Raw genomic sequence first — 43,477 nt, forward strand, 5'->3', positions numbered from 1 at the left:
CTAACTGGTCAATGGATGACTTCATTAACCAACAAATCGAAAAAATTCGTGCAACAGTTGGCGACAAAAAGGTTCTTTTAGGACTTTCTGGTGGTGTTGATTCATCTGTTGTTGGTGTCTTATTGCATAAAGCAATAGGTACACAACTAACAAGTATCTTCGTTGATCATGGTCTATTACGTAAAGGCGAAGCCGATCAAGTTATGGCAAGTCTTGAAGGTAAATTTGGTTTGAACATCGTTAAAGTTGATGCTCAAAAACGCTTCTTGGACAAATTAGCAGGAGTTTCTGATCCTGAAAAGAAACGTAAGATCATTGGTAACGAATTTATTCAAGTGTTTGACGAAGAAGCTACTAAGTTACATGGTATCGACTTCTTAGCCCAAGGAACACTTTATACAGACGTTATCGAAAGTGGTACAAGTACCGCTCAAACAATCAAGTCTCATCATAATGTCGGTGGACTTCCTGATGACATGCAATTCAAGTTGATCGAACCATTGAGAACATTGTTCAAAGATGAAACTCGAGAATTAGGTGAAAAACTAGGCATGCCACATGACCTCGTTTGGCGCCAACCATTCCCAGGGCCAGGCCTTGGAATCCGTGTTATCGGTGAAGTGACCGAAGATAAGCTTAAAATCGTTCGTGACTCAGATTATATCTTGCGTGACGAGATCAAAAAAGCCGGCCTAGATAAAGAAATCTGGCAATACTTTACAGTATTACCAGGCTTTAGAAGTGTCGGTGTTATGGGTGATGGTAGAACATACGATTATACGATCGGAATTCGTGCCGTTACATCAATCGATGGTATGACGGCTGACTTCGCTAAGATCGATTGGGATGTGCTTCAAAAAATCTCAGTAAGAATCGTAAACGAAGTAGATCATGTCAATCGTGTAGTGTATGACACTACTTCTAAGCCACCAGCAACTATTGAGTGGGAATAGGCGAAATTAGCTTATAAGAACTTTTATATCAACGTTTTGATGGCTACCTACCTGCTTGTGCAACTTCTGGTGGTAACAGCGTTGTTTTAAATCTGCACCACATCTGTTCTAGCCGTCGAACGGTAGAACAGAACAAAATCAGTTTTACACTCAAGCGCTTGTGCTTTCTTCCAATCGGAAAGAAGCTCAAGCGCTTTTGCGTTCAGTGGGGTTGAGAAAGTTGGATATGAATGCGGGTCATGATGGTTCCTTCCAAGGTAATCGGTAATTTGCGGATGCAGTTTAACCATGTAAGGATGTTATTATGTTCAGTAACTTAATTGCTTGACAATGATATGTTCTATGGATATTATACATCTAAGGACTTTATATATCTACGGAATTAGGAGGAGAGAAATTGGTCTCAACAGTTTTACTTTTAGGTGGTAATGGTTATCTCGGAAAAGAATTGACACGACAATGGCATGAGTTGGATCCAAGTGCGCAATTTGTTATTTTGTCGCGTTCTGGGCGTAGTTCAATGAATATGGAGGGAGTGACAAACATAGCGGTTAATGTCACAGATTTTTCAGCAGTTAAATCAGTGATCCCTGCTCAAGTTGATTACGTGGTTGACTTAATTGGACGACCGGAGAAAGATGCTTTTAAGTCTGTTCGTGTTAACGATATTCCCGCACAAGTGATGCAGCAAATTGCGGAACAGTATGGTGCTCATGTCATGGGCTTCATCGGTGGGAAGCTAGGACCTAAAGCATTTCTTCAAACGAAGGACAAACTGATTCGTCAGCTCCAGACTAGCTCAGTACCACTGGCATATGTTGAACCAACGTTAGTGTATGGTGCAGGGCGCAGAGATTCGATGACTAAAATGGTACCCTTATTAAAGTTTTTGGGATTATTCGTTCATAACATGCGTCCAGTTAAGATTGAGACAGTTATTGCCGACTTACTGAATCAACTGCTTGCTTATGGTGCAGCGGAGAAAATTGATGAAAATTAACCGTAGTGTTGAGCAAGGCGTGTACGTGATGTTGATGTTGGCATTGCAAAAAGGACATACACCAATCAAAAGTCAGGTGCTTAGTACACGACTAGAGGTGTCGGACTCGTACCTTAAAAAAATTCTTCGTAAACTAGTTGTTGCAGAACTGGTTAACTCTAGTGCCAGTAAAGATGGCGGTTTCACCCTAGGATGTGACATTACGGCAGTTTCCTTATTGGACGTTTGTACTGCAGTGGATGCCACGGATCAGCTAATTATGCCTGAGTTGAACTTAGCTAATCGCGTTTTTCCCGGAGACGAAGTTCACATTGCACAAAGTCAAGAAATAGTTAATCATGCTTTTTCGGACGCACAGTCGGCGTTTAACACAGAACTAGCACAAGTAAAGTTGAGTTCTTTACTGGAGCGTAGCAGCTTCCAGCACGGTGTCGTAGACTGGGCGACGTTAATTTAAAACGATAATTGCAGTATCTACAAAAGAACACCAGATTTCGTGTTGGAAAATCGACGCTTTTTTCACAAGCACGTAATTACGGAACCTTTTTATATATAATAAAGTGAGTTAAGTATTGACTCCCGATTCTTTTATATGAAACTGTCAAAATGTGTATTTCGTGATATCTGTTGAACAATTTACTGGGGGTAATAAGATGACAGATCTACGTCAATTCAAAAGTCAACGTGACATTCAAGCTGGATTGATTATGAATCTTACTAAAAAGCACTTTTCTGAAATAACGGTAAATGATATTTGCACTCAAGCGTTGGTTGGGCGCAGTACCTTCTATCATCATTATGTCGATAAGTATGCACTACTTGATGAGATGGTCACGCAACGTGCCACTATATTCGATCAATTATTAGATAAGCGTGTAACAGATATCACGCGAGATGAACCTCTACTAGCACTGTATCAGCAATTAAAAAGTGACGCGCAGGCTATTGTTTGTCTGCTACAAGTTCATGAAAAAGATAGCAATCTTAGTGACTGCTATCTTGATAGTCTGGCGCACCATGCGCAAGCACTGTTGCCGCAGATGACCTTGGCGATTCCTAAAGAATTTGCCATTGAATTATATTCGACCACTGCGCTGACTGCAATCAGTTGGTCTTTGCGACATGGTCAACCAGAGGTGATTTCTCATTTCATGAATCAACTGTTTAATCTGGTACTTAGTACGGAAGCGTGATCAGGTGCTGATTGGTGTTGGTATCGTGATTTGCAAGGGCTTCAATGCAGTGTGGATCATTTGCCACTTCATGAACCCATCCTAAACTGGTGATCGCAGCTTTGCGGCTAGTGCAGATGCCTGGTGTTAACATTTCCTCCCATGAACGGGTAGCGTAACCAACATCGGCGGCCAGTAGGACATACTGGCCGTCTCGACCGCGCACCATTGTGGAAGACATTCCCGTTGCATGACCTGGGGTATGAATTTGAAGTAGACTACCATCGCCGAAGACATCAAAGCTTTCGCCAGTAGGCCCGACGCCAGTATTTTTATATTGATAGGTTTGAACGTTAATGCCGCGCCATTCACTTGGCAGGTAAACTAGTGGAAGATGATTGGCAACGCGCCATTCCGGGGAGGACACCAAAATTTTTTTTGCTTTAGCGACATGTTTTAAACCACTGACATGGTCGCAGTGCAGATGACTTAATAGGACATAATCGAGGTCTTCAGGTTGATAGCCTAAAGCCTTTAAACGTTCATCAACCGCCCATCCGTTTGGTAGATAACCTGTGTTAATCTGAACTTGGGGACCTAGCTCTGCCCAGTTGCTCGTGCGGACTTGTTTGTTCCATCCAGTATCGATTAGGACTAAGCCTTTGGGGTGTTCAATCAGATAACTTGAGACAGGCAAGGTGATTTGATTTTTCTCTGAACGAAATAATCCGGTGAAAGCAAGTGGATTGCGATATATGCCGTGAAAGGGTAAAGCTTTGTCGACTTTAACTAGCCCAGTGTGCAAAACGTGGATCTTAATTTGATTGGTCAATGATGTGCCTCCGATTAGTTGATGACATGATCATACAATCAATATCAATTTGTGGGTAGAATCAATATTTCTCTTAAGTGTGCCAAAAGAGACAAAAGAGAACAAAAATGTCTCTTAAGTAACACTTTTAGTAAAAATGATTGTATTGTAGGTGGTTCTTATATTTAATTACACGCTTAGCCGGATACTCACGGTCGCAGTATTAGCAAGCTCCGACATGTTTCAGATGGGTAGACTACTCACCAAGATTGTCACCTTAACCTTCATCTTCGACTACCTACCTTACTTAATCATTCGTAAAGTTCGTAGCTGCAACTCCGCTATACAACCAGAAAAACGACAGAACTCGACACGTCCAACTACACTAGTTTTAGCGTGAAAGGTCGTACCGGTTTTTTTAAATACTATCAGTGATAATCCAATTATTACTTTGCCTGGAAAGAGTCAGGGTATATTGCGATACCACACTCATGCTGCTGTCAGTATCAAAGTACTTAACAGAGAATCTTATGCGTTATGCCGTAGTTATGATTAGTTAGATCGAGCGGGACTATAGCCAGAGCCACCGATGTCCAGATCTACACTGTGCTCAATACAGAGAAGGCGACCTTGCCGTCCACTTTCTTCATCTACATTCCATTGTTAGTCCAATGCAAATCATTGAATAGATGCAGGTGCTAGGTGGTTTGACCAGGAAGTTGACCAAGGTGTTGGCAATGGCCATTGAGAGGTCTACGCTTACTGTTGATATGAACTTTTCTCCAAGTTATCGTGCAATTCCTATGCCGCTTCCAAAACTGTTTCTTGTGATACAATTAAATTCATTAAAATTCAAAATACTTGAACAACGTCTATTTGAGCTCATTCGGTTTTCTGGTAGTCTCGAGTGGAAATAAATCAAACTTTGTATTCTAGAATATAAATGTAAAAAAATATAGACAAGTATTCAGTTGAAATCTGGATACTTGTCTATATTTCTTTAGTTAATTTAAATGAAATTATTTATAAATCACTTTCTTCATTGACCCGATCTTAGGCGTGGATAATAGAGATTTTAAAACCAAATACTAATAATTATGTAAAGGCGTCAATATATTGACAATTGAAAAATAATTAATACAGTTGTTAAATTCCTTTTGGAGGAATGTATATATATGGAACATCAAAAGCAAAAAAATGTAGAAATTCATAATAATTTAAAAGGGATCATGGCTGAACGGCAAATTTCTATTTCAAAATTAAGTGAGTATTCTGAAGTATCACGAGGTACAATCAGTAGAATTTATAATAATTCTAGAGCCAATATAACTTCAGATGTATCATTTGCATTGAGTGGAGTTTTAAATGTTAAATGTGATGAATTACTTTCAAAAGTTTATAAATTAATAATTTCAGACGATCCTAATGGATTCACCAATGAAAATATATCTATTTTGGACTCTAAGATAAAGGCTTGTAATCTACCATCGTTAAAATATGAAGTTTATTCAGGCAATAGATCTATGAATTTTCAAATGCAATATAGTTCTAATAGAAGATTTTATTTAAGTGGTAACATGCGATTTGAGTTTATCAGTATACCTAAATTAACTATTATAAATTTTGGCTTGATAAAAAATAGACCATTCATAGATTTAGAAAATTATGTATTTATTTTTAGTAAATATCTTGAATGTTTTCTAGAATATTCTAAGAAAATTAGGATTGGCATAATAGAGATGCGACTTGTGATGTCTGAAACGTATAATGAAACTGGAGATATAGAAATTGATATTATGAAAAAGCTGGGCTTTCGTTATGATACTGATAAATATAACTCTAGGCTTTACCAAAATATGATTGTGAATCTATTTAAACAATCTGATTAATGACAGTTTATACAATATCGAAACATAAGAGCCTTATGTAATTAAATTCTTAATTTAGATATGAAATTCAATCTAGATACATAAATTCAATATTTTCCCACTCCAAATCACCTCCAATCCATCCCTCACACTATATTTAAAAGTAATTCAGTGTACACTATTATTAAAAGCTTAAATTACAATATTGGGGGAAAAGACATGAATTTTAAGTGGTGGACTAGAGATAATAGTTTGGAACTATTAATGATCACCATAGGTTGTGCCATCTATGCCTTTAGTTTGGATATGATTTCTGTTCCCAATGGCTTAGCTGACGGTGGCCTGAGCGGGATTACCTTGATCATTCGTTATTTCTTTAATATCAATCTTGGCGTGAGTACTTTAGTACTTAATATTCCACTGATACTAATTGGATTTCGTTATTTAGGAAAGCGTATCATGTTCTACACGCTTTATGGGGCCGTTTGTTTATCACTATTTTTAATGTTCTGGTCTCATCAGACTATCATTGGTCCATTACCATTTAAGCATGATTTATTATTGTCATCCCTTTCAGCCGGAGTATTATCCGGATTTGGAATTGGACTGGTTTTCCGTTATAACGGTACAACTGGTGGTAGTGATATCATCGCACGTATTGGTCAGATGAAATTTGGTATGTCATCTGGTAAGGGAATTTTAATCATAGACTATTTGGTATTGTTCTTATCACTTTCATATTTGGATTTTTATCACATAATGTATTCATTGATCGTTAGTTACGTATTGGCCAAAATGATAGATCTAGTACAGGAAGGTCCTAATCGTGCCAAAGCATTGTTCATTATATCGGATAAACATCAAGAAATTGCTAAGTTAATTGATGTTAAACTTGAACGTGGTCTAACTTATCTGAACGCTGAAGGTGGATATAAAAATGATGAAAAGAAAATTATTTATCTGATGATTCAACCACGTGAAGTGCCGCAAGTTAAAAAACTGATCAAGTCTATTGATTCCAAAGCTTTTGTTACGGTACTTGATGCACATGAAGTTTTTGGTGAGGGATTTAGTTATCAACGAAAAAGATATCACGTTGGTTCAAATAAGTAATAAAAAATTGACGAAAAAGCACCTAGACCAATCATAGTCTAGGCGCTTTTTTTACATCTGGGTTCATGGAAAGAAATCTCTGAAGGTGGAAGTGCACATGATGGTCAAGGAGTTCATGAGATGCCATTGACTGGTCAAAAGTTAAATATTACAAAAAATAAAATCAATGATAGTCAAATTTCAATGAATCAAAAAGATGGCGGAGTAACATATTTTACAGATCGAAATGAATCTGAGCCAGCTACCTTTGATGAGTCAGAATCACTTAATGTAAGTGCGACAATTGGGGCGCAACTGTATACAATTGAATTTTCCCCTAAAGGAGTACCGGTGGATAATGATAATCCTAATAAGGAACATATTATGATTCGTTCCAGTAATAATAGTTTTTACGAAATATTTGAAAGAGAATAGAAAAACAGTCGCCGAAAAAACGGTGACTGTTTTTTTACATCTCACTCAAGTCCAACAGATTATTCTTAGAATCATGATACATGATAGCGGCTGAACCCATATCTCTAAGTTCGCGCCACGATTTCTCTTGTTGAGGTGTAAAGACGAGTTTATAGGTAATACGAAGATAATTAACGGCACTGGCCGCACGTGCTGTTAGGTCACTAACGTCAGCGCCTTCATCGAGACGTTTGTAAGCTTTAAATAACGGTCCTTGTAATCGACTATCAGTCGTCGAGTTGTATAAATCTTTTATTAGCTTTTTTGCTTGGCTTAGTTGATCATTTTTTTCAGTCATTTTATTACTTATTAACAAATCCATCATAACGTTTTTTATTTAAGACATGATCGATTTCACCAATATATTCTAGATACTTACTATCCTTGAAGAAACCATGTTTGAATTTGTATAGACCGTCACTTACGTCAAATCCAAAGATCCCACCAAAGTCATAACGTTCTTTGTGATCCGCAATGGCATGTTCTATCATGGCCCATTGTAGAAGATGTGGTGCCATAAAGTTACGGTGAGAATTTAAACTTCCACCATACATGTACCAAGCTTTATCACCATATTCAAAACAAATTGATCCGGCAATTACTTCGCCATCAACAGAAGCTAAGTAAATGTTCATCATATCTTTACCAGAGAATGCTTCTACCATACGATCAAAATATGCTTTAGGACGGTATGTAATGTCATGGCGGTCACTCATTACTTTGTAAGTTTCATAGAATTGATCCATGAATTCCTGTGTGTCACCACTTTCGATAGTAACACCCTTACGTTTAGCTAAACGGATGTTGTAACGTGTCTTAGAATGGAATGACATTAAAATATCTTCTGGATCAGCATCTTTAATATCCATAACAAAGTTGAAACGAGGTTGGATAGTACTGTGTGCTTCACTTAATGGAAGATTTCTATTTCTCAAAGTGTAGCCATGATCGGCTAATTTACTATCTAATTTTTCGTTAAATGGAACTTCAGGATCGATTCTTAATAGGAAACAGTTGTTTTCCTTTAAAACAGGGTCAGCTTCAGCAACTAAAGCGTCTAAAGTATCAACGTTGAAATCATCACCAACGTAACCTTTTGAACAATATGCAAGTCCGTTGATAGTTAAAATTGACATGGCAGCAGTAGGGTTGTCGATATCACCTAAATAAACATAAAAGCCATCCCAGTTACTCTTAACGTGTCCCCATTCGAGTGTTTGAGTAATTGAAGTAAAATCAGCTCCCTTGATGTAATCTTGATATTTCTTTATTTCTGGATCATTTTTTGTAAGTACAGGCATTATAGGTTCTCCTTGTTAGTAAAATACGTTTGATATCGTTGCCAATATTGGTGGTAATACTTATAAAGTCGCCAATTACGTTTGATGGACTTATCTAGTGAATTGTAGAGCGTATAAGAATACTTCTTTTGTTGAATCAATTTTTTAACTTTAGCTTTGATCTTATCGTTTTCGATATATTTTACGGCCAGCTTCTTTGGAACTCCGAGCCATAAATGATCAGCTTTAGCAGCAACTGTTTCAGTAAAGGGTTTATTTAATGCTAGGTCATTAACAACTTCTGCAAAAATATTGTAACCACTGGCAGTTGTGAAATAACTAGAACGACCAGGACGTACGTTAACGTCAAAAGCTTTGAATTCTTCGTCTCTGGCATCATATTTCAAATCGAAATTAACAAATCCATGAAATTTAATTGTTTCAAGAAAGTTCTTTATTTGTTTGTAAAGTTTTTCATTGTAGTCATTAACAATGGCAACATAATTACCTATTAAATTAGGTGTTACATCTTCTAAGACAGGATGACCTAGTACCATCATACGTACTTGTCCGTTGTGATCTACATAGGCGTTTAACGTACGCATATGACTATCATCGCCAGGAATGAACTCTTGTAAGATCATCGTGTCAGAATATCCAGCTTGATAGATTTTATCGACTGTTGAACTTAATTCGTCAGCGTCATCAAGGATGAAGGCTTTTTTCTTTCCATCAAAGTGTAATCCAAGGTATTCAGTTGTATTTGCTGGTTTTAAAGCTATTGGAAAGTCGAATTTAGAAATAAAGTTGTGATAATTGTCAGCAGTGATTAACTGTGTACCTGGAATTGGTAAGCCTGTTTGTTCAGCTAACTTATAGAATTTATCTTTGTGAGTTAATGAAGTGAGCAATTCCTGATCAATGAAAGGAACGTCAAAAAGACCCTCAAGCTGACTTTTATTACGAATTACTTGTTCAGCGTATTGATCGCTGGCAGCAATTATAATCAAGTGTTGATAGGTTTTCTTTAATTCCTTACCTGTTTCGTTAAGTGCGTTAACGAATTCCTCATCGTTAGTAAAGTGTTTGACAATAACGTTTAGAATTTTTGAATCCCTAGTCATGATCAGATTTCCACGGCCAAAACAAGTTGGTTTGATGTGAAAAGCCTCATGCAGTGAACGCGCAATTCCATAGGCGTTGTTATCTGTCCCCAAAATTATTGGCATAAAAGTTTCTGTTTGTACCATCATACATCCCCTAATGATTTTTTCATCAGTTTATAGTTTGAATAAATAGAGTCAATTGAATCCTCAATTCTAAATGGTATCACAGAAACCATTACTATAGGAAATAATTTTCCGGTTTTAGAGACTGTGTCCTCATAAAATGATATAAAAATTTGAATAAATTAAGTTAATTTTGAATCAATATAGAATATATGAATGTATTAAACATTATTCATCGATAAAAGTTCAATTATTACGGAAATTAAGCTAGATACCAGGAATAATTGCTTATATAAATAAAATCGTTTCATTTTAATAAATCCTGTTTAATCATGATTTTAGTAGATGTACAATTTAGACGTTAAATTTAGGGAAATGGGAGATTGGTATAATGAAATTTAGATCAAAATCAGTCGCAATTATAGCAGCATTGGCTATGGCAACTACTGGAGCAGTCACTGCTTTATCAAGCACTACACAAGTAGATGCTGCAACTGTTGCCACAGTTCATGCCGGAGTTACAGCAAGACTCTATACGGCAGATGGTGTTATGGTTTCTAATCGTGCACTTGCACCAAGCACACCATGGCAAGTTGGCAAAACGGCTACTATTAATGGGGAAACGATGTATCAAGTTTCTACAGATGAATATCTTCGTGCATCAGACTCAACCTTGACTGGACAAGATACCCCAGCTCCAACACCATCAAGTACTTTAATAGCAACTGTTGGTAATAAAGCAGCTCCACTGTATCTAACAGCTACAAAAGGAGATCCACAACCATACAGTGAACTTGGTGCTAATACATCTTGGAAGGTTAGTCGCGTTGTAACAAATGGGACTGACACATTCTATGAAGTTTCACTAGGTGTATTTATAAAGGCCACAGATTCTAGTTTGAATATGACACCAACAAATGTTGAAACTTATTCCGGATTTACACCCTATTTAGGATATAAATAACGCTAAAGATGGCCATTATTGGTCGTCTTTTTTCATATGGACATTTATATAAATGTAGTTCTATTAATTCATAATTTGTTATATAATCGAATCGCATACTTAATTTCAAAAAAAATTAATATTTAAAGAATTAAATGGGGATCAAGCAACAGACAAAAGTGGGGGAGAATCATGCAAACTAAAAAATTAAAGCTGGCAACTTTATTATTTACTGGAGCACTTATTTTGGCCGGATGTAGTAGTCAAAGTCAAAGCAACAATAATAATTCTGATAATAAAGCAACGACTTCAAAAGTAAGTAATCATAAATCTACTACTAGAAATAAGCAGGGGGATACGCTTTGGGATAGTAGTAAGGATAGTAAACTAAAGAATTTTATCGACCAATGGGCACCGACTATGAAACAATCATATGTTAAATATAATGGAACTAATTCTTTGAAGACTTCAACTGGAACTAGATATCCAGATGATTTGTCGAAAGTAACCATTGAAGGTGCTAATACGTCAATCGGCTGGAGTAAAGATGGTGAAGGTAACTACGATTATGATGTCGTCGCAATTTATAACTACGATGGAACCGTCCCACCATTGCCAAATCACATTACGTACTTCTTTACTTTCCATAAAGGACAACCAATTGTTTTAGTAGATCAAAGTCGTGACGGCACACCTAATCTAAAGGAAACAGAAAATAATGACGTTAAATCGGCCTTTTCTAATATTGCGGCTGGTAAGAGTGCGGAGACAACGACTTCAAATGATTCCAATAGTAATCAGGCATCGTCTAATAAGAGCACTACTTCAAAAGTCACCGATCCTAATAAAATAGGATTAATGGTTTATCAGTATGCTAGACCTAAGGATGACGGTATCGCTATGGAACCTGATTTAGGAGTATATACAAGTGATGGCAAGTATTGGATCGGAATAGGTACCTTAGCATCTAGTGTTGCCTATAAATTCAGTGGAGATACAGTCACTTACTATACTAAAGACTTTAGTGGTGGACAGTCTGATGCGGATGCACCCTTAATACCGCATGATGTTAGTTTGAAGGAATTGGAAGATCAATTTTATTCAACTAATGCAGATAAGCAAAATGTTGATTCAGTAGCAGATCAAATGCCTGCTGTTTCAGGAGAGTAATTAAAATAAATAGAGCTTCAGAAATCCTAATGTTAAAGGAATTCTGAAGCTTTATTGTTTTAAATAGAATCTTTAGATACAAATTTAGTATTAGGATTTGATCCTGAGTAATTATATAACGCATTGAATTGACCTAATGTATCATAGTTCCAGTCTGCATCAAATGATGTTGCGTTACCACTGATACCTAAACCAACATTAGGACCAGAGTAGATCAATGCGGCACGATGTCCGAAATGACCAGATTGTCCAGGAGCAGTCAGATTATTTGATTCGTCATACCATTGTGACAATAGGTAGTAGGCTGTATCTTTGTCAGATTTAACGTTGGCCCATTTGATCAAGTAATCAAATCCAGCACTTGAGAGATTTTCTGAAGTTTCTCTAGAGGCTGTTGTGTGATCTAGTGTGTTACCAACTTGTTGATTAGCACGTTGTTGTGCATAGTTCATCATGTCTGATGTTACAGTGACTGATGCAGTTCCATTAGCCTTGTGCAAAGCATTCAAATATTCGCCAAAGTACTTATTGATATTTTCCATGTTTGGTTTATAGTTATTTACTTCCATACCAGTATTAGGATCAATATCCTTATTAAGATCAGTTAGATGATCTACTTGTACATGAGGAAGAGTACCTTCGTCGCCGTGAACTTGATAATTGTATAAGTTTACATATTGATGGTTAGAAATTTGATAGTATGTTTTACCTGTTGATGCTTCAAAGACAACTTTTGAAACCACCCAATCAGAAAAATGATCAACATGACCATTAACTGAACCATCACGGTCATCATAAGTATCAGCACCATATTGTTCAACTAATATGTCTACCGAGCTTTGACTTTGGTCGTCATTGCTTCCTGTCAAACTAGCAGTATCAGTTGATTTCAAGTATTCGTTTGTTGAAACCTGATAGTAGTCGATACCATTCATTTGAATAGTTTTACCAACTTGCCAAGGTGTGTTTGCAGCAAGACCTCTATTTTGAACTAAGTTACCATTCTGTGTGTATAGACGCGTTACAGCAATGTTCTTTGTTGTAGCAACTTCTGCGGCATCAGCGTTATTGCTTAGTGCAGAACTAGTAGCAAATGCAGCCAAAGCTAACCCAGATACAGTTAGTGACTTTAATAATAATGACCTCATTAGTTTCCCCCTATAACTTAATAATTCTCTTATTAAGGATTACAAATCCTATATTAAGTTAAATATTTGACTCTTTCAATATATTTTTAAAATTGATATAAATGTTTGAATAAGCTCTTTTATTTGACAAAATATATTTAAAAGGTGGAATTTATTTTGAATGTAACTACATATGACAAAACGACAAATTTCAATTGGTTAAAAGCCATTGTGTTACTGAATTTATAAAATATTCGATATAGGAATTATTTTTACTATTAAAATATTTCGTTGATTTTGCATTGTTGCGTATATATACTAAAATCAGGTTCCATATAAAAGTATTTTCGGGGGATTCAATATGAATAAAAAAACAATAGGTAGTTTGTTTATTGCTGTAATGGCTGCATTAACTGTTGGAATTTTTAGTAATTCAACAGATGTTTCAGCATCTGGAGTTGCAACTACATTCGACCATATTACACGTATGTATAACAAAGATGGAGATTTAATAACTAATCGTGCTCTAGGTGCCAATACTCCATGGCAAGTTGGAATTTTTGCTGAGATAAATGGGGAAAAAATGTACCAAGTTTCTACAAATGAATTTGTCAAAGCTTCGGAAACTAGTTATGAAGGACAAACTATTAATAATGAAATCGAGGCTATGAATTTAGTTAAATCTCAAAATCCTTCAATGTCAGATGATCACAGTGATTATTACTTTTCATATAATTACGGCATGTGGGATTCAAGCAAGGGTAAAGCATATTATGTAACGTATGTTAGGGATGTATTACCAGGTCTTCCAGCGGGATGGACTAATTGGACTGTTTATCCAGATGGTACTGTTTTAGACGGAAAACCAAGCGAAAACTAGAATATGATGGAGTTTTTTTAACATCTAACACAACAGTTCTAGTTTTATATAAAATTAAATTAGTAAGAGTATTAAAAAATAATTGTGGCGATATTAAATCATACTGTTGATACGGTATGATTTTTTAATTTCAGATTGTTCAAGTAATAATAGTCCATTAAGTAATCTACTTACTATTTGTTCAAGTTCTATTTTGTTAAACTTGTATCGTTTTCTTCTACACTATCTTTAATATCTCGGTTATATTCTTGGTAGCACTCATGTTACGTTTTCCCCTTAAAACAAAAAATTTGATGGGCATATTTTTATCCTTAATAAGATCAAGATACTATACTGACGGTGAGAGAGAAATCTCTCACGATTACTTTAGAAACTTGATTTCAGGACGTCAACTCAGCTTTCCCTTACCGTGAGTTGACGTTTTATTTTGTATTTTTTATGAAAAATTCAATAGCTGTATTCTTTGTACAAAATTTAGCAAGGACATATACTCAAGTTGAGAGAGTCGTACTCCCTCAAAGATTTACGTTTCCTTAATGTTTCCCTGATTGCCGACCCAAACTTCCCGTGGGTCGGTATTTTTTTGACCACTTATTCGGTAAAAGTAACCACTTGGTCAAATTTACTATGAAGTAACTGGTATATGTGGTGTAATACTTTTATCGAAAGGGTTGTGGGATGTGAAAATAAGGGTAGATGTTTCGCCGAAGTATTCAGAAAAAGAGATCGTGATCAAATCTCCTGAAGAAGATGACGAATTGAAGAAAATCGTAGATAAAATCAAAAATATTGAAAGTGAATTCAGTCAGATAAATGGTTATCTAAATGAAACGGTTTATTCATTGGATTTAAAAGAGATACTATTTTTCGAGACTAATGATCGCAATGTCTATGCTCACACTGAAAACAACGCCTTTTTGATTCATTATCGACTATATGAATTGGATAATAATTTACCAGATAGTTTCTTGCGAGTGTCAAAATCATCAATTATCAATATTGATGAAATCATTTCATTATCACGATCGGTGACGGGAAACTTAGTTCAATTTAAAAACACCTATAAAACGATATACGTTTCAAGAAGGTTTTTAAAGGAATTAAAAAATAGATTAAATCAAAGGAAGTTTTAAGGATGAGAAATAGAAATGGGATCTTTTGGGGGCTGTTCATGTTGTTGAGTGCTGGTATTCTGATTGTCAGTCAGATGCACTTGATCAGCTATACGTTCGGCTTCTGGACCGTAGTTCTAACGATATTTTTGGTAGCTGTTTTGATAAAAAGTTTAGTTTATTACGCAATACCGGGGACAGTTTTTTCTCTGGCATTTCTGGCAATTTTATATGCTAAGCCACTTGGTATAACAGCAATTGTTCCTTGGACAGTACTAGGTGCGGCATTATTGATTTCAATTGGATTGTCATTTATATTTCATCCATTCATAATTAAACATCGTTTTCGTAATATGAGATATTATGACCATGTTGGTCATTGGCATAATGCTAGAGTTCATACACGTGTTGGACACCATGTTGATGTAGAAACAGTTGATCAACCGGATGTTAATGTCAGTGTTCGTATGGGCAGTAGTGTTAGATACGTAACTTCAGATGATTTTAAGGAAGCTAATATTGATGTTTCAATGGGTAATGCCAAGGTTTATTTTGAAAATGTTACGGTTCAGGATACAGCAGTAATCAATGTTAATGTTTCGCTTGGTGGAGTTGATTTGTATGTTCCTAAAAATTGGAATATCGTCAAAGAAATTGATGATAATAGTATGAGCGGTTTAATTGAAGAGGGAAATCCTGAAATTACTGAAGACAGTCCTACTGTTACAGTTCATGGTTATATTTCTCTGTCAGGTTTAAAAATAACTTATATATAAAAATAAGAGAGTATGACAAAATATAACTTTTTCCACTTAAATCAAAGAGACAATATAATCCAATCGGATTACATTGTCTCTTTATTATTTAACTATATTTGATTTTATGCGATCATCAGAAATTTCTTTGGGCGTAAATACTTCACTTGTTTGTCCAACAGTTAAAGCAAATAGTGCTGTAAATCCGCTTGGTAGAACGGTACTTGGAATCAAGTGGATACTACCCATATTGTAGTTTGCTCCCAATCCTTGGTCTTCAGCGGCGAGTTCCATATTGTGGACGATAGCTCCCGCTGAAACGTATTCTGATTTGGTAGGATCCTTGGCAGAAACCACTATCAAGGTTGGTGCATTATAAATGCCAGTTATTTGCGAGAGGACCTGCTGATCCTGAATGACAGTCAATCTGTAATCATCGTAACTACCCAATGAAACTGGTGCAGCATTAGCTGCCAGAATTATTTGATGTAGTTGTTTGTCATTCAATTGGCCTGAATATTTACGAATTGCTTTACGTGAATGAATCATCTTTAAAGTTTCCATAACTAAACACTCCTTTTTGGTACAAGTCTATTTTATATCATTAAGTAATTTAAACATATTAAAATCAAAATTGAAGGATATTAACTTAGTAATTATAAAAAGTGGATGACTCTAATCCAAGTAAGTTGTCAATTCACTCTATTGGATCAATGTTTACTTCTATCATAAGTTTAACTTATCGATCATCTATTCATTCGGAATTGGTAAAGCAAATTTTTCCTTGTAATATTACCTTCGAAAGTTAGTTAACACATGGAGGATATATAAATGAATAATGAAGTAGTTGTATTATTTGGCGCCGGAGCTATCGGTGAAGCAATTGTTAGAAGAGTATCTGCTGGAAGAAAGTTACTATTAGCTGATTATAGTGAAGATAAGTTAGTCGAAATGAAACAGCATTTGTCCGAGGCCGGATTTTCGGTAGAAACAATTAAGGCTGATTTATCTTCAAGAACTTCTATTAAAGAAGTAGTTTCCAAAGCACAGTCACTTGGTGATATTATGGGATTAGTGAATGCAGCCGGAGTTTCGCCATCCCAAGCAAGCGCAAAACAAGTTTTGAAAGTTGATCTTTATGGAACTTCTGTACTATTAGAAGAGTTTGGTAAGGTCATGGCGCCAGGTGGTTCAGGGATTGTTATTTCATCTCAATCAGGTCATCGTTTACCAGGACTATCAGTTGAAGATAATAGGACTTTAGCAATGACTCCAACTGAAGAATTATTAAATTTGCCAATCTTACAGGCAGACGTTATTACAGATTCATTAGCAGCATATCAATATGCTAAAAGGACTAATGTTTTACGTGTAGCCGCTGAATCAGTTAACTGGCAAAAACGTGGAGCGAGAATAAATGCCATTAGTCCTGGTATAATTATGACACCGCTTGCTTTGGATGAATTGAATGGTCCAAGAGGCGATGGATACAGAAAGATGTTCAATTCTATGGTCACAAAACGTCCAGGTACACCGGATGAGATTGCTAGTTTGGCAGAATTATTGATGGATCGTCGAAGTGCCTTTATTACAGGAAGTGATTTCTTAGTTGACGGTGGAATCACTGCACAGTATTGGTATGGAGATGTAGATGAGGTTAGAAATTAAGAGCGCGCATCGATTAGTAGTAATGTTTATTTTACGCACGTTTCAAAAAAAGAGGGAGATCTTAATATGAAAGCAACAGCCTTTATTAAACCAGGAAAAGTAGAAGTTCAAGATGTAGAGAAACCTAAAATTGAAAAATCAACCGATGCCATTATTCATGTTTTACGTGCCTGTGTCTGTGGATCGGATTTATGGTGGTTCCGTGGAATATCAGATCGCGAGAAGAATTCTTTAGTAGGTCATGAAGCCATCGGTATCGTTGATGAAGTTGGTTCAGAAGTTACCGAGGTTAAAAAAGGTGACTTTGTAATTGCACCATTTACACATGGCTGTGGTCACTGTGCCGCTTGTTTAGCAGGTTTTGACGGTGACTGTATGAATAAAGAAGAAGGAGGAAATGGTGGATATCAAGGTGAATACTTGAGATTTACTAATGCTAATTGGGCTTTAGTAAAAGTTCCCGGATCTCCAAAAGACTATTCAGATGAAACCATCAATTCTCTTTTAACGTTAGCTGACGTTATGGCTACTGGTTATCATGCTGCATCATCTGCTGAAGTTAAAGAAGGTGACACAGTTGTTGTTATGGGTGATGGCGCCGTTGGACTGTGTGGGGTTATTTCTGCGAAACTTCGTGGAGCTAAACGTATTATTGCCATGAGCCGTCATGAAGATAGACAAAAGTTGGCATTGGATTTCGGTGCAACTGATATCATTGCCGAACGTGGTGATGAGGCAGTTCAAAAGGTAATGGAATTAACTGATGGTGGAGCCGACGCTGTGCTTGAATGTGTCGGAACAGAGCAATCTGTTGATACGGCTGTTAAAGTTGGTCGACCAGGTGCTATTGTCGGTCGTGTTGGTATTCCGCAAAATCCTGAAATGAACACTAACAATTTATTCTTTAAAAATATTGGTTTACGTGGTGGAATCGCATCAGTTACTACCGATGATAGAGAAATTTTGTTGGATGCAGTTTTGAAGGGTGAGATCAATCCAGGAAAAGTTTTCACCAAGCGCTTTGCTCTTGAGGATATTCAAAAGGCTTATGAAGCAATGGATAAACGTGAGGCAATTAAGTCATTAGTTATTATTAGTGAAGGATAATACCAAAAAATCACATCTTGGGATGTGATTTTTTTAATACGTTGAAGTACTCTTTTTGAGCAATTTAATACTGTATAGTTGAACTTGTAAACAACAAAATACATTTTTTAACAAATAAGAGGGTCAAAATATGTTCCAACAAATGCAGTATTTCATATCAATTGTAAAAAATCATAGTTTCACCCAAGCAGCGGTCGAATGTAACATTTCACAGTCGGCTATTTCTCAACAAATGAAAGAACTGGAGTCTCATTTGGGAATTAAATTGCTTGAACGCAAAGGCCGAAGTTTCGAAGTTACCAAAGCCGGGCAATATTTTTATACGCACAGTCAAGATATTTTGGATAATGTCGATACCTTAGTTGAAAATACGATCAAAATTGTTAAGAATGAACAGGTTGAATTAAAAGTGGGCTATCTCAAGAATTTTGGAACTACGGAATTCTTGAAGACGGTATCAAAATTCTCTGAGGAATTTCCGCAGGTTAAAATCAAGATCACCAGCGGCAATCACGAAGAACTGTATGAATTATTAAGTACAGGAAAAGTCGATTTGAATTTTGCCGATCAGCGTCGGGCTTTGTCTAACGAATATGTGAATGAATTTTTAACTGACAGCAAATTTATGTTAGCAATAAGCAAAACTTCTTTTGATGATATAAATGATCAAATGGATATTTCACAATTGGCTGATATTCCTTGTGTTTTGATTGCAGCCAACGACCAAAGAGAATCGGATGAGGCATACTATCGAGAGATTTTAGGTGTTAAAAGTGAATTTATATTGGCTGAGAACTATGATGAGGCTCAAATTTTGGTAGCATCTAATCAAGGTTATTTGGTTGTAAATGATCGTACAGAAAAACAATTGAATACTGAGATCGTTAAAACGGTTAATCTAATAAATGCTAAGCAACAGATGGTTCAGAATTACTATGCTTATTGGAAAGCCGATAATTCGGGGTACTACATTGAATCCTTCGCAAAGTTGCTCAAAGAGAATTTTGTATAAGTTAGACTTATCAATTACTTCTTGAATTGAAATAGCTCTATATCAGTATTTCGGATATTATTTTTATTAGGTTAAGGAGTGATATTTATGACTGATAAAGAAAAAATCATTGAACTGTATCGTGATGAAAATAGAGCTATGGTAAATAAGGATATTAATAAATTGAACGAAATTTTGAAAGCATCAATGCATTTAACTCATATGACTGGGTACATTCAATCAAAATTAGAATGGATCGATCAAATTCAAAATGAAAAAATGAAGTATTTATCATCGGTTGAAGAAAATATCAAAGATATAAAAATTGATGGTAATAAGGCTAGTTTGGTTGGTCAAAATCAGGTTAGAGCAAGTATTTGGGATGGAGGCATCAATACTTGGTCGCTAGAAATGAAGATTTATTTTGTTAAAGATAATGGTAACTGGATCATATCTGACCAGGTTGCCAGCACATACTAAAACCTCCCTCAACTTAGGTTGAAGGAGGTTTTTTAGGCTTTAGCATTAATAGAATCGGCACTTTCTAACATCTGATAAGTTGCTTCAAATGTTGGACAGACATCATCAGGAATAGCGTAGTTTTGAGTGGTTTCACGAAGTTGATCAAAATCGCCATCCAAATTTTGACCATTCTCGGCTGCTTCTTTTAGTTTAAGATATTCTTCTCTAACAGCGAATACTTCGGGATGATTTTTACCATGTGCGATCGTAATTGCTTTAGTGAATAAATCCAGTTTTTCTTGATGGTTATTTAAATAATCTTTAACGGCAGTCATATATAAAACCTCTTTTCGTTTGATGAATCCAGTTTATATGAAAGCGGTTAAAAACGACTTGATTTAAATCAAGAATTCTAATTATTCTTGTGTATTTCATGTTACACTTTCCGATTAAAAGAGAAACGTCATTTTTCGTAATGGGTTATAGTATGAGTTTCTTAGATGACCTAGTATATTAGTTTGTTCGTCTGAAGATAAATTTACTATCTTTTAACTAAGATCCCTGTGGTATTGCCATAATAAATAAGATCCACCGATAAGAAATACAGCGGAATATTTTATCAAAAGGAAAATTTGCCACATGAAGGCATGTGGTAGAAAAAGATCACAGATGATAAATGTTGTAAACATGAACAATGCAGAACGGGCAAGAATTATATTAGTTCTTCCATCGCCGTTACTTAAGAAGTTCCAGCCAATAAACAGATAGTATCCTCTGAGAATAATTATTAAACTGATAAAAAATATTGCAAAACTTCCCCCGACCAATTGATGCCAGTTAGCGGTTGATTCTGAAGACCAAAGAAGCAACCCTGTGAATAGTCCGTTATTGATCATTATTGATTCCTCCCTCATATTGAAAGATCTCTTTTAGCGGAACTTTAAAATAATCTGAAATTCTGAATGCCAATAAAAGGGTAGGGACATAGTTTCCTTTCTCCATAACGAAGATAGTCTGTTTGGAAACTCCAACTTTGTCTGCTAGTTCTTGTTGAGACATTCTAGCTAATACTCGATGTTCATAAACAGTGTTCGAGATGTTGTCACCAAAATCTTTTTTCATATACTTGACCTCTCGAATAAATAGTAACTTATAGTTTTAAAAAAGTAAAGTAAACTTATACTCAAACGTATTACTATTTATAGACTGATAAATATGTAATAATGAAATTAGAAATGATTTTGGTATGGGAGGAAAGTATTATGGCAGATAAAGAATTTACATTGGAAGAACTCAAACAATATGATGGACAAAATGGCAATAAAGCTTATGTGGCAATTGATGGTGTAGTTTATGATATGACCGATGTTAAACCTTGGGCAGGTGGTAAGCATCACGGAAATACTGCCGGAAATGATCTGTCTGATGTGATCATTCACGCTCCACATAAAAAATCAGTTTTATCCAAGTTAACTGCAGTTGGTAAATTAGTAAAATAATTTAAAGATCCGCTATTCTATTTAACATAAGAATAGCGGATTTTTAATATGAGTGAATTAATAATGAAAGTCGTATAATGAAAGTATTATAGACAATTTAGGGAGGATTTTATGACTGAACTAACACATTTTTATCAAAAATTCCAGCCAATACATTACGATATTTATTTAGATATTAATCGAGAAACTAAGATGATTTCCGGTAAGACAACTATTACCGGTGAGGCTAAAGTTAAAAATATTTCGATCCATCAAAGCGGTTTAACAATCAAGTCCGTTCAAGTTGGTGGAGAAGATGTCTCCTTCACAGCTGAGAATCAAAATGATGCACTTAATATTGACTTGACTAGAATTGGTGAAGTAACTTTAACCATTGAATATACAGCAACTTTGACAGATTCTATGATGGGAATTTATCCTTCATATTATGAAATTGGTGGTGTTAAGAAGCAAATTATTGGTACACAATTTGAAACCAATTTTGCACGTCAGGCTTTTCCATGTGTTGATGAACCAGAGGCCAAGGCTAAGTTTGACATTGCTATCAAATTCGACGAGCAAATTGGTGAAACAGTTTTGAGTAATATGCCAGAGATCAAGACGGAAAATGGTATTCACTACTTTGATACTACTGTTCGTATGTCCACATATTTAATTGCTTTTGCCTTTGGTGAATTACAAAGTAAAACAGCAACTACTAAGAGTGGTGTTAAAGTTGGAGTTTTCGCAACTAAAGCACATAAAAATAATGAATTAGACTTTGCTTTAGATATTGCTAAACGAGCAATAGAATTTTATGAAGATTTCTATCAAACACCATATCCACTTCCACATTCATGGCAATTGGCACTACCTGATTTTTCAGCTGGTGCTATGGAAAACTGGGGTCTGGTAACTTATCGTGAAGCTTATCTAACACTCGATCCAGATAATACGTCACTTGACACTAAGCAATTAGTTGCCACAGTTATCACTCATGAACTTGCTCACCAGTGGTTTGGTGATCTTGTAACTATGAAGTGGTGGGATGATCTCTGGTTAAATGAAAGTTTTGCCAATATGATGGAATATGTCTCAGTTGATGCGATCGAACCTGATTGGCATATTTGGGAAATGTTCCAAACTTCAGATGTTCCAGCTGCTTTGCAACGTGATGCAACTGATGGAGTACAATCAGTTCACGTAGATGTTGAAGACCCAGCTGAAATTGATGCATTATTTGACAGTGCCATTGTCTATGCTAAAGGTGCTAGAATGCTTGTTATGATGCGCGCTTTAGTAGGTGATGCTGCATTACGAAAGGGATTGAAGAATTACTTTAACAAACATCAATACAATAATGCTAGAGGTGCAGATCTTTGGAATGCCATTGGAGAAGCCGCCGGTATGGATATTGCTACAATTATGAATACTTGGTTGGAACAGCCTGGTTATCCGGTTGTAAAAGCATCGATCATTGATGGTGAATTAACTTTGACTCAAGAACAGTTCTTCATTGGTGATGGTGTTGATAAGGAACGTCAATGGCAGATACCTTTAAATAGTAATTATGATGCTGCACCTAAGATCATGGCCGACAAAACGGTAGTTGTTGGTACATATGATAAATTGCGTAAAGAGAATAATGAACCATTCCGTGCTAATGTTGGAAATAATTCTCACTTTATCGTTAAATATGACGATGAATTATTGAAAGATATCTTAGATAATGTCGATTCATTAGATTCGATTTCACAACTTCAAATTTTACAAGATCTACGTTTGTTGGCCGAAGGGAAACAAATATCCTATGCTGAAATAGTGCCCTTACTACCAAAATTTGCTTCAAGTAATTCAAATGTTGTAATCGCTACGTTGTATCGTGTTGCAAACGATTTAAAGAAATTTGTTACTCAAAATTCGTCTGAGGCCAAATCATTAGAGAAGTTATTTGATAAATTAAGTTCAGATCAAGTAAAGAGATTGGGTTGGCAACCAAAAATCAGTGACTCAAATGATGATCAATTAACACGTCCATATGTTTTGAACGCGTCATTGTATGCTAAAAATCCAATTTCAATTGAATCAGCACATGCAATTTATGAGGATAATGAGCAACAAGATTTATCCGCTATTTCCGCTGATATTAGATTATTTGTTCTACGAAATGAAGTTAAGAATTATGGTACAGAAGAAATATTCGACAATTTGTTGGATGAATATCGCAAATCATCTGATTCTAGCTATAAGGAAGATATCTGTGCCGCTTTAACGGCGACACCAGATGTTAAATTAATTAAAAAGTTAGTTGGATTCTTTGAAGATTCAGATACGATCAAACCTCAAGATTTACGTGCATGGTATCGTGGATTGTTAGCTAATGATGCCGGACAACAAGCAGCTTGGGATTGGATCAGAAACGATTGGCAATGGTTGGATGACACTGTTGGTGGGGATATGGAATTTACTACCTATATCACCGTTACATCAATGATCTTCCGTACACCAGAGCGTTTAGCTGAATTTAAGGCCTTCTTTGAACCTAAGTTGAATACACCAGGTATGAAACGTGAAATAAGCATGGATATTAAGGTTGTTGAAACACGTGTTAAATTGATCGAGGCTGAAAAAGCTGCCGTTAATTCAGCTGTTTCAGAACTCGTCGATTAGTCAAAATTTTAAATATATGTACAAAAATCAGTAGCTGATAACTACTGGTTTTTTCTTTGTTTAAATTTTGGAGTAGATGCTGGAAATTACTTTTTATCAAACGCGTAAATATAATTATCGAAACAATAAGAACAAAAAAGCTCAAGAAATCCTTCGTGAGGATCTCTTGAGCTTTTGGATGTCCTATTATCTTGATTACTATCTATCACCGAAGATAGAAAGGATACTCAAGAAAATATTGATGAAATCTAGTACCAAACTGATTGAAGCAACTAGAGCAATGGCTCCGAGTGTTTCTGAGTTTTGAGCACTGTTATAAATTCGTTTGATATTTTGTGAATCAAAGGCAATGTAGAATAAGAAAACTACGATAACAGCGATATTAACCAGCAAGGCGGCAACGGTACTGTGGAAGATCAAAATATTGATAACGGAAACGATAATTATTGAAATCAAACCGATCAGTAAAGTTCTGCTCCAAGTCGTTAGATCCTTTTTAGTAAAGAATCCAAATCCGGCAGATACTATGAATATTACTGAAGTAACAGCCAAAGATTGGATAATACTTTGAGCTGAGTACAAGTAGAAAACAGGTACTCCAAAAACAGATAGTGCTAATAGGAATGCCACATAACTGACAAACGTCATTAAATACGAAGTAGTTGCGAATCGGTTAGCCATGCTGATGAATCCAAAAGCTACGGCAATAACAACTAGTGAAAAAATCAAACTGTGTGCTCCCATCATATTCATGATTGAATATGAAAGTGAACTATTTCTAGCGATGGCGTTAGCAGCGATTGTCCAAAAGGCAACACCTAAACCAGTATACAAATATACTAGCGAGGTGAATCGAGCCAAACCAGCGGTTTTTGCTTTATCTATTGATTGCATTGATTGTCCTCCCTCTCGTGTAAATCATTATAACAATTTTATAATACAATGATAGCATAATTGAGATATTTGGACTTGATGTAGGTCATATGTTAACTTTTTATGTCCTTTATTTTTTCATGTGCATCACTAACGGCATCATCCATTTCAGTTAGTTTAGGCATGAAATTATTATAGCTTCCACTAGGACTAGCAATGAATTTGGACATTTTTTCGATTTTATCATAAGCATCTTTATATATTTGAGCATCATAATCTCCAGTGTCATTATCCGTGATTATTTCTAACTCAGATTTTAAAGATTTTAACCTATCCTTGATTGAACCAATAGGTACACTATTATCCATAGTAATAGTTAGTAGAGTTTCATCTACATCAAAAGTACTACTGTTTTTCCAAATGGCGTCATGCCAACTACGATTTTCCTTATTTCCCACCGTTTCTAACTCTAGTCCCTGTGATTCGTAAAGTTTATTAAATTTTTTCATGGAATCTAATGCCTTATTATTCATATATTCAGTTAGTTGTTCGCTTTCGCTTTGTTCTTTAATATCTTTGTATAGAGAAGCTCCTGTACCAATACTAAAGGCCAAAAAGATAGATATAGAAATAATAAATCCAAGTTTACCTACTTTAGATACTGTATTTATTTTTTTGAAAAAGCCTGTGATCCATGTAATTAAAAAGCCAAGTACTATAAGAGCCATAATAAATGAAACAGTTGTTAATATACTACTCATGAAGATCCTCCAATATATTTAAAATCATCTTTGTATAAATTACGGAAAATAAAAAAATTCTCCCTGAATTTTTCAGAGAGAATTTATTCTATTGTTCCAAAAGCTTTAAAGTAGGATTATCTTCAGGAATAATTTCCGAACTATCATGTGTTATATGGATATGATCACCATGATTGTTTAAATGATCGGCCTTCTTTTCGCCCCAAATGGATAAGTCGACTAATATTTGGCGTAATTCCATTCCATCGTCAGTTAGAGAGTAAACAACTTTAGGGGGAACGGTGCCATAGCTCGTTCTTTGGATAATACCGTCACTTTCAAGTTCACGCAATTGTTGCGTTAGAACTTTTTGAGAAATGCCTGGCATAATATTTAAAAGTTCACCATTACGTCGTTCTTTTTGACCAATCCAGCAAATAAGCGAAGTTTTCCATTTGCCTTCGATAATATCTAATGTTAAATCAATACCTAAATTATAAATAATATTTTTCATAGAGCCTGCTCCCTCACAATTCTTACCATACGGTTACTACCTAACTTATAAGTGCGTACTTTTATATTTCTTACTCCCAAATTATACTGTACTTGTAAACAAATTCACAATATAAGGTTAGGAGATTTATGAAATGGGAAAATATAAATTTTTAGAGCCATATACTTTTAAGAACGGTGTGACCGTTCAAAATAGGATCGTGATTCCTCCAATGACTGAACAGTCAAGTTTGGAAGATGGATCAGTTTCACGTGATGAAACATATTATGCAAGTTTGAGATCAGGCGGCGTTGGAATGTTCATTAGTCCAGTTGCCTATGTAATTCCTAACGGTAAAGGTTTTGAGGGCCAATTATCCGCTAGTGATGACAAATTTATTCCTAGCCTAGCTAAAATGGCCAGTGCAATGAAAGGAAATGGCACAAAGGCCATCTTACAAATTTTCCATGCTGGAAGAATGTCTAATAGTGCTATTCTTCGTGGAACACAAATTGAGAGTGCTAGTGCCGTTGCTGCTCCTCGTGATGGAATGGAAACACCAAGGGAGTTAACAAATGATCAAATTGAGGAGATCATTAAGGCCTTTGGTGAAGCAACAAGACGTGCAATTTTAGCTGGATTTGATGGTGTTGAGATTCACGGTGCCAATACATATTTGATTCAACAATTCTTCTCACCAAATTCAAATCGTCGTACTGACAAGTGGGGCGGTTCAGTTGAGAAGAGAATGAGATTTGGTTTGGAAATCATCAATATCGTTAAAAAGACAATTGATGAATACGCTAAGAAACCATTTATCTTGGGATATCGTATTTCACCTGAGGAAATCGAAGAACCAGGTATTCGTATGGAAGATACACTACAATTTATTGATAAATTGGCTGATCAACCATTAGATTATCTACATATCTCTATGGGTAATGCATGGAGAAAGTCTTTGAATGATAAGACAGAAGATACACCAACTATCCTACGTATCAGGGATCAAGTAAATGGTAGATTGCCACTTATCTCAGTTGGTTCAATTCAAACACCAGCCGATGCTGAAAAAATTATGGATGCTGGTATTACATTTGCCGCATTAGGACGTGAATACTTGCGTGAACCACGTTGGATCGAAAAAGTTCAAAATGGATTAGAAGATACAATTAGATATAGTGTTAACCGTACGGAGCTCGATGATCTAGGATTGAATCCTGCATTAATGGATTTCTTGGGAATCTTAGGATTGGATCTTGGTTTTGAAGGCGAGAATAAAAAGACTGAAAATGGCGTTGATGCCGTGTTTAAAGACTAAAATAAAAGAGAATTTAAAATCCGTCAGTAGGAGTTATTCCTAACTGACGGATTTTTTATTGTTACATTTAAAGAATTATCTAATCCCATAACGATGTTCAAGCCAAGTAATTACTCCACTACCGACAATAATTAAACCAACAGCAGTCGCATGCCAGTATTTATTACGCATAAAGATAGCGATATACTCTCGAATAATGGCATTAGGTAAGAAGAACCGCGCTGTATGTGCTCCAACTCCGTCAGCCTTTAGACCGGCCTGTTTGGCAACCATACCGGCACGGAAAGTATGATATCCATTAGTAACGAAGATCGTATTAGTATTACTGGCTTGCTGATCAATGATTTTTTTGGAGTAAAGCATATTTTGATAGGTATTCTTGGACTCTGTCTCAGCAATACCATTTTCTTCAGGAAGGCCTTGTTTCAAAGCATAATCCAACATAGCGTTACCTTCAGGGACGAGTTCGTCCCCACCTTGTCCACCAGAAAAAATCATTTTGGCAGATTTTCCAGTTTTTCGTAATTGGTTATAGTAAAATTTCAATCCTCGATCGATCCTTTTGGCAAGTAGTGGCGATACCTGATCACCATTCAACAAGCCTGCTCCAAGAACGATTATATAGTCTTGATTTAACTTTGGACGATTGAATTGATACAGGATGGACATGGTCAAATAATTGTAAAACCAAAAAATGACATAGAATAGGACCAGATTAGAAATTAGTATTATCAAACTGGACCAGGGATGCGGTAATCTATTATTAATTTCATTTGCAAAAAATGGTAGAACTATAATTGCTATTCCCAAAATCAGTGTCAGCATATTTGCTAGTGAATGGCTTTCTCTTTTCCAGACTACTAAGGCATTCCACAATAATAATAAGGCTTGCAGGGTAAAGAGAAATATCATTATTAATAAGAAAATAGCAAATATTGTCACACTGATGATAATTAGCGGATGATTATTTATCCCTAGGATCGTTATCGCTGCCATAGGCAAGAATGAATAGAGAAATAGTGAGAACCAAATACCATTACTCAAACGTCTTTTGTCTTTTCGATAAGCAATGGTAAAACAAATTCCAAAGAATATCGGTATTAGCCAAAACCAATATAATACGGTTGGTATTGGCACCCAAACTTCTTGATTCATAAAAATTCCTCCAAATTATTTTGTAATTATTTTGACGGTACTACGACCATCACCGATTTTTTTGATCAATACTTGTTGTCCAATTGTAGTCTTCATGGCATCAATATGGCTAATAACACCGACCATTCGATTTTGCCCAATATTTTCGAGTGCGGACATAGCTTTTTCGAGAGTTTCATCATCAAGAGATCCGAAACCTTCATCAATGAACAACGCATCTATTTTAACGCCATTAGCCGAAGATTGAACCACTTCACTTAATGATAAGGCAATGGACAATGCGGCAATGAAAGTTTCGCCGCCGGATAATGTATCAGAGGAACGAGTGGCCCCGGTCTCATTGTCGTAAACGTTAATATCTAGACCATGATCAGTACGTTTATCAGATCCTTGAGCCGCAATTTCGAAGCTGTAACGATTATTGGATAAGTCATTGATAAAGGTGTGGTTAGCATAATCGAGAACTTTACGCAGATAATTCTGAACAACATAAGTTTCGAGTTTTAATTTGTCGTCATTACCATCTTTACCGGTTATGACGTTGTATAAACCGGTTATTTCAGCTAATCGTTTACCAAAGTCGCTTTGACTATTAATGATCTTTTTAATTTTTGAGTAAGTTGAATTGGCATTGTCAAAAATAAGATTTAATTCGGCCGATTTCGTCATAGCGGCATTATTTAGGCTCTTCTTTTCTTTCAAGTCTTCTGTTAATTGTGCTATATCTGGTATTTTAACGTCGCTTAGGTCGGTGGTGTTTTTTTGAATATCTTTTGTGAGTAATTCTTTTTCCTTATTATAAGAAGAAATCGCTTCTTTTAATTCAGAGTTTGCACCTTGATTAAGTTCATCAATCCATTTTATTAAAATATTTATATCAGTAGTTTTGGCATCAGAGGATTTTAAAGTGATGTCCAGAAGAGATTGTAATTTTTCGATACTGTCCGACTGCTTCTTTGCTTGTTCAGAAATATCATTTAGTTTTGTTTGTTCTGATGATAAAGCTAATTCACTAATGTGAGCTTCATTTTTAGAACTTTCCAGTTGTTTAGTATAATCGACAACTGCCTTTTTCAAATTTGTTTGTTCTTCTGACAGTTCTGAACTCGCTTTGTCATTATTAGAGATCTGTTGTTCTATATCCTTTAAGTCCTTTTTGTAGGTTGCTTGTTGAGAGTTCACTTCAGTAAGTTTGAGTTTATTCTCAGAAATTAATTGATCATTTTCTTTTAGTGAGTTTTCTAATGTAGAAATTTCTTTAGACAATTTAGATGTTTTTTCCAAGTCTGAGTCAATTTTATCTACTTCTTCATCAAAAATTTCCTTTATGAGTTTCATATTGAATTCTTCGGGTAAGTTCGATGCTGAAGATTTTGTTAATTTAAGATAGGCAGATTTTAGAGATTTATTTATAGAATCTAGCTCGATATTTTTTTGTGATAATTCATTATTAATAATTTCTAAGTTATTCTGTGCTGATTTTATATTTTGCTCAGCTGCTGCATAATTTTTCTGTGATTTATCTACAGCGTCGATAGATTTCTTCAATTCAACTTCGTCAGCTTCAACGGTCTTAGTTATTTGGGGATGTTCAGTTGAACCACAAACAACACAAGGTTCTCCAGGAACTAGTTCTTGTTGTAATTGGGCGATCATAAGCGATTGTCTCGTACCGATTTTTTCGTGATAGTCTTTTTTGGCAATAGCTAGGGTGTCTTCTTTAGCCTTAAGTTCTTTTTCTTGCTTAGAAATTTTTTCTTTAAGGTTCTTGATTTCTGAATTTAAGTTATTTTGTTTATTCTCAATCGGGGAGAGGATAGTTACAAAATTTTCTTTTTCAGATAATAAAGAATTCCTCTTTTTCTGTAAAGAAGTGGGTTCGATCAATTGATCCTTCTTTGATTTAATATCATCGTTTAGTTTAGCCGAGACGTCATTTTTTTTGTTGATTTCAGTAGTAATGGATTTGATCTGCGGTTTTATTTCAGATAAATTGCGATTAATTTTTTCGCTATTTGTTACTAGAGGGATCAAAACTGACAGTTCATCAATTCTTGAATTTTTATGATCAATATTTGGCTGCTCTTTGATTAGTTTGTCTAATTGTTTAGATACAGAATTGTAATTTTCTTGAGTGATTTTTAATTTAGATGTAATTTCAGACTCCGCGACAAGGGATTTCTCGTTATCCTTTTTAATTCGTTTTAAATCATGGACAGTATCTTTATATTTATCAGACCAATCTAATTCTGACGTGTGCTGAACCTTTTGGTCGATAATTGATTTATGATCAGTAATATTGGCTTGATACTGTTTTTGGAGATTTTCTAGATTATCAAATTTATTTTTTATCTCATTGGCTTTTTGGAGTGATTTATCGGCCTCATTTAAAACTTTATTAGTACTCTTTACTTCAACTTGAGATTTTGAAAGAGAATTTTTTCTGTTATCAACAAATTTTTTGAGGATGACAATTTTTTGGTTCTCGGCTTCGTGCCCAAGATTTTCTAACTCTTCGTCGGTCAAATTCATTGAGTTTATTTGAGTTTTTAGTTCTGTTTCAAAATCAGTATTTTGTTGTCTAGCCTTATCGTATTTATCTTTTAATTTGTTAGAGAAATCTGTAAATATTTGAGTACCAAAGATCCTCTTTAAAATATCTTTTTTGTCACTGGTTTTAGCTTTCAAAAAATCTGAAAAATCATTCTGCGGTAGCAGGATGATTTTTTTAAATTGTTCAGCGCTAAGTTTTAAGATATCGGTAATTTCGATACCGACATCTTGTGACTTACTGGCGATACTTTGAATCTCTGGTCCACCAACTTTTTCTACGATTCCTAAAGTTGCGCTGGCTTTTCTAAGGGTCAGTCCTTTAGCTTTGGTCTTTTTTTCTAGCCACTGTTCTGGTGTGCGTTCTATTTTATATAAGTTATTACCTTGCTCAAAGTAGAAAATAACACTTGTTTTAGCATCACTGGGGGCAAATTGACTGCGCATCTCTTTAGCATCACGATCACTTGTCGTATTAGCAAACAAGGCAAAGGTCATGGCGTCAAAGATGGTTGACTTACCAGCACCAGTATCTCCGCCGATCAGAAATATGGGAGCTTCTTCAAGACGTCTGAAGTCAATTATCGAATGTTCATGAGGTCCAAAGTAATTCATCTCTAAATAAACGGGTTTCATCTTATTCACTTCTCAATTCTACAAAAATATCGTCCACGATAGATTTTTGTTCTTTTGATAATTCATTTCCGGTAATTGATTCAAAAAACTGATCAACGACACTTTCATCGTTAAGTTGATTGATATCCTGAGATTCTGCTTCAGTATTCTTATTTTCAATATTTTTATAATCCAGTTCAACCACTGTTCCGTAGATATCTTGTAGTTGAGCACGAATATTGGTGGAAACATGTTTTGTACGGTCAAAATCTTTAATAGTGATCGCAAACCAATCCTGATCAACAGGTTGTTTTGAGTAAAATTTTGGATCAACTAACGTTTCCCAAGTTTCATTTAAAACAATGAGATCAGTTCCGGGTGTAATTTCTCGTAGATCCGTTCTTTCAGATTTTTTTGTAGTATCAACTATATAAAATCCTTTGTTAGTAGTAGTTTTAGCTTCTTTTACATTAAATTTTATTGGACTGCCACTGTATCTGATATTTTCACTAGGGGAGGCAAATCTAGTATGAATGTGGCCTAACATGACATGGTCGAATTTATCGAACTGAGTAGCATTTAGGGTTTCCAAGCCACCGACCTTTGAAGTCGTTTCACTAGTCAGATCAATATCTTTAGCACTTGGTGAGACGGCAAAGTGAGTTACTAGGACATGTTTTTTTGCAGGATCGAATAATTTATACATATCATCTAAAACTAGTGACATAGCATCCCCAATTGTTCTGATATCTTTGACGGAAGCTTCATCTAGACCTTTTTTTTGATAATAAACTCGAGCGTCCATTGGATCAAAAAAAGGTAGCAAGAATAATTGTGTGTCATTCGTTTCAATTGGCTTGAAAGATTCTTCCAATAATGTGTTGATGTAAAAGTTATTGAATTCCATCCAATCACGTCCGTAATTCAAACGTTTAGCACCGTCGTGATTTCCAGAGATCGCATAAATAGGGAAGTGATTATCGATATTTAGGATTTTAAACATTTCGTTTAGAGTAGTGATCGCCTCGGTACTAGGAATTGCCCGATCGTAAATATCACCAGCAACGACTATGCCATCGACGTGTTCGTCTTTAGCAATCTGTAAGATTTGTTTGAAGGCGTATTTTTGCTCATCCAGTAGCGAATAGCCATTCAAAGTGCGGCCAATATGCCAATCAGCAGTATGTAGAAGTTTCATATGTATTCCTCCCAATCTAGTTAATTGTAGCAAAGTGAGTGGGTCAAGACATGGTCAATAAGACAAATATTCTCGGACCTTCCGACTCAATTCAGTTAATTATAAAAAAACAGGAATTGCATCGCACTTGAAATAATCAAGCACGGCACAATTCCTTTTTAAATAATTTTCCGTTAATTATTAAACGGCGATTTTTTTCAAAGCATCTTGGACTGCTTCTTTGATTGCGGCACTGGAAACTGATGCACCAGAAACAGCATCGACATCTGTTGAATTGGCTTCAATAATTTCTTGAGGCAACATTCTCACTGCTTTTGCACCATAATCTTCCGACTCACTTTGCTTCAAAATTTCTACATTTTTAATATCTGAGTCTTCCATAGTTACACGGACAACTATTTCATTACCCATACCGGCATTTGATCTTCCAATATATTGGTTAGGACCGGTTTCAAAACTTTCCTTATTGTTAAATTTTAAATCGACATGTTTACTAGCTGAGGTAGTGGCATCTATTGTAATAGATTTCTCTTTAGCAGCATTTTCACCGGCAATCTTACCAAAGATCAGATCCTCGGCCAGATTACTGCCACCGTTGTACTTGCGCCCCATCAAACTGCCTAGTTCTCCAGCTGCATATAGATTAGGGATAACATTATTGTTAGTATCTATTACTTCGGCATCTTCATTATGAACTGGACCACCGACGGTATTTAATAGTCCTTGAGCAAAGGCCAAAGCATAATATGGGCCGTTATCAAATTTTTCTAGTGTTTCAGGTGCACGGTCGAAGGCAAAATCACGTTTTTCTTCAGCAAATTTGTTAAAGTCGCCGACAGTTTTTCTTAAATTGCCATTATCGATTTCAATTTTGTCGGCTAATTGATCTAAGTTATCGGCCTTGATAACGGCTTTCAAAAATTCAGGATAGGGGGCATTATCATCGTTGTTTAATTCGTTAAATTTCTTATCATCAAAAATAACGTAAGGATGAAGTTGAGCATTAGGAATTCTCCATTGACCATGATTTTGAATATGACCATGTCTATGGATCTCATTTTCATCAAAATAGCGAGTTCCGTCGTCGCCAACAACAAAGACACTTCCACTGTGAAGTGCCGGCCAGTCAAATGGTAAAAATTGTGCCCGTTGTCCGGCAGCAGGCTTAGGAGTCAGGCCATGGAAGATACCATATGATTCGTAATTTGCCATGTTATAAAGTTTTGCTCCAATGTCTTGAGCCATTGAAACGCCAGCTCCTTGATTATATAGAGAACCGATCGGATGTAGACTTGTTTCGCCTAAATAGGTTTCGACCATTTCAGAATTGTTTTCAAATCCACCAGTGGCAAGGACCACGCCATTATTTACTTTAATATCTAATAACTGATCATTTTGTTCAATTTGAATTCCAATGATGGCTTTACTGTTGAAGTCTTGAATCAGATGTTTGGCCGGTGTTTCGTATAAAACATCAATTCTATCTTCTCGATCAGTTACTTGTTTGCGTAAATTTTTCCATAAAGCGGCATCGGCAACTCCTTCATGAACGGCCACGAGTTCATGGGTTGCTTCACCTGATAATTCTGGATACTCATGTGCCATAAAATAGAGTGCCTTAGAAACAGGTGAATCTGGATGTTTTCCCATTACAAAAGGTTTAACACCTAGATACTTTTCTAAATATTCAGGGATTTTGTATAGTCCTTCAACATACCTATTCATTAAATTTTTGTCATATGAAAGTGGATCAGCAAGTGCGTCATAATATTTTTTTAAATCCTCTAAGTTGTCACCAGAGGCGATAACCTGTCCGGCATAACGAGTATTTCCACCCTCATGTCCCTCAGGAGCGGAATCAACTAGTAAGACCTTGGCCCCATTATCAGCGGCAAAACGTGCGGCAGTTGCACCAGCACCTCCAAAGCCTAAAACAGCTACATCATAAGTTGCATCCCAACTGGTATATCTATTTTTAAACATATATCTCACTCCTTAATTGTAAAATATTCATGCAACTTCATTGTAATTCTCTTTATATCTCATGTGAACGCCTACTTTGTGATTTATTAGCAATGTTATACTGAGATCATGGAAATATATAATGAAGAATTAAAAAAAGATGATATAAATTACTTTGTGATCGACTCAGGATCAAATGTAAATCACAATGATATAGATTTTAAAATTTACAGTTGGCGTAAGGACCTAAATAAGAAAATACATCCTGGTGATTTATTCATTTATCGAAGATCAGGAGGCGGATCAGAATATCGAAATCAATTTTATTTATTTGGTGCTGGAAAGATTGGTAAGACTATTCGGGATGATACTAAGACCTCACGAGCAATAATAAAAATTGATAAACCATTTGTTTTTAATAGAAAATTATTCAAATCTGATTTAGAAAATTTCAATTGGAATTTTAAAAAGCACAGTGGATTGTGGAACAATTTTTTCAATATGAATGGGATCACACAAATCACAAAAAAGGATTTTGTAGGTTTGATAAATTTTCAGGATGAGTTGTCCAAAAAGCTCGAATCCTTAAGTCCCAATGAAGAAAAGTTATCGGCATATATTTATCAGAATGAGCAATCGGGTGAATTCTTTTTGGATGATGAGATTGGTGAAATGAAGACATATGAACCTGCACAGAAAGTGTTTTCCGATATGATAAAGGCTAATTACGGATATCAATGTTGTGTTACGGGTGATAATACAATTGAAAATTTGGTGGCCGTTAGAGTGATTCCGTGGTCAAAAAATAAGAATACTCGAATGGACTTTAAAAATGGAATTTGTCTAACAGCGTGGTTGGCCGAGGCTTTTGAACAAGGGATGTTTACCTTTACGGATACAGGTAAAATATTGATCTCTAAACAGTCAGATGAAGAAGTATTTGAAAGATTGAGTAAGTATCAATACAAGAAGCTGTCTATGCATAAACGCTATTCACCCAAGATAGAATACTTAAAATATCATCGAGACAAAATATTCCAAAATTAAATTAAATATTTCACAATGTCTATTATTAGGGTTATCATAATCGTATCAAGATAATTGGAGGGTTATGAATGACAAAATATAAATTTTTGGAACCATATACTTTTTCAAAAAAGGGTATTACTGTAAAAAACAGAATCGTAATACCACCAATGACTGAAATGATGAGCTTCTCAAATGGTGAGGTCACAAGAGACGAGCTTAGATATTACAATATTCATACTGGTGGAGCTGGAATGTTTATCACCGCCGTTGCCAATGTAAATGATGAGGGTAAAGGTTTTGAAGGTGAATTAAGTGCTGCTGACGATAAATTCATTCCTAGTTTGACGAGTTTAGCTGACACTATGCACAGGAATGGGACTAAAGCTATTTTACAAATCTTTAGTGCCGGACGAATGACCTTTAAATCAGTTCTCCGTGGCAAACAACCAGTTAGTGCTAGTGCTGTCACAGCGTTACGTAATAATTCTGAGGAACCAAGAGCTTTAAGTGAAGAAGAAGTTGAGCAAACTGTCAAAGATTTTGGACAAGCGACAAGACGTGCCATTCAAGCCGGATTTGATGGTGTTGAGATCCATGGTGCTAATACTTATTTGATTCAACAATTCTTCTCACCACATAGTAATCGTCGTGATGACAGGTGGGGTGGCAGTCTTGAGAAGAGAATGGCTTTTCCATTTGCTGTGATCGATGAAGCTCAAAAAGCCATTGATAAATATGCTAAGACACCATTTATCCTTGGTTATCGTCTATCACCTGAGGAAGTCGAAAAACCAGGTATTACAATAGAAGATACTTTAGCATTTGTTGATGCGATAAAGAATAAACCAATCGATTATTTACATGTATCAATGGGGGATGTATGGCGTAAGTCACTCAATAATGAATCTATCGATAAACCATTGAACTTATTGATCAAAGAGCACTTGGGACAAGACATTCCATTGATCGGTGTTGGTGATATTCAATCCCCAGCTGATGCTGAAAAAGTTATGGATAACGGAATTGAATTTGCAGCCATTGGCCGTGAAAGTTTACGTGAACCAAAATGGGTTCAAAAGGTCGAGTCCGGTGATGAAAATGCTATTCGTTATACATTATCATTGTCAGATCATGATGCCTTAGGACTTTCAGGAACATTCTGGGAATTCTTATTAGCATCATTTAGACCAGGACTACAAATTAGTAGTGACAAACAAACAGATCGTTCATTATTCAATAATGCATTGGATGGAATTTTTGCTGGAGCTAAATAAAAAATAAAGAGAATCGTAGCATAATTGAATTTATTATTAAATATGTTACAAAAAGCGCGATAAAATATAATTTCTAAATATATTTTTTCACGCTCTCTTTTTGGTGAAAGGGATTCTTTATGAAGAATAGTGTGCTGTTGATGGGATTTGCAATTGCTTTTATAATGACCGGATGCAGCGTGAATGATGATGCCAGTTCAAAAGATTTAGAAGATATTGAATATCAGGATTATGATAATTTATCTGATAAAGATAGAGATAAGATTAAAATGAATTTTGATGGTGACGATAGCAATATCAATAAGACAATTATTTTAGAAGTGGAAAATAATTGTGATCGTCCTATCAAATTTGATTTAGCAAAATTTTATATAAAAACGTCTGATAATACTAAAATTAAATCAAATGAGACTGGAACATTGGAATTAAGAGAAAACGGTGAAGATCGGGTTCGAAACATGTTTGATGTTTCAGAAGAAAAGGCAGGAAATTCTGATTGTCGAGTTTATTATAAAGATAGTTCTAATAAGCTAAAAGTAATGAATTTTGATTATTAATTTTTTTCTTGTCTTAGGCTAATTTGTATTAGTACTATTTAAAATAGAATTATATATGACAAAACAAATACCCCTAGACACAAATTTAGTAAATTTGTGTCTAGGGGTATTATTTTTAAACGTTTGGGAAAATTGATTTGAAAATCATTTATTCCGGAAGAAAAAAAGTAATTACAAAATTTGGATTTTGTTTTCGTAACATTTGTCGATCATATCTTGTGGCCAAACACTAGCTTGAACTTCACCAACGTGAGCCTTGCCAAGTAGTAGCATACATAAACGTGATTGTCCGATACCACCACCGATAGTGTATGGTAATTCGCCGTTTTCTAGCATTTGATGATATGGAAGTTTGAGACGATCTTCAGCATCAGCTTCTTTTAGTTGAGTCTTCATTGATTCTTCACTGACACGGATACCCATACTTGAGATCTCCAAAGCCATCTGTAGAGGTTCATACCAGAAGAGAATATCGCCGTTTAATTTCCAGTCATCGTAGTCAGGAGCACGGCCGTCATGACGTTTCCCTGATTTCATTTTGCCACCGATTTGCATTAAGAAGACACATCCTAATTCTTTAGTAATGGCATTTTCACGTTCCTTAGGTGTCATATTTGGGAATCTGTCTTCAAGTTCTTGAGTCGTAACGAAGTGGATTTCGTCAGGTAAATGGTAAACAGCCTCTGGGAACTTGTACCAAACTTCATGTTCCATATGTTTGATAACTTTGAAAATTGTTTTAACAGTAGATTTAAGAGTTTCAGTTGTACGTTCTTCTTTAGAAATAACTTTCTCCCAATCCCATTGGTCAACGTAGATAGAATGGATGTTATCAAGATCTTCGTCTTTTCTGATAGCGTTCATATTTGTATAGAGGCCCGTATGCATGCCGAAGCCATAACGTTTCAAAGCAACACGTTTCCACTTAGCTAGTGAGTGAACAATTTCGATTGTTTGGTCAGGAATATCTTTCATAGAGAATGAAACTGGAGTTTCAACACCGTTCAAGTTATCGTTCAGACCAGTTGATTTTTCAACGAACATTGGAGCTGATAAACGTGATAGATTGAGTTCCTTACCGAATTCATCTTGGAAGGTTTCACGAATGTAACGAATTGCTTTTTGTGTTTCGATGATCGATAGTTTTGGATCGTATGATTCAGGAATTGTTAAATGCATAGGTAGGTCTCCTTCATTTTTTAAAATTTAGTCGATAAAAGACAGGCAATAAAAAAAGTCTTTCATCCCTAATAAAAGGGACGAAAGACTTTCGCGGTACCACCCAAGTTGCTTATCAAAAATAAGCCACCTCAATAAGAGTACAAACAAACTATACTCTACCGATGGTAACGTATCGGTTACGTCTAAACTTACTTTGGAAATTCCATTTCGGCCAGAAACATAAGAAAGGGTTATTCAGAAAATTCAACGCTGTTTGGGTTCTCACCATTCCCAATTCACTGTCAGGCTGAGTAAACTTACTCTTCTTTCTTGTCGTCTTTATCTTGTGACATTTATACTAGCATTATTTCTTAAAATGTAAATAGTTTTTTTAAAATAATGTTCAGAAGATTAAATTATGGTTAGAAAATTATATAATAGTTTTAATCCATAGATGATAATTATAATTCCACAGATGAGATTGATGTATCGTAATACTTTGGCATTGAACCAATTACTAAACATAGAAATAATAAACGTTAAACTAGTAAACCAGATCAATGATGCTGATGCTACTCCGGTGATAAAGGGCGTGGAACTCGTGGAAGGAAGCGTTGCATTAAATGCTCCTAACATCATGGTTCCATCAATTATGGCTTGTGGGTTAGCCCAAGTGACTACAAAAGCTGTGGTAGTAGTTTTTTTGATTGAAGTGGGAGATTTGGAACTTTTAAGATTAGATTTATTAGGACGTAATAAACTAATACCGATGTAAATTACAATTAGGCTGCCAAAAAATAGAATCGCTAGCTGCAACCATTTGTAATGTTTCATTACAGCTCCGATACCAAAGAAACAACTGATTGATAGTGCAATATCAAAAAATATTACTATTAGAGCTGTTAACATAGCTCGCTTTTTAGTATGTGTCAAAGCTGAATCGATTACAAAAAGATTTTGCATACCTATTGGAGCAACATAAGCTAGTCCCATCGTTAATCCTTGAATAAAAAAATTCATTTATATCTTTTCCTTCCCAACCAAATTACATATAATTAAGTCAAATTAAGATCACTTGAACGATTATATGGCGGTTATTGTCATTTGTAACCAACCAAAAGTAAAAATCATACCCAGCCAAAGGGAGATTGAAATGCAAAAAATCTCATCAATTCAAATAAAATGGCGTCCAGATAAATCTAGTCGGATACCAGTATATAAACAAATAGTCCAATTCATTCATGAAAAGGTAGCTACAGGTGAGTGGCAAGTTGGAACTAAATTGCCATCACAACGTGCTTTAGCAGGATTATTTGAAGTCAATCGTAGTACGATCATAACTGCTATTGATGAATTGACCTCTTATGGAATAGTCTCCGGAAGACACGGTGCGGGAACTCAAATTTCGAGTAATACTTGGTCATTATTTCTACCAACAACAAATTGGAACGAATATTTAAAGTCGGGATCATTCCAAGAAAACAATGTCATGATCCAAGCTATCAACGAATTAGAATTTGAACCCGATATTATCAGAATTGGAACCGGAGAAATTGATCCAAGATTATTCTCAAAGAGTATGTGGAGTGCGACTCTTCAAAAGGTTGGTTCAAAATTAACGTCTTTAGGATATTTAGAAAATTTGGGTTTATTGGAATTACGCCAAGCAATAGCTAAACATTTAGAAAAATCAGGGATAATGGTCGGACCTGAGAATGTTTTGATAACCTCAGGATCGTTACAAGCTCTTCAGCTGATTGCCGTATGTCTATTACAAAAAGGCAGTACCGTTTTTACGGAAGCACCTAGTTACCTGAAATCCTTACAAATGTTTCAGTCAACAGGCATGAATCTAAAGGGAATACCAATGGATAAAAATGGGTTGGAGTATTGGAAGTTATCGTCAATAACCAAGCAGAACTCAAGTATTCTCTATACAATACCGACTAATCAAAATCCCACTGGGATAACCATGTCAAAAAAACGTCGCTACGAGTTAATGAATTACTGTGTTGATAATCGGTTACCAATTATCGAAGATGGAGCTTATCAGGAATTATCTTATAACGCCGTTACAGCAAAAACGTTAAAGTCGATAGATGACAATGAAATGGTCATCTATCTTGGTACAGCATCTAAGACGTTAGCACCGGGACTAAGAATTGGTTGGGTCGTTGCATCCAAACCAATTGTTGATCGTTTAGGTGATGTAAAAATGCAGATGGACTATGGTGCAAGTTCCTTATCACAGTGGGCATTGACTGAATTTTTGAATAGTGGAGCATATGATAGCTATTTGTCAGATTTAAAAATAGAATTAGAGAGTCGTCGGGATAAAGCCTTAAAAAGCTTGGAAAAGTATTTTAAAGATCTGGCCAATTGGAACAGACCTGATGGAGGTTTTTATATCTGGTTAACTTTTAAAAAGGACATTAAAATCGAACGACTTTTTGATGCAGCTATCAAAGAAAAAATTCTACTTAATTCTGGAGACATCTATGATTTTAAAGAGAATCACTCACTGAGATTGTCTTTTGCTTATATTAATAGTGATGAATTCGATCAAGCAATCAGGAAACTATCTGAAATAGTCAAAGGCATGTGCTAGAAAATTTCTTACAATTAAAAAAATCCCATACTTAAAAAAGTACGAGGATTTGTTATATTGACGATTTTTTTAGTAAATATTTTTTAAACCAGCAATGTCACCATCGGATAACTGAGTGACATTCTGATTAGTTGGATACATGACAGAATTCATGTCATCACTGTGATCTAGACCTAGCGCATGACCGACTTCATGCATCGCTACAGATGCTGTAACGGACTCTGAATAGTTCATATTTATGGATGCAGTCGCGTGATTTACAGCATGTTTATTGACGTCGGCAGTATTATAGATCAGTTTAGGGCCACCGTTTCCTAGTTCAATTGAAGACGCGTTGTTACCTTCATCCTTATAATATATAGAGAAGGTGATGCGGTTTTGCTTTGAAGTACCGGTACCAGCAACTAAGTTAACTAGCCCGGTGTTATTATAGGCGTCTATGGCAGTCTCAAAGACTTGCTTCACCGATGATGGTGTCTTTTTGGTGAAATGATAATAGTAAGTGTTATCAACTGAAAATCCATTCATAATTGATAGAATCGGTGTTTGATTCGACGGAGTAGTTTGGTTCTCTGAAGCTGTTTTGGTCTTTTCTCCGGTAGGATCTTTGACGGTAGTACTCTGAACGATTTTTTCTTTTTTAATAAAATTATTTACTTTGGATTGTAGATAATCAGTTGTACTTGCCGCATGACCTATTACTTGAGCCTTAATATTATTGGCAGATTCGCTATCAGATTGATTTATGGCAATTCCTCCGACAATAATTAGACCAAGCAAAATGATACTTCTCTTCATATAAAACTTCTTTCTGTAATTAGAGTTATCTCAGTTTACAATCAAAATGGCATGATGTCCATTATAAATAATTCGATAAATTTTTAATGTATAATATAGATACAATTTTAAAAATAGGGGATAGCTTTATGCAGCGTAGTCGCGTGCAACAATTGATTGGCTCATTAGTAATTTATTTTATATCGGCAGAATTTTTGTATTCTTGGTTACGACCAATAATGTCACAAAACTTGGCCAGTGATTCGGTCGTTTTATTGGAATATTTGAGTTGTGCGGTAGCTTTATTTGCCATTACTGATTCAATGGTTATGGATCTTGATGCCATCAGTAAAAATCGACATAAATTGTGGTTGATCCCTCTGTTCGTAATTTTAGATTTTGTAATACAAATGATTTTGCAGAATATTTTTACGGCACAATCGGGTAATCAAGGGCATGTTGAAAGTGTCCTGCATAATAATAGTATCTTAGGGATTGTTCTGATGTTTATTATGATCGTGATCGTTGGCCCGATCATGGAAGAAATCATTTTCCAGTATTTCTTTCAAAAGACGATTTTTAAAGGACTGTTGCAACGACTAAAACTAAATAAATTAACCGTCAGTATAATATCAATTATTCTGGCAACGGTTATGTTCATGCTCTATCATGTTACAAGCGTGTCTGATTTCACCAGCCTGGCTATTTTTACGTATAGTGATCTAATACTGTTTGCCATTATTTATGAATTGACTGATGACAATTTGGTTTATCCGATCGTAGTACATAGTATAGGTAATCTGATTGGCTTTATTTTTGTTTTCATTTAAAAAGAACGCTAAAAAGGTACTGAGTATATAATTTGATACAGATAAATAAGAGCACTTCTGAGAAAATAAATCTTGGAGGTGCTTTTGCTTTGACT

The 43,477-nt window shown here is 35.5% G+C and carries 43 protein-coding genes and 1 other annotated feature (1 of these 44 running past the window's edge); of the genes, 24 read left to right on the plus strand and 19 right to left on the minus strand.

Going from position 1 to position 43,477, the window contains the following annotated elements; translation table 11 throughout:
- The 4 genes from guaA to EKM64_RS05635 form a co-directional block, all read left to right on the plus strand.
- On the plus strand, positions 1–953 hold the 3' portion of the coding sequence (gene guaA / locus EKM64_RS05615) for a glutamine-hydrolyzing GMP synthase (protein ID WP_125676461.1). Its footprint begins 598 nt before the window's first position; only the last 953 of its 1,551 coding nucleotides appear in the window; the start codon falls outside the window, past its left edge; the stop codon is at positions 951–953.
- 397 nt (positions 954–1,350) lie between these two features.
- Positions 1,351–1,953, plus strand: coding sequence for an NAD-dependent epimerase/dehydratase family protein (locus EKM64_RS05625; RefSeq protein WP_164505304.1), 603 nt, complete (start codon positions 1,351–1,353; stop codon positions 1,951–1,953).
- 34 nt (positions 1,954–1,987) lie between these two features.
- Entirely contained in the window at positions 1,988–2,410 is a 423-nt protein-coding gene (locus tag EKM64_RS05630) for an Rrf2 family transcriptional regulator (protein ID WP_404825358.1), read from the plus strand.
- A gap of 196 nt (positions 2,411–2,606) precedes the next feature.
- On the plus strand, positions 2,607–3,146 hold the full coding sequence (locus tag EKM64_RS05635; protein ID WP_125676469.1) for a TetR/AcrR family transcriptional regulator: 540 nt from the start codon (positions 2,607–2,609) through the stop codon (positions 3,144–3,146).
- Here EKM64_RS05635 and EKM64_RS05640 read toward each other — a convergent pair.
- On the minus strand, positions 3,130–3,957 hold the full coding sequence (locus tag EKM64_RS05640) for an N-acyl homoserine lactonase family protein (protein WP_125676471.1): 828 nt from the start codon (positions 3,955–3,957) through the stop codon (positions 3,130–3,132). The genes EKM64_RS05635 and EKM64_RS05640 overlap by 17 nt on opposite strands.
- 1,154 nt (positions 3,958–5,111) lie before the next feature.
- Here EKM64_RS05640 and EKM64_RS05650 point away from each other — a divergent pair.
- From EKM64_RS05650 to EKM64_RS05660, 3 genes are all read left to right on the plus strand, one after another.
- Positions 5,112–5,825 (plus strand): helix-turn-helix domain-containing protein, encoded by a 714-nt coding sequence (locus tag EKM64_RS05650; protein WP_125676473.1) that lies wholly within the window; start codon positions 5,112–5,114, stop codon positions 5,823–5,825.
- 198 nt (positions 5,826–6,023) lie between these two features.
- Positions 6,024–6,917 carry a YitT family protein gene (locus tag EKM64_RS05655; protein ID WP_125676475.1) on the plus strand — a complete coding sequence of 298 codons (894 nt, stop codon included), beginning with the start codon at positions 6,024–6,026 and terminating at the stop codon, positions 6,915–6,917.
- A 120-nt stretch (positions 6,918–7,037) separates the two neighbouring features.
- Positions 7,038–7,331, plus strand: a complete 294-nt coding sequence (locus EKM64_RS05660) for a hypothetical protein (protein ID WP_125676478.1) — start codon at positions 7,038–7,040, stop codon at positions 7,329–7,331.
- A 34-nt stretch (positions 7,332–7,365) separates the two neighbouring features.
- On the opposite strand, the gene EKM64_RS05665 is transcribed toward EKM64_RS05660, so the two are convergent.
- From EKM64_RS05665 to EKM64_RS05675, 3 genes are read right to left on the minus strand one after another with little or no spacing between them, the layout of a single operon-like run.
- Positions 7,366–7,695 (minus strand): hypothetical protein, encoded by a 330-nt coding sequence (locus EKM64_RS05665; protein WP_164505305.1) that lies wholly within the window; start codon positions 7,693–7,695, stop codon positions 7,366–7,368.
- Positions 7,673–8,671: a lipid II:glycine glycyltransferase FemX gene (locus tag EKM64_RS05670; RefSeq protein ID WP_125676482.1), complete on the minus strand. Its 999-nt coding sequence runs from the start codon at positions 8,669–8,671 to the stop codon at positions 7,673–7,675. The genes EKM64_RS05665 and EKM64_RS05670 overlap by 23 nt, the downstream gene beginning before the upstream one ends.
- Complete coding sequence (locus tag EKM64_RS05675; RefSeq protein WP_125676484.1) at positions 8,671–9,900, minus strand: carboxylate--amine ligase; 1,230 nt, start codon at positions 9,898–9,900, stop codon at positions 8,671–8,673. Before EKM64_RS05675 ends, EKM64_RS05670 begins: the two co-directional genes overlap by 1 nt.
- A gap of 370 nt (positions 9,901–10,270) precedes the next feature.
- On the opposite strand from EKM64_RS05675, the gene EKM64_RS05680 reads away from it, so the two are divergent.
- Positions 10,271–10,843 (plus strand): SLAP domain-containing protein, encoded by a 573-nt coding sequence (locus EKM64_RS05680; protein WP_125676486.1) that lies wholly within the window; start codon positions 10,271–10,273, stop codon positions 10,841–10,843.
- A gap of 171 nt (positions 10,844–11,014) precedes the next feature.
- The gene (locus EKM64_RS05685; RefSeq protein ID WP_125676487.1) at positions 11,015–11,992 is read left to right on the plus strand and encodes an Lreu_0056 family protein; all 978 of its coding nucleotides are present in this window, start codon (positions 11,015–11,017) and stop codon (positions 11,990–11,992) included.
- Positions 11,993–12,051: 59 nt separating this feature from the next.
- On the opposite strand, the gene EKM64_RS05690 is transcribed toward EKM64_RS05685, so the two are convergent.
- Positions 12,052–13,140 carry an SLAP domain-containing protein gene (locus EKM64_RS05690; protein ID WP_125676489.1) on the minus strand — a complete coding sequence of 363 codons (1,089 nt, stop codon included), beginning with the start codon at positions 13,138–13,140 and terminating at the stop codon, positions 12,052–12,054.
- A 340-nt stretch (positions 13,141–13,480) separates the two neighbouring features.
- Between EKM64_RS05690 and EKM64_RS05695 the strand changes: the two genes are divergently transcribed.
- The 3 genes from EKM64_RS05695 (at position 13,481) to EKM64_RS05705 (ending at position 15,887) form a co-directional block, all read left to right on the plus strand.
- Positions 13,481–13,999 carry an SLAP domain-containing protein gene (locus EKM64_RS05695; protein WP_125676491.1) on the plus strand — a complete coding sequence of 173 codons (519 nt, stop codon included), beginning with the start codon at positions 13,481–13,483 and terminating at the stop codon, positions 13,997–13,999.
- 680 nt (positions 14,000–14,679) lie between these two features.
- Positions 14,680–15,132 carry a LytTR family DNA-binding domain-containing protein gene (locus EKM64_RS05700; RefSeq protein ID WP_164505306.1) on the plus strand — a complete coding sequence of 151 codons (453 nt, stop codon included), beginning with the start codon at positions 14,680–14,682 and terminating at the stop codon, positions 15,130–15,132.
- Positions 15,133–15,134: 2 nt separating this feature from the next.
- Positions 15,135–15,887, plus strand: coding sequence for a LiaF transmembrane domain-containing protein (locus EKM64_RS05705; RefSeq protein ID WP_125676496.1), 753 nt, complete (start codon positions 15,135–15,137; stop codon positions 15,885–15,887).
- 84 nt (positions 15,888–15,971) lie between these two features.
- Here EKM64_RS05705 and EKM64_RS05710 read toward each other — a convergent pair whose 3' ends face one another.
- On the minus strand, positions 15,972–16,430 hold the full coding sequence (locus EKM64_RS05710) for a nitroreductase family protein (protein ID WP_125676498.1): 459 nt from the start codon (positions 16,428–16,430) through the stop codon (positions 15,972–15,974).
- A 267-nt stretch (positions 16,431–16,697) separates the two neighbouring features.
- Here EKM64_RS05710 and EKM64_RS05715 point away from each other — a divergent pair, with 267 nt between their 5' ends.
- The 4 genes from EKM64_RS05715 to EKM64_RS05730 all read left to right on the plus strand — a co-directional run bounded on the left by EKM64_RS05715 (position 16,698) and on the right by EKM64_RS05730 (position 20,112).
- On the plus strand, positions 16,698–17,534 hold the full coding sequence (locus EKM64_RS05715; RefSeq protein ID WP_125676500.1) for an SDR family oxidoreductase: 837 nt from the start codon (positions 16,698–16,700) through the stop codon (positions 17,532–17,534).
- Between the two features lie 66 nt (positions 17,535–17,600).
- Complete coding sequence (locus EKM64_RS05720; protein ID WP_125676502.1) at positions 17,601–18,641, plus strand: zinc-dependent alcohol dehydrogenase family protein; 1,041 nt, start codon at positions 17,601–17,603, stop codon at positions 18,639–18,641.
- Between the two features lie 130 nt (positions 18,642–18,771).
- Positions 18,772–19,653: a LysR family transcriptional regulator gene (locus EKM64_RS05725; protein WP_125676505.1), complete on the plus strand. Its 882-nt coding sequence runs from the start codon at positions 18,772–18,774 to the stop codon at positions 19,651–19,653.
- Between the two features lie 87 nt (positions 19,654–19,740).
- Positions 19,741–20,112, plus strand: coding sequence for a nuclear transport factor 2 family protein (locus tag EKM64_RS05730; RefSeq protein WP_125676507.1), 372 nt, complete (start codon positions 19,741–19,743; stop codon positions 20,110–20,112).
- Between the two features lie 32 nt (positions 20,113–20,144).
- Here EKM64_RS05730 and EKM64_RS05735 read toward each other — a convergent pair whose 3' ends face one another.
- The 3 genes from EKM64_RS05735 to EKM64_RS05745 form a co-directional block, all read right to left on the minus strand.
- Complete coding sequence (locus tag EKM64_RS05735; protein WP_125676509.1) at positions 20,145–20,429, minus strand: iron-sulfur cluster repair di-iron protein, ric; 285 nt, start codon at positions 20,427–20,429, stop codon at positions 20,145–20,147.
- 213 nt (positions 20,430–20,642) lie between these two features.
- Positions 20,643–20,990 carry a DUF2178 domain-containing protein gene (locus EKM64_RS05740; protein WP_125676511.1) on the minus strand — a complete coding sequence of 116 codons (348 nt, stop codon included), beginning with the start codon at positions 20,988–20,990 and terminating at the stop codon, positions 20,643–20,645.
- Complete coding sequence (locus EKM64_RS05745) at positions 20,980–21,216, minus strand: helix-turn-helix transcriptional regulator (RefSeq protein WP_125676513.1); 237 nt, start codon at positions 21,214–21,216, stop codon at positions 20,980–20,982. The genes EKM64_RS05740 and EKM64_RS05745 overlap by 11 nt, the downstream gene beginning before the upstream one ends.
- 140 nt (positions 21,217–21,356) lie before the next feature.
- Between EKM64_RS05745 and EKM64_RS05750 the strand changes: the two genes are divergently transcribed.
- Together EKM64_RS05750 and EKM64_RS05755 are read left to right on the plus strand one after the other, a co-directional pair.
- Positions 21,357–21,593 carry a cytochrome b5 domain-containing protein gene (locus EKM64_RS05750; protein ID WP_125676515.1) on the plus strand — a complete coding sequence of 79 codons (237 nt, stop codon included), beginning with the start codon at positions 21,357–21,359 and terminating at the stop codon, positions 21,591–21,593.
- A 111-nt stretch (positions 21,594–21,704) separates the two neighbouring features.
- Positions 21,705–24,242 (plus strand): M1 family metallopeptidase, encoded by a 2,538-nt coding sequence (locus EKM64_RS05755; protein WP_125676517.1) that lies wholly within the window; start codon positions 21,705–21,707, stop codon positions 24,240–24,242.
- A 198-nt stretch (positions 24,243–24,440) separates the two neighbouring features.
- Here EKM64_RS05755 and EKM64_RS05760 read toward each other — a convergent pair whose 3' ends face one another.
- The 3 genes from EKM64_RS05760 to EKM64_RS05770 form a co-directional block, all read right to left on the minus strand.
- Positions 24,441–25,136: a Bax inhibitor-1 family protein gene (locus EKM64_RS05760; RefSeq protein WP_125676519.1), complete on the minus strand. Its 696-nt coding sequence runs from the start codon at positions 25,134–25,136 to the stop codon at positions 24,441–24,443.
- A gap of 92 nt (positions 25,137–25,228) precedes the next feature.
- Positions 25,229–25,876 (minus strand): hypothetical protein, encoded by a 648-nt coding sequence (locus tag EKM64_RS05765; protein ID WP_125676521.1) that lies wholly within the window; start codon positions 25,874–25,876, stop codon positions 25,229–25,231.
- A gap of 88 nt (positions 25,877–25,964) precedes the next feature.
- Positions 25,965–26,369, minus strand: a complete 405-nt coding sequence (locus EKM64_RS05770; protein WP_125676524.1) for a winged helix-turn-helix transcriptional regulator — start codon at positions 26,367–26,369, stop codon at positions 25,965–25,967.
- Between the two features lie 133 nt (positions 26,370–26,502).
- On the opposite strand from EKM64_RS05770, the gene EKM64_RS05775 reads away from it, so the two are divergent.
- Complete coding sequence (locus EKM64_RS05775; RefSeq protein WP_125676526.1) at positions 26,503–27,666, plus strand: NADH-dependent flavin oxidoreductase; 1,164 nt, start codon at positions 26,503–26,505, stop codon at positions 27,664–27,666.
- A 75-nt stretch (positions 27,667–27,741) separates the two neighbouring features.
- Here the strand turns inward: EKM64_RS05775 and EKM64_RS05780 are convergent, their stop codons facing one another.
- The 4 genes from EKM64_RS05780 to EKM64_RS05795 form a co-directional block, all read right to left on the minus strand.
- Positions 27,742–28,821 carry a YdcF family protein gene (locus tag EKM64_RS05780; protein ID WP_125676528.1) on the minus strand — a complete coding sequence of 360 codons (1,080 nt, stop codon included), beginning with the start codon at positions 28,819–28,821 and terminating at the stop codon, positions 27,742–27,744.
- A 15-nt stretch (positions 28,822–28,836) separates the two neighbouring features.
- Entirely contained in the window at positions 28,837–32,007 is a 3,171-nt protein-coding gene (locus EKM64_RS05785) for an AAA family ATPase (RefSeq protein ID WP_125676530.1), read from the minus strand.
- A 1-nt stretch (position 32,008) separates the two neighbouring features.
- Positions 32,009–33,184 (minus strand): metallophosphoesterase family protein, encoded by a 1,176-nt coding sequence (locus EKM64_RS05790; protein WP_125676532.1) that lies wholly within the window; start codon positions 33,182–33,184, stop codon positions 32,009–32,011.
- 180 nt (positions 33,185–33,364) lie between these two features.
- Positions 33,365–35,167, minus strand: a complete 1,803-nt coding sequence (locus EKM64_RS05795; RefSeq protein WP_125676534.1) for an FAD-binding protein — start codon at positions 35,165–35,167, stop codon at positions 33,365–33,367.
- 108 nt (positions 35,168–35,275) lie between these two features.
- On the opposite strand from EKM64_RS05795, the gene EKM64_RS05800 reads away from it, so the two are divergent.
- The 3 genes from EKM64_RS05800 (at position 35,276) to EKM64_RS05810 (ending at position 38,006) form a co-directional block, all read left to right on the plus strand.
- Positions 35,276–36,193, plus strand: a complete 918-nt coding sequence (locus EKM64_RS05800) for an HNH endonuclease (RefSeq protein ID WP_125676536.1) — start codon at positions 35,276–35,278, stop codon at positions 36,191–36,193.
- Between the two features lie 68 nt (positions 36,194–36,261).
- Positions 36,262–37,449: an NADH-dependent flavin oxidoreductase gene (locus tag EKM64_RS05805; protein ID WP_125676538.1), complete on the plus strand. Its 1,188-nt coding sequence runs from the start codon at positions 36,262–36,264 to the stop codon at positions 37,447–37,449.
- A 119-nt stretch (positions 37,450–37,568) separates the two neighbouring features.
- Entirely contained in the window at positions 37,569–38,006 is a 438-nt protein-coding gene (locus tag EKM64_RS05810; RefSeq protein WP_125676540.1) for a hypothetical protein, read from the plus strand.
- Between the two features lie 171 nt (positions 38,007–38,177).
- Here the strand turns inward: EKM64_RS05810 and asnA are convergent, their stop codons facing one another.
- Positions 38,178–39,185, minus strand: coding sequence for an aspartate--ammonia ligase (gene asnA / locus EKM64_RS05815; RefSeq protein WP_125676542.1), 1,008 nt, complete (start codon positions 39,183–39,185; stop codon positions 38,178–38,180).
- 73 nt (positions 39,186–39,258) lie between these two features.
- Positions 39,259–39,510: a binding site (T-box leader), on the minus strand.
- A gap of 68 nt (positions 39,511–39,578) precedes the next feature.
- Entirely contained in the window at positions 39,579–40,187 is a 609-nt protein-coding gene (locus EKM64_RS05820; protein WP_125676544.1) for a LysE/ArgO family amino acid transporter, read from the minus strand.
- A 133-nt stretch (positions 40,188–40,320) separates the two neighbouring features.
- On the opposite strand from EKM64_RS05820, the gene pdxR reads away from it, so the two are divergent.
- On the plus strand, positions 40,321–41,775 hold the full coding sequence (gene pdxR / locus EKM64_RS05825) for a MocR-like pyridoxine biosynthesis transcription factor PdxR (protein ID WP_125676546.1): 1,455 nt from the start codon (positions 40,321–40,323) through the stop codon (positions 41,773–41,775).
- Positions 41,776–41,844: 69 nt separating this feature from the next.
- On the opposite strand, the gene EKM64_RS05830 is transcribed toward pdxR, so the two are convergent.
- Entirely contained in the window at positions 41,845–42,573 is a 729-nt protein-coding gene (locus EKM64_RS05830; protein WP_125676548.1) for a M57 family metalloprotease, read from the minus strand.
- Positions 42,574–42,701: 128 nt separating this feature from the next.
- Here EKM64_RS05830 and EKM64_RS05835 point away from each other — a divergent pair, with 128 nt between their 5' ends.
- Positions 42,702–43,382, plus strand: a complete 681-nt coding sequence (locus tag EKM64_RS05835; RefSeq protein ID WP_164505307.1) for a CPBP family intramembrane glutamic endopeptidase — start codon at positions 42,702–42,704, stop codon at positions 43,380–43,382.
- Positions 43,383–43,477: the final 95 nt, after the last annotated feature.

It is taken from the genome of Companilactobacillus keshanensis (assembly GCF_003946205.1).
In the GTDB taxonomy this organism is placed as follows: domain Bacteria; phylum Bacillota; class Bacilli; order Lactobacillales; family Lactobacillaceae; genus Companilactobacillus; species Companilactobacillus keshanensis.

Excerpts from the sequence above, each read along its gene's own strand:
- EKM64_RS05660 (WP_125676478.1), top strand. The coding sequence starts at position 7,038 with ATGCCATTGACTGGTCAAAAGTTAAATATTACAAAAAATAAAATCAAT.
- EKM64_RS05755 (WP_125676517.1), top strand. The coding sequence starts at position 21,705 with ATGACTGAACTAACACATTTTTATCAAAAATTCCAGCCAATACATTAC.
- asnA (WP_125676542.1), bottom strand. The coding sequence starts at position 39,185 with ATGCATTTAACAATTCCTGAATCATACGATCCAAAACTATCGATCATC.
- EKM64_RS05705 (WP_125676496.1), top strand. The coding sequence starts at position 15,135 with ATGAGAAATAGAAATGGGATCTTTTGGGGGCTGTTCATGTTGTTGAGT.
- EKM64_RS05670 (WP_125676482.1), bottom strand. The coding sequence starts at position 8,671 with ATGCCTGTACTTACAAAAAATGATCCAGAAATAAAGAAATATCAAGAT.
- EKM64_RS05745 (WP_125676513.1), bottom strand. The coding sequence starts at position 21,216 with ATGAAAAAAGATTTTGGTGACAACATCTCGAACACTGTTTATGAACAT.
- EKM64_RS05780 (WP_125676528.1), bottom strand. The coding sequence starts at position 28,821 with ATGAATCAAGAAGTTTGGGTGCCAATACCAACCGTATTATATTGGTTT.
- EKM64_RS05690 (WP_125676489.1), bottom strand. The coding sequence starts at position 13,140 with ATGAGGTCATTATTATTAAAGTCACTAACTGTATCTGGGTTAGCTTTG.
- EKM64_RS05650 (WP_125676473.1), top strand. The coding sequence starts at position 5,112 with ATGGAACATCAAAAGCAAAAAAATGTAGAAATTCATAATAATTTAAAA.
- EKM64_RS05775 (WP_125676526.1), top strand. The coding sequence starts at position 26,503 with ATGGGAAAATATAAATTTTTAGAGCCATATACTTTTAAGAACGGTGTG.
- EKM64_RS05805 (WP_125676538.1), top strand. The coding sequence starts at position 36,262 with ATGACAAAATATAAATTTTTGGAACCATATACTTTTTCAAAAAAGGGT.
- EKM64_RS05715 (WP_125676500.1), top strand. The coding sequence starts at position 16,698 with ATGAATAATGAAGTAGTTGTATTATTTGGCGCCGGAGCTATCGGTGAA.
- pdxR (WP_125676546.1), top strand. The coding sequence starts at position 40,321 with ATGCAAAAAATCTCATCAATTCAAATAAAATGGCGTCCAGATAAATCT.
- EKM64_RS05820 (WP_125676544.1), bottom strand. The coding sequence starts at position 40,187 with ATGAATTTTTTTATTCAAGGATTAACGATGGGACTAGCTTATGTTGCT.
- EKM64_RS05760 (WP_125676519.1), bottom strand. The coding sequence starts at position 25,136 with ATGCAATCAATAGATAAAGCAAAAACCGCTGGTTTGGCTCGATTCACC.
- EKM64_RS05795 (WP_125676534.1), bottom strand. The coding sequence starts at position 35,167 with ATGTTTAAAAATAGATATACCAGTTGGGATGCAACTTATGATGTAGCT.
- EKM64_RS05720 (WP_125676502.1), top strand. The coding sequence starts at position 17,601 with ATGAAAGCAACAGCCTTTATTAAACCAGGAAAAGTAGAAGTTCAAGAT.
- EKM64_RS05675 (WP_125676484.1), bottom strand. The coding sequence starts at position 9,900 with ATGGTACAAACAGAAACTTTTATGCCAATAATTTTGGGGACAGATAAC.
- EKM64_RS05830 (WP_125676548.1), bottom strand. The coding sequence starts at position 42,573 with ATGAAGAGAAGTATCATTTTGCTTGGTCTAATTATTGTCGGAGGAATT.
- EKM64_RS05750 (WP_125676515.1), top strand. The coding sequence starts at position 21,357 with ATGGCAGATAAAGAATTTACATTGGAAGAACTCAAACAATATGATGGA.
- EKM64_RS05790 (WP_125676532.1), bottom strand. The coding sequence starts at position 33,184 with ATGAAACTTCTACATACTGCTGATTGGCATATTGGCCGCACTTTGAAT.
- EKM64_RS05770 (WP_125676524.1), bottom strand. The coding sequence starts at position 26,369 with ATGAAAAATATTATTTATAATTTAGGTATTGATTTAACATTAGATATT.
- EKM64_RS05810 (WP_125676540.1), top strand. The coding sequence starts at position 37,569 with ATGAAGAATAGTGTGCTGTTGATGGGATTTGCAATTGCTTTTATAATG.
- EKM64_RS05800 (WP_125676536.1), top strand. The coding sequence starts at position 35,276 with ATGGAAATATATAATGAAGAATTAAAAAAAGATGATATAAATTACTTT.
- EKM64_RS05635 (WP_125676469.1), top strand. The coding sequence starts at position 2,607 with ATGACAGATCTACGTCAATTCAAAAGTCAACGTGACATTCAAGCTGGA.
- EKM64_RS05655 (WP_125676475.1), top strand. The coding sequence starts at position 6,024 with ATGAATTTTAAGTGGTGGACTAGAGATAATAGTTTGGAACTATTAATG.
- EKM64_RS05785 (WP_125676530.1), bottom strand. The coding sequence starts at position 32,007 with ATGAAACCCGTTTATTTAGAGATGAATTACTTTGGACCTCATGAACAT.
- EKM64_RS05735 (WP_125676509.1), bottom strand. The coding sequence starts at position 20,429 with ATGACTGCCGTTAAAGATTATTTAAATAACCATCAAGAAAAACTGGAT.
- EKM64_RS05665 (WP_164505305.1), bottom strand. The coding sequence starts at position 7,695 with ATGATGGATTTGTTAATAAGTAATAAAATGACTGAAAAAAATGATCAA.
- EKM64_RS05630 (WP_404825358.1), top strand. The coding sequence starts at position 1,988 with ATGTTGGCATTGCAAAAAGGACATACACCAATCAAAAGTCAGGTGCTT.
- EKM64_RS05835 (WP_164505307.1), top strand. The coding sequence starts at position 42,702 with ATGCAGCGTAGTCGCGTGCAACAATTGATTGGCTCATTAGTAATTTAT.
- EKM64_RS05740 (WP_125676511.1), bottom strand. The coding sequence starts at position 20,990 with ATGATCAATAACGGACTATTCACAGGGTTGCTTCTTTGGTCTTCAGAA.
- EKM64_RS05685 (WP_125676487.1), top strand. The coding sequence starts at position 11,015 with ATGCAAACTAAAAAATTAAAGCTGGCAACTTTATTATTTACTGGAGCA.
- EKM64_RS05765 (WP_125676521.1), bottom strand. The coding sequence starts at position 25,876 with ATGAGTAGTATATTAACAACTGTTTCATTTATTATGGCTCTTATAGTA.
- EKM64_RS05725 (WP_125676505.1), top strand. The coding sequence starts at position 18,772 with ATGTTCCAACAAATGCAGTATTTCATATCAATTGTAAAAAATCATAGT.
- EKM64_RS05710 (WP_125676498.1), bottom strand. The coding sequence starts at position 16,430 with ATGGAAACTTTAAAGATGATTCATTCACGTAAAGCAATTCGTAAATAT.
- EKM64_RS05680 (WP_125676486.1), top strand. The coding sequence starts at position 10,271 with ATGAAATTTAGATCAAAATCAGTCGCAATTATAGCAGCATTGGCTATG.
- EKM64_RS05730 (WP_125676507.1), top strand. The coding sequence starts at position 19,741 with ATGACTGATAAAGAAAAAATCATTGAACTGTATCGTGATGAAAATAGA.
- EKM64_RS05695 (WP_125676491.1), top strand. The coding sequence starts at position 13,481 with ATGAATAAAAAAACAATAGGTAGTTTGTTTATTGCTGTAATGGCTGCA.